General features: G+C 72.3%; 45 protein-coding genes and 1 riboswitch (1 of these 46 running past the window's edge). Of the genes, 22 read left to right on the forward strand and 23 right to left on the reverse strand.

The annotated features are described in order from the left end of the window. Positions 1–178: 178 nt before the first annotated feature. The 12 genes from ACFV1J_RS22770 to glgX all read right to left on the reverse strand — a co-directional run bounded on the left by ACFV1J_RS22770 (position 179) and on the right by glgX (position 23,270). On the reverse strand, positions 179–1,660 hold the full coding sequence (locus ACFV1J_RS22770; protein ID WP_385860719.1) for a maltokinase: 1,482 nt from the start codon (positions 1,658–1,660) through the stop codon (positions 179–181). A 334-nt stretch (positions 1,661–1,994) separates the two neighbouring features. After that, positions 1,995–3,713: a maltose alpha-D-glucosyltransferase gene (treS, locus tag ACFV1J_RS22775; protein WP_385860720.1), complete on the reverse strand. Its 1,719-nt coding sequence runs from the start codon at positions 3,711–3,713 to the stop codon at positions 1,995–1,997. Beyond that, positions 3,710–5,713, reverse strand: a complete 2,004-nt coding sequence (locus ACFV1J_RS22780; protein ID WP_385860721.1) for an alpha-1,4-glucan--maltose-1-phosphate maltosyltransferase — start codon at positions 5,711–5,713, stop codon at positions 3,710–3,712. The genes treS and ACFV1J_RS22780 overlap by 4 nt, the downstream gene beginning before the upstream one ends. Positions 5,714–6,281: 568 nt before the next feature. Further along, the gene (locus ACFV1J_RS22785) at positions 6,282–7,892 is read right to left on the reverse strand and encodes a sensor histidine kinase (protein WP_385860722.1); all 1,611 of its coding nucleotides are present in this window, start codon (positions 7,890–7,892) and stop codon (positions 6,282–6,284) included. Next, positions 7,889–8,554: a response regulator transcription factor gene (locus ACFV1J_RS22790; protein ID WP_385860723.1), complete on the reverse strand. Its 666-nt coding sequence runs from the start codon at positions 8,552–8,554 to the stop codon at positions 7,889–7,891. Before ACFV1J_RS22790 ends, ACFV1J_RS22785 begins: the two co-directional genes overlap by 4 nt. A gap of 136 nt (positions 8,555–8,690) precedes the next feature. After that, entirely contained in the window at positions 8,691–10,325 is a 1,635-nt protein-coding gene (locus ACFV1J_RS22795) for a M4 family metallopeptidase (protein WP_385860724.1), read from the reverse strand. A gap of 287 nt (positions 10,326–10,612) precedes the next feature. After that, positions 10,613–12,892 carry a M4 family metallopeptidase gene (locus ACFV1J_RS22800; RefSeq protein WP_385860725.1) on the reverse strand — a complete coding sequence of 760 codons (2,280 nt, stop codon included), beginning with the start codon at positions 12,890–12,892 and terminating at the stop codon, positions 10,613–10,615. Positions 12,893–13,214: 322 nt separating this feature from the next. Continuing rightward, entirely contained in the window at positions 13,215–15,032 is a 1,818-nt protein-coding gene (locus ACFV1J_RS22805; RefSeq protein WP_385860726.1) for an ABC transporter ATP-binding protein, read from the reverse strand. Beyond that, positions 15,029–16,906: an ABC transporter transmembrane domain-containing protein gene (locus tag ACFV1J_RS22810; RefSeq protein WP_385860727.1), complete on the reverse strand. Its 1,878-nt coding sequence runs from the start codon at positions 16,904–16,906 to the stop codon at positions 15,029–15,031. Before ACFV1J_RS22810 ends, ACFV1J_RS22805 begins: the two co-directional genes overlap by 4 nt. Positions 16,907–17,029: 123 nt before the next feature. Further along, complete coding sequence (locus ACFV1J_RS22815) at positions 17,030–18,937, reverse strand: ATP-binding cassette domain-containing protein (protein ID WP_385860728.1); 1,908 nt, start codon at positions 18,935–18,937, stop codon at positions 17,030–17,032. Beyond that, positions 18,934–20,901 carry an ABC transporter ATP-binding protein gene (locus ACFV1J_RS22820; protein ID WP_385860729.1) on the reverse strand — a complete coding sequence of 656 codons (1,968 nt, stop codon included), beginning with the start codon at positions 20,899–20,901 and terminating at the stop codon, positions 18,934–18,936. Before ACFV1J_RS22820 ends, ACFV1J_RS22815 begins: the two co-directional genes overlap by 4 nt. A gap of 116 nt (positions 20,902–21,017) precedes the next feature. After that, a complete protein-coding gene (glgX, locus tag ACFV1J_RS22825; protein WP_385860730.1) occupies positions 21,018–23,270 on the reverse strand; it encodes a glycogen debranching protein GlgX in 2,253 nt (750 codons plus the stop codon). Between the two features lie 230 nt (positions 23,271–23,500). Between glgX and ACFV1J_RS22830 the strand changes: the two genes are divergently transcribed. The 7 genes from ACFV1J_RS22830 to ACFV1J_RS22860 all read left to right on the forward strand — a co-directional run bounded on the left by ACFV1J_RS22830 (position 23,501) and on the right by ACFV1J_RS22860 (position 30,302). Continuing rightward, complete coding sequence (locus ACFV1J_RS22830) at positions 23,501–24,760, forward strand: Ig-like domain-containing protein (RefSeq protein ID WP_385860731.1); 1,260 nt, start codon at positions 23,501–23,503, stop codon at positions 24,758–24,760. A 311-nt stretch (positions 24,761–25,071) separates the two neighbouring features. Then, the gene (locus ACFV1J_RS22835; RefSeq protein WP_385860732.1) at positions 25,072–26,313 is read left to right on the forward strand and encodes an Ig-like domain-containing protein; all 1,242 of its coding nucleotides are present in this window, start codon (positions 25,072–25,074) and stop codon (positions 26,311–26,313) included. Positions 26,314–26,429: 116 nt separating this feature from the next. Continuing rightward, positions 26,430–27,197: an enoyl-CoA hydratase/isomerase family protein gene (locus ACFV1J_RS22840; RefSeq protein WP_385860733.1), complete on the forward strand. Its 768-nt coding sequence runs from the start codon at positions 26,430–26,432 to the stop codon at positions 27,195–27,197. 264 nt (positions 27,198–27,461) lie between these two features. Further along, entirely contained in the window at positions 27,462–28,001 is a 540-nt protein-coding gene (locus ACFV1J_RS22845) for an ATP-binding protein (RefSeq protein WP_385860734.1), read from the forward strand. 88 nt (positions 28,002–28,089) lie between these two features. Beyond that, positions 28,090–28,563, forward strand: coding sequence for a hypothetical protein (locus ACFV1J_RS22850; protein WP_385860735.1), 474 nt, complete (start codon positions 28,090–28,092; stop codon positions 28,561–28,563). Positions 28,564–28,620: 57 nt separating this feature from the next. Then, positions 28,621–29,397: a DsbA family protein gene (locus ACFV1J_RS22855; RefSeq protein ID WP_385860736.1), complete on the forward strand. Its 777-nt coding sequence runs from the start codon at positions 28,621–28,623 to the stop codon at positions 29,395–29,397. Continuing rightward, positions 29,394–30,302: a cytochrome c biogenesis CcdA family protein gene (locus ACFV1J_RS22860; RefSeq protein ID WP_385860737.1), complete on the forward strand. Its 909-nt coding sequence runs from the start codon at positions 29,394–29,396 to the stop codon at positions 30,300–30,302. Before ACFV1J_RS22855 ends, ACFV1J_RS22860 begins: the two co-directional genes overlap by 4 nt. Before the next feature lie 209 nt (positions 30,303–30,511). Here the strand turns inward: ACFV1J_RS22860 and ACFV1J_RS22865 are convergent, their stop codons facing one another. The 4 genes from ACFV1J_RS22865 to ACFV1J_RS22880 form a co-directional block, all read right to left on the reverse strand. Then, the gene (locus ACFV1J_RS22865; protein WP_385860738.1) at positions 30,512–30,865 is read right to left on the reverse strand and encodes a hypothetical protein; all 354 of its coding nucleotides are present in this window, start codon (positions 30,863–30,865) and stop codon (positions 30,512–30,514) included. Positions 30,866–31,108: 243 nt separating this feature from the next. After that, a complete protein-coding gene (gene nadE / locus ACFV1J_RS22870) occupies positions 31,109–31,939 on the reverse strand; it encodes an ammonia-dependent NAD(+) synthetase (protein ID WP_385860739.1) in 831 nt (276 codons plus the stop codon). A gap of 217 nt (positions 31,940–32,156) precedes the next feature. Beyond that, entirely contained in the window at positions 32,157–32,711 is a 555-nt protein-coding gene (locus ACFV1J_RS22875; RefSeq protein ID WP_385860740.1) for a GH25 family lysozyme, read from the reverse strand. Between the two features lie 278 nt (positions 32,712–32,989). Next, entirely contained in the window at positions 32,990–34,219 is a 1,230-nt protein-coding gene (locus tag ACFV1J_RS22880; RefSeq protein WP_385860741.1) for a glycosyltransferase family 4 protein, read from the reverse strand. A gap of 236 nt (positions 34,220–34,455) precedes the next feature. Here ACFV1J_RS22880 and ACFV1J_RS22885 point away from each other — a divergent pair, with 236 nt between their 5' ends. Next, positions 34,456–35,223 carry a response regulator transcription factor gene (locus ACFV1J_RS22885; protein ID WP_385860742.1) on the forward strand — a complete coding sequence of 256 codons (768 nt, stop codon included), beginning with the start codon at positions 34,456–34,458 and terminating at the stop codon, positions 35,221–35,223. 1 nt (position 35,224) lies between these two features. Continuing rightward, the gene (locus ACFV1J_RS22890) at positions 35,225–36,685 is read left to right on the forward strand and encodes an ATP-binding protein (RefSeq protein ID WP_385860743.1); all 1,461 of its coding nucleotides are present in this window, start codon (positions 35,225–35,227) and stop codon (positions 36,683–36,685) included. 68 nt (positions 36,686–36,753) lie between these two features. Here ACFV1J_RS22890 and ACFV1J_RS22895 read toward each other — a convergent pair whose 3' ends face one another. After that, positions 36,754–37,710 carry a M56 family metallopeptidase gene (locus ACFV1J_RS22895; protein WP_385860744.1) on the reverse strand — a complete coding sequence of 319 codons (957 nt, stop codon included), beginning with the start codon at positions 37,708–37,710 and terminating at the stop codon, positions 36,754–36,756. Then, a complete protein-coding gene (locus ACFV1J_RS22900; RefSeq protein ID WP_385860745.1) occupies positions 37,707–38,135 on the reverse strand; it encodes a BlaI/MecI/CopY family transcriptional regulator in 429 nt (142 codons plus the stop codon). The genes ACFV1J_RS22895 and ACFV1J_RS22900 overlap by 4 nt, the downstream gene beginning before the upstream one ends. A gap of 115 nt (positions 38,136–38,250) precedes the next feature. Here ACFV1J_RS22900 and ACFV1J_RS22905 point away from each other — a divergent pair, with 115 nt between their 5' ends. From ACFV1J_RS22905 to ACFV1J_RS22915, 3 genes are all read left to right on the forward strand, one after another. Next, positions 38,251–38,952, forward strand: coding sequence for a DedA family protein (locus tag ACFV1J_RS22905; RefSeq protein ID WP_385860746.1), 702 nt, complete (start codon positions 38,251–38,253; stop codon positions 38,950–38,952). 130 nt (positions 38,953–39,082) lie between these two features. After that, entirely contained in the window at positions 39,083–39,820 is a 738-nt protein-coding gene (locus ACFV1J_RS22910) for a phosphatase PAP2 family protein (protein WP_385860747.1), read from the forward strand. A gap of 142 nt (positions 39,821–39,962) precedes the next feature. After that, positions 39,963–40,271 carry a hypothetical protein gene (locus tag ACFV1J_RS22915; protein WP_385860748.1) on the forward strand — a complete coding sequence of 103 codons (309 nt, stop codon included), beginning with the start codon at positions 39,963–39,965 and terminating at the stop codon, positions 40,269–40,271. A 34-nt stretch (positions 40,272–40,305) separates the two neighbouring features. On the opposite strand, the gene ACFV1J_RS22920 is transcribed toward ACFV1J_RS22915, so the two are convergent. The 4 genes from ACFV1J_RS22920 to gcvT all read right to left on the reverse strand — a co-directional run bounded on the left by ACFV1J_RS22920 (position 40,306) and on the right by gcvT (position 45,020). Then, positions 40,306–41,691: an L-serine ammonia-lyase gene (locus ACFV1J_RS22920; RefSeq protein WP_385860749.1), complete on the reverse strand. Its 1,386-nt coding sequence runs from the start codon at positions 41,689–41,691 to the stop codon at positions 40,306–40,308. A gap of 402 nt (positions 41,692–42,093) precedes the next feature. Continuing rightward, a complete protein-coding gene (gene glyA, locus ACFV1J_RS22925) occupies positions 42,094–43,356 on the reverse strand; it encodes a serine hydroxymethyltransferase (RefSeq protein ID WP_385860750.1) in 1,263 nt (420 codons plus the stop codon). 29 nt (positions 43,357–43,385) lie between these two features. Further along, the gene (gene gcvH, locus ACFV1J_RS22930) at positions 43,386–43,763 is read right to left on the reverse strand and encodes a glycine cleavage system protein GcvH (protein WP_385860751.1); all 378 of its coding nucleotides are present in this window, start codon (positions 43,761–43,763) and stop codon (positions 43,386–43,388) included. 129 nt (positions 43,764–43,892) lie between these two features. Further along, positions 43,893–45,020, reverse strand: coding sequence for a glycine cleavage system aminomethyltransferase GcvT (gcvT, locus tag ACFV1J_RS22935; RefSeq protein WP_385860752.1), 1,128 nt, complete (start codon positions 45,018–45,020; stop codon positions 43,893–43,895). A gap of 150 nt (positions 45,021–45,170) precedes the next feature. Continuing rightward, a riboswitch (glycine riboswitch) is annotated at positions 45,171–45,266 on the reverse strand. Positions 45,267–45,489: 223 nt separating this feature from the next. Here gcvT and ACFV1J_RS22940 point away from each other — a divergent pair. From ACFV1J_RS22940 to ACFV1J_RS22980, 9 genes are all read left to right on the forward strand, one after another. After that, positions 45,490–46,233: an AAA family ATPase gene (locus ACFV1J_RS22940; protein WP_385860753.1), complete on the forward strand. Its 744-nt coding sequence runs from the start codon at positions 45,490–45,492 to the stop codon at positions 46,231–46,233. Between the two features lie 133 nt (positions 46,234–46,366). Beyond that, on the forward strand, positions 46,367–47,170 hold the full coding sequence (locus ACFV1J_RS22945; protein WP_385860870.1) for an enhanced serine sensitivity protein SseB: 804 nt from the start codon (positions 46,367–46,369) through the stop codon (positions 47,168–47,170). 120 nt (positions 47,171–47,290) lie between these two features. Next, on the forward strand, positions 47,291–48,088 hold the full coding sequence (locus tag ACFV1J_RS22950) for an enhanced serine sensitivity protein SseB C-terminal domain-containing protein (protein ID WP_385860755.1): 798 nt from the start codon (positions 47,291–47,293) through the stop codon (positions 48,086–48,088). Positions 48,089–48,494: 406 nt separating this feature from the next. Then, positions 48,495–49,493, forward strand: a complete 999-nt coding sequence (locus tag ACFV1J_RS22955) for an ABC transporter permease (RefSeq protein WP_360949107.1) — start codon at positions 48,495–48,497, stop codon at positions 49,491–49,493. Positions 49,494–49,608: 115 nt separating this feature from the next. Further along, positions 49,609–51,363, forward strand: a complete 1,755-nt coding sequence (locus ACFV1J_RS22960; protein WP_385860756.1) for an ABC transporter substrate-binding protein — start codon at positions 49,609–49,611, stop codon at positions 51,361–51,363. Between the two features lie 78 nt (positions 51,364–51,441). Continuing rightward, positions 51,442–52,452: an ABC transporter permease gene (locus ACFV1J_RS22965; protein ID WP_385860758.1), complete on the forward strand. Its 1,011-nt coding sequence runs from the start codon at positions 51,442–51,444 to the stop codon at positions 52,450–52,452. Then, the gene (locus tag ACFV1J_RS22970; RefSeq protein WP_385860760.1) at positions 52,449–53,549 is read left to right on the forward strand and encodes an ABC transporter ATP-binding protein; all 1,101 of its coding nucleotides are present in this window, start codon (positions 52,449–52,451) and stop codon (positions 53,547–53,549) included. Before ACFV1J_RS22965 ends, ACFV1J_RS22970 begins: the two co-directional genes overlap by 4 nt. Continuing rightward, the gene (locus tag ACFV1J_RS22975) at positions 53,546–54,664 is read left to right on the forward strand and encodes an ABC transporter ATP-binding protein (RefSeq protein ID WP_385860762.1); all 1,119 of its coding nucleotides are present in this window, start codon (positions 53,546–53,548) and stop codon (positions 54,662–54,664) included. Before ACFV1J_RS22970 ends, ACFV1J_RS22975 begins: the two co-directional genes overlap by 4 nt. Positions 54,665–54,775: 111 nt before the next feature. Beyond that, complete coding sequence (locus tag ACFV1J_RS22980; RefSeq protein ID WP_385860764.1) at positions 54,776–56,185, forward strand: M1 family metallopeptidase; 1,410 nt, start codon at positions 54,776–54,778, stop codon at positions 56,183–56,185. Between the two features lie 19 nt (positions 56,186–56,204). Here the strand turns inward: ACFV1J_RS22980 and ACFV1J_RS22985 are convergent, their stop codons facing one another. Next, positions 56,205–56,843: a trimeric intracellular cation channel family protein gene (locus ACFV1J_RS22985; protein WP_385860766.1), complete on the reverse strand. Its 639-nt coding sequence runs from the start codon at positions 56,841–56,843 to the stop codon at positions 56,205–56,207. 94 nt (positions 56,844–56,937) lie between these two features. On the opposite strand from ACFV1J_RS22985, the gene ACFV1J_RS22990 reads away from it, so the two are divergent. Continuing rightward, on the forward strand, positions 56,938–57,671 hold the 5' portion of the coding sequence (locus ACFV1J_RS22990) for a thioesterase family protein (RefSeq protein ID WP_385860768.1). Its footprint extends 115 nt past the window's final position; 734 of the gene's 849 nt are visible here — the first part of the coding sequence; the start codon lies at positions 56,938–56,940; the stop codon falls past the right edge of the window.

Consider the following 57,671-nt stretch of genomic DNA (forward strand, 5'->3'; position numbering starts at 1 on the left):
CCCCGGTAGCGCGCGCGGCGGTCGCGTCCGGTGTGGACGCGGGGTCGGGAGGGGTGGGGCGGGACGGCGGTGGGGCGGCGGTCACGGGAGGGGCCTCCTAGGGGCGGGGCATCGGCGGTGCGTCGTGGGCGTCGGCGGGCGGGGCAGGCGTCGCGTCGGTCGGGTCACGGGGGCCGGGTCACGGCGGGCCGGTTCCGTCCACGCCCACGGCCGGTTCGCCGCCCGACGCCAGCCGCCGGATGGCGGCCATCGGGACGGACAGCCAGTCGGGCCGGTGCCGGGCCTCGTAGAGCACCTCGTAGACCGCCTTGTCGGTCTCGTAGGCGCGCATCAGCTCGGGGGCGGAACGCGGATCGAGCCCGCCGGCCTCGGCGTAGCCCAGGCAGTACGCCTCCCGGGTGCGCCGGGCCCACTCCAGGGCCCAGGGATCCGCGCCGGCCGGCCCGCTGCGCGCCGCGTAGTCGAAGGAGCGCAGCATCGCCGCGACGTCCCGCACCGCGGGCTGCAGCTTGCGCCGTTCGGCCAGCGGACGGGCCGGTTCGCCCTCGAAGTCGATCAGCGACCAGCGGCCCTCGCCGGCGGACCGCAGCGTCTGGCCCAGGTGCAGATCGCCGTGGATGCGCTGGGCGGCCCAGCTGCGGCCGTCGTGCCCGACGGCGGCCAGCGCGTCGAAGGCGGTGCGCAGCCGCGCGCGGTAGGGCTGGAGCACGGGTACGGCCCGGGCGGTGGCCTCCAGCCGCTCGATCATCTGGGTCGCGATCAGGTCCAGCTGCGGGCGGCGCAGCTCGGTGGTCGGCAGGGTCTGGGCCAGCGCGGTGTGCACCTCCGCGGTGGCGTGCCCGAGCGCCCGGGCCGAACCGGTGAAGTCGGCGCGGACGGCCAGTGCGTTGAGCGCCAGCTGCCAGCCGTCGGCCGAGCCCGGCAGGAACGGCTGGAGCACGCCCAGCGTGGTGGCCTCGCCGTTCTCCTCGGCGACCGCCGACTCGAACCAGGCGGCCGGCGCCGGCACCCGGGCGCATTTGGCGTCGGCCAGTGCCCGGGGCAGTTCCAGATCGGGGTTGATGCCCGGCTCGATCCGCCGGAAGACCTTCAGGATGAACGAATCGCCGTAAACGATCGAGGAGTTGGACTGCTCGACGGCGATCGGCCGGGCCGGCAGTCCGGACGGGATCTCCGCGTCGGGTTCGCGGCAGAAGCGCAGGCCCCCCAGCCGTCCGGGGATCCGCAGCCGCTCCAGCAGCAGTCCGCAGAGCCGGTTGTCCAGCAGTGCGTCGTAGACCATCCGGCCGCGCAGCGGGCCGCCGCCGGGCCGGCCGATCACCGCCGGTGCCAGCTGGGGCGGCGGCGCCGGATGCACCCCGAGCAGCAGCTGGTAGCGGTCCCCGCCGGCGGGTGTGCGGCTCGGCGGGGAGCTCTGCTGTGCCCGGACCAGCAGTTGCAGCAGGCCGGGCGAGGTGCCGTCGCCGGTGCAGGGCAGCAGCTCGGTCGCGGACAGCAGGGCGAAGCCGGTGAGCAGCCGTCCCTTGCCGGCGAACCAGCGCTGGCGGGGCACCCATTCGGCGAGCAGCGGTACCAGCGAGGAGAGCAGATCGGGGGCGGTGACGAGCGGACGGTGGTCAGGGGTGTTACGGGTGGCACGGGTCGGGGCGGTGTCCGACATGGCGTCGCGTCCTTTCCCCGGGCACACGACAGGTAGGGCAAAGTGTCCCGGAATGCGGCCTTCACTGTGCGGTGGCGCGGTGGCGGTACCCCCGGACGGAGGGTGTGAAGATCCTCCCGGCGGGGGTGTCGGGATCGTCCGTACGGCAGCGGTCGTTCCGGTGCGCGTGTCCGCTGCGGGGCGGTCCCCCGTGAACCGGGGGCCGCCGAGGGCTCACCCGGCCCGTGCGGTAGTAGGGAGACTTCCCGAGCGAAAGGTCAAAAAACGCCCGTACGCGGTATACGGCCGCGTACGGGCGGGGGTGCTCGGCCCGTGCCCGGTCAGGGCCGGGGCACTAGGTGGCGCTTCGGCGCAGCCGGAACCAGTAGAAGCCGTGGCCCGCGAGGGTGAGCAGGTACGGCAGTTCCCCGATGGCCGGGAAGCGGACGCCGCCGATGAGCTCCACCGGATGGCGGCCGCTGAACGCCCGCAGGTCCAGCTCGGTCGGCTGGGCGAAGCGGGAGAAGTTGTGGACGCACAGCACCAGGTCGTCGTCGGCGCCGCCGGTGCCCGGCGAGGCCCGCAGGAAGGCCAGCACCGCCGGATTGGTGGAGGGCAGCTCGGTGTAGCTGCCGAGGCCGAACGCCGGGTTCTGCTTGCGGATCTCGATCATCCGGCGGGTCCAGTGCAGCAGCGAGGACGGCGAACTCATCGCGGCCTCGACGTTGGTGACCTGGTAGCCGTAGACCGGGTCCATGATGGTCGGCAGGAACAGCCGGCCCGGGTCGCAGGAGGAGAACCCGGCGTTGCGGTCCGGGGTCCACTGCATCGGGGTGCGTACCGCGTCCCGGTCACCGAGCCAGATGTTGTCGCCCATGCCGATCTCGTCGCCGTAGTAGAGGATCGGCGAACCGGGCAGTGACAGCAGCAGGGCGGTGAACAGCTCGATCTGGTTGCGGTCGTTGTCGAGCAGCGGGGCCAGCCGGCGGCGGATGCCGATGTTGGCCCGCATCCGCGGGTCCTTGGCGTATTCCGCGTACATGTAGTCCCGCTCTTCGTCCGTCACCATTTCGAGGGTCAGCTCGTCGTGGTTGCGCAGGAAGATGCCCCACTGGCAGCCGGACGGGATCGCCGGGGTCTTGGCGAGGACTTCCGAGACCGGATAGCGCGATTCGCGGCGCACCGCCATGAAGATGCGCGGCATGACCGGGAAGTGGAATGCCATATGGCATTCGTCGCCGCCGACCGCGTAGTCCCCGAAGTAGTCGACCACGTCCTCCGGCCACTGATTGGCCTCGGCCAGCAGCACGGTGTCCGGGTAGTGCTTGTCGATCTCGGCCCGGACCCGCTTGAGGAAGGCGTGCGAGGCGGGCAGGTTCTCGCAGTTGGTGCCCTCCTCGGCGTAGAGGTACGGCACCGCGTCGAGCCGGAAGCCGTCGATGCCCAGGTCCAGCCAGAAGCGCAGCGCGGAGATCATCTCCTCCTGGACCGCCGGGTTCTCGTAGTTGAGGTCCGGCTGGTGGGAGAAGAAACGGTGCCAGTAGTACTGCTTGCGGACCGGGTCGAAGGTCCAGTTGGAGGCCTCGGTGTCGACGAAGATGATCCGGGCGTCGGCGTACTGCTTGTCGTCGTCCGCCCAGACGTAATAGTCGCCGTACGGGCCGTTGGGGTCGGAACGGGATTCCTGGAACCACGGGTGCTGGTCGCTGGTGTGGTTCATCACCATGTCGATGATGACCCGCATACCGCGGTGGTGCGCGGCGTCCACGAATTCCACGAAGTCCGCCAGATCGCCGAATTCGGGGAGCACCGCGGTGTAGTCGGCGACGTCGTAACCGCCGTCCCGCAGCGGCGATTTGAAGAACGGCGGCAGCCAGAGGCAGTCCACCCCCAGCCACTGGAGGTAGTCCAGCTTCGCGGTGAGGCCCTTGAGGTCACCGATGCCGTCGCCGTTGCTGTCCTGGAACGAGCGCACCAGGACTTCGTAGAAGACGGCCCGTTTGAACCAGTCGGGATCGCGGTCCTTCGCCGGGGTGTCCTCGAACGTGTCGGGGACAGGCTCATTGACGATCAATTGGGTGACCCTCCGATCGGTGAGGACGGTCGCAGCGACAGCACATGAGCGGGCGCGAGCGAGCGGCCCGGCTCCAGGCGCACATAGTTGTCCCTGCCCCAGTGGTAGGTATCGCCGGTGAGCTCGTCGCGCACCGGAAAGGACTCGTGCCGGCCGAGGCCGAGTTCCGGCATGTCCAACGACACCGTCGCCTCGTGGGTGTGGTGCGGGTCGAGGTTGACCACCGTGAGCACCGTGTCGGTCCCGTCGCCGTGCCCCGCGCGCTTGGAGAACGCGAGCACGGCGTCGTTGTCCACGGGGTGGAAGTGCAGATTGCGGAGCTGCTGCAGGGCAGGGTGCCGGCGGCGGACGCGGTTGAGGACGGTGATCAGCGGGGCGATGGTACGCCCCTCCTTCGCCGCCGCATCCCAGTCGCGCGGCCTGAGTTGGTACTTCTCCGAGTCCAGGTACTCCTCGCTGCCGGGGCGTACCGGGGTCGACTCGCAGAGCTCGTATCCGGCGTAGACGCCCCAGGTGGGAGACAGGGTGGCGGCCAGCACGGCACGGATCTCGAAGGCGGGGCGGCCGCCCTCCTGGAGGTAGGCGTGCAGGATGTCCGGGGTGTTGACGAAGAAGTTGGGCCGCAGATAGGCGGCGGACTCGCCGGACAGCTCGGTGAGGTACTCGGTCAGCTCCTGCTTGGTGTTGCGCCAGGTGAAGTACGTGTACGACTGCTGGAAGCCGATCTGCGCGAGGGTGTGCACCATGGCCGGGCGGGTGAACGCCTCGGCGAGGAAGAGCACGTCCGGATCGGTGCGGTTGATGTCACCGATGACCTTCTCCCAGAACGCCACCGGTTTGGTGTGCGGATTGTCCACCCGGAAGATCCGTACGCCCTTGGCCATCCAGAAGCGCAGCACCCGCTCGGTCTCGCGGACCAGCCCGCGGAAGTCGGCGTCGAAGGCGAGCGGATAGATGTCCTGGTACTTCTTCGGCGGGTTCTCGGCGTACGCGATCGAGCCGTCGGAGCGGTGGTGGAACCACTGCGGGTGCAGGGTGACCCAGGGGTGGTCCGGCGAGCACTGCAGCGCGAAGTCCAGCGCGACCTCCATCCGCAGGTCGCGGGCGGTGCGCACGAAGTGCTCGAAGTCCTCGAAGGTGCCCAGGTCCGGGTGGAGCGCGTCGTGGCCGCCGGCCGCCGAACCGATCGCCCAGGGGGAGCCGACGTCGTCCGGGCCGGCGGACAGGGCGTTGTTGGGGCCCTTGCGGAAGGACGTGCCGATGGGGTGCACCGGTGGGAGGTAGACGACGTCGAAGCCCATGGCGGCCACGGCCGGGAGGCGTTCGGCGGCGGTGCGCAGGGTGCCGCTGACGGCGGTGCCGTTCGGGGTGATCTGGGCGCCCTCGGAGCGCGGGAAGAGTTCGTACCACGAGCCGTACAGGGCCCGGCGGCGCTCGACGACCAGCGGCATCGGGCGCGAGACGGTGAGCAGTTCGCGCAGCGGGTGGCGGGCGAGTGCCTCGATGACCTGCGGGGCGAGCGCGGCGGCGAGCCGGGTGGCGGCGGGCAGTTTCGGGTCGCGCAGGGCGTCCACGGCGGCCAGCACCGCCTCCCGGCCGTCGCTCTTGGGGACGTCGGCGGCCGCCCGCTCGTGCAGTTCGGCGCCCTCGGCGAGGACCAGCTCGGTGTCGATGCCCGCCGGGATCTTGACGCCGGCGTGCTTGCGCCAGGTGGCCAGCGGGTCGGACCAGGCCTCGACGGTGAAGGTCCAGCGGCCCTCGATGTCCGGGGTGACCTCGGCGCTCCACCGGTCGGTGCCGGGGGCCCGTTCCCGCATCGGTGTCCAGGGTCCGCAGCGGCCGGCGGGATTGCGCAGCACCACATTGGCCGCGACCGCGTCATGGCCTTCGCGGAAGACCGTGGCCGAGACCTCGAAGGTCTCGCCCACCACGGCCTTCGCCGGGCGGCGGCCGCAATCGATCTGCGGGCGGATGTCCAGAACAGGGATGCGACCGATCATGGGCTCACCTGGGGCTTGTGATGCTTTGCGGGGTTTTGTCCTTTGTATCCGCTCCACGGGAGGGGGACCGGGTGCGGGCATGGGGGCTCCTGTCCGCTTCACCCGGCTGGCGGAGGACACGGCCGGCCGGGGTGTACCCGATGAGCCTTCCCTCGACCGGCGGACATGAAATCCGGCGGAATGTGAACTACTGGTACGTAACCAGGGGCCCGGTGCGGCCTCGCGGGAACGCGGTCGCCTCGGTGCGGACGGCTGCGGAGCTGGGCGGACACGATCGGCGTTCGCCTCCTCAACTCAGGTGTGATCACAGCGGAGTTGCGGTGTGCGGAAGTACCGGTGTCGCGCCGCGGCCGGTCGGCGCCACACCGCAGCCTCTCTCCAGGTGGGATCTCGTACAAGGGCGCATGAGGGGGTGGAATCGGCCATATCGGGAAACGCGCGGGTAGGGAGGCGTGTGGGGTTCCCGGGGTCACTCAACTGGCCTGTTCGGCATGCTGGTTGGGTCGCCGTGTGGGGTATGGCCGCCGCCCCGGGCACCCGGACGGGGGAGTGGTGGCGGCCACCGGCGTCAGTGGTCCCGGCGGTGGACGACGGCCTTCCTGACCAGACGGCCGTCGGCGAAGCACAGCTCGTAGGCCGCGACGGTGTCGGGGTCGATGCCGTAGTACGTACAGGACCAGCCGCGGGGCGGTGCGGGGGTGCCCTCCGGGGGCACGTCCAGGCGGAAGAACGGCACCAGGCCGTCCACCTGCGTACGCGGCATCCCCGGGCGCAGCCGGTCGTAGCTCGCCCGGTCCAGGATCGTCCAGTCGGTGCTGACCAGGGCGAAGACGCCCATCAGCACCAGCAGTGCGGCGATCACCGCGAGCGGGACGGCCACCGTCTGGCGCAGCCGCCGCCGCACCTGGCGCCGCGCCCGGTCCAATTCCCTGGCCGCCGCGGTGGGTTGGGGCGCCGCACCGGAAACGGCGGGCGGGCCGCCGGAGAGCGGGAGCCGGGCGGCGATGGTGAAGCCGCCCTCGGGGGTCGGGCCGCTGTGCAGGGCACCGCCCGCCAGCCGTACCCGCTCGTCCAGGCCGACCAGTCCGCTGCCGCCGGAGACCGCTGCCGGGGCGGGGCCGGGCGGCGGCGCGGCGTTGGTGACGGTGACCCGAAGCTGCCCCTCGGCCCGCTCGATCCGCACCCGGACGGCCGCGCCCGGGGCGTGCTTGGCGGCGTTCGTCAGCGCCTCCTGGACGATGCGGTGCACGGCGGGTCCGGTCATGCCGGGCCGGCCGGCCGCGGCCCCGCCCGGCTGCTCCGCCTCGTCGGGCTGTTCCAGCGTCACCGTCATCCCCGACGCCCGGGCGCGCGCCACCAGCCCCGCCACGCCCTCGTCCGCGGACCGCCGCGGCGCGCCCTCGTCGTCCGTCCGCAGCACACCGATGATCTCCCGCAGCCGCTCGGTCGCCGCACCGGCCGCCGCCCGTAGTTCACCGGCCGCCGCCCGGCGGTCCGCGTCCAGTCCCGGATCCAGCTCCAGCGCGCCGGCCCGCAGCGCGAGCAGCGCCAGCTCGTGGCCGAGCGAATCGTGCATGTCGCCGGCGATCCGGGCCCGTTCGCGCAGCCGGGTGCGGTCGGCCACCGCCTGCTGCTCGCGTTCCATCCGGTCGGCCAACTGCCATCCGGTGCGGACGAGTTCGGCGTACTGGCGGCGGTAGCGGCCCAGCAGCCAGGGCAGCACCACGTTCAGCAGCAGCGCCATCAGGAAGGTGAACCACGGCCACAGGGTGTGGGCGACCAGGGCGCACACCGGTACGCCGGCCAGCGCGACGCCGGTGAAGAACCACAGCGCGGGCCGGGCCCGGGCCACCCGCACTCCGGCGAGGTATCCGAGCACGGCCAGGGCGAGGGCGTACGCACCGGTGAACAGCTGCACCGACAGCACCAGGCTCGGCACGACCGGCACCGCGACCGCCACCAGCGGCGCCCGCCGGCGGACGAGCAGGGCCAGCGCGAGCAGCGGGAAGCCGGCCAGGGTCGCCCAGCGCTGCGGTCCTGAGAGGCCGTCGAGGTAGAGCAGCGGCGGTACGCACAGCAGCACCCACAGCGCGAGGCCGGGGAGCCGGGCGCGCAGCCGTTCCGGGTCCGGCCGCCGCGTCCAGGACCGCGGGACGGCCAGGGACGGGAGGCGGTTCACGAGGCGGGGACCAGACCGGCCTCGTAGGCGAGGATCGCGGCCTGGACGCGGTTCTTGAGCCCCAGCCGGGCCAGGGCCGCGCTGACGTACGCCTTGACGGTGCCCTCGACCAGGAACAGCCGCCGGGCGATCTCCGCGTTGGACAGCCCGGCACCGACCAGACCGAGCACCTCGCGCTCGCGCGGCGTCAGCTCGGCGACCCGCGCCCTGGCGGCCGCACCCCGGCCCAACTGCCCTTCTCCCAGGTGGGAGAGGACCCGCCGGGCGACGGACGGGGCGAGACATGCGCCGCCCTCCACGACGGCCCGGACGCCGGCGATCAGCTCCCGTGGATCGCCGGTCTTGAGCAGGAAGCCGGCGGCGCCGGCACCGAGCGCGCCGGCGATGTGGTCGTCCTCGGAGAAGGTGGTCAGCATGACCACCGCGGTCTCCGGGAGGACGGTGGCGAGTTCGGCGGCCGCGGCCAGGCCGTCCAGGCGCGGCATGCGGATGTCGAGCAGGCAGACGTCGGGGCGGTGCCGCAGCGCCAGGTCGACCGCGGCACGGCCGTCCCCGGCTTCCGCGACCACCTCGATGCCGGGCGCGGTGGCGAGGATCGCGCGCACCCCGGCCCGCAGCAGGGCCTCGTCGTCGGCCAGCAGCACCTTGATCGTTTCGCTCATCCGGACCCCCGTTCCGCCCCGCCCGCGCGCCCACCGTCCCCGTGACGCGCGAAGGCGGTGTCCGGAGGGTCTCCGGACACCGCCCGCTTCGGGGTCACGTTACCCCGGGCCGATCAGTGCGCATCGGCCGGTCGTGTCACTTGACGGCGACACCGGTCCAGGCCGCCTCGACGCCCTTGACCTCGGCGCTGTCGGCGCCGTAGAGGTCGGTCGCGGCCTTCTTGGTGGCCTCGCGGGCCGCCTTGTAGTCGGTGTTCGAGGTCATGTACTCGGTCAGGGCCTTGAACCAGATCTTCTCGGCCTTGTCCCGGCCGATGCCCTCGACCTTCTTGCCGTCCGCGGTCGGGCTGTCGTACTTGACGCCACCGATCTCCTTCGGACCGCTGCCCTCGGACAGCAGGTAGAAGAAGTGGTTGGCGACACCCGAGGAGTAGTGCGGGTCGAGGTTGCCGGTGTTGGAGTCCCAGTTGTCCTGCGACTGGCCGTCCTTGCTGGGCTTGTCCATGTAGCGCAGCGGCGAGCCGTTGCCGTTGATGTCGATCTTCTCGCCGATGAGGTAGTCGCCCAGGTCCTTGTCGTTCTTGGCGAAGAACTCGACCGAGGTACCGAAGATGTCCGAGGTGCCCTCGTTGAGGCCGCCGGACTCACCGCTGTAGGTGAGGTTGGCGGTGGCGGAGGTGACGCCGTGCGACATCTCGTGCGCCGCGACGTCGATGGCGGTGAGCGGCTTCTTGTTGCCCTCGCCGTCGCCGTACGTCATGCAGAAGCAGCTGTCGTCCCAGAAGGCGTTGACGTAGCTGTCGCCGTAGTGGACACGGGACGAGGCGCCCTTGCCGTCGCCCTTGATGCCGCTGCGGCCGTGCACGGTCTTGTAGTAGTCCCAGGTCTCGGCCGCGCCGTAGTGGGCGTCGACGGCCGCGGTCTGCGGGTCGTCGGGCTTGCCGGTGCCCCAGGCGTCGTCGTCGTCCGAGAAGGCCTTGCCGTCACCGGACTCGCTGTTCCCCAGGTTGGTGGTCTTGTGGCCACCACGCCCGTCGTCGGTCAGCGTGAACTTGCCGCCGTCCTTCTTGGTGCCCAGCTCGACGCTGCCGCTGTACTCGCTCTCGCCCTTGCCGGTGTGGATCTCGTCGTACTGGAACAGCTTCTTGCCGGTGTTGGCGTCGGTGATGACGTGCAGCCGGCTGGGGGTGCCGTCCTTCTGGACGCCCTTGACGACGGTGTCGTAGGCGAGGACCGGCGAACCGGAGGCGGCCCAGACGACCTTCTTCGGGGTCTGCGGGGTGGCGGCCTTCTTGGCGGCGAGCGACTTCACCGCGGTGCCCTGCGCCGACTTCGCGGCGGCCTGCGGGGCGATCTTCGCCGTGGTGGAGGCCACCTTGATGCTCTTCTGGGTCGACTTGGTGGTCGACTTGATCGCGCCGTCCTTGGCGCTGTGCACGACCAGGTCGCCGCCGAGCACCGGAAGTCCGGCGAAGGTGCGCTCGTACCGGGTGTGCGTGGTGCCGTCGGCGTCCTTGATGACGTCCTTGACGAGCAGCTTCTCCTGGCCGCCGAGGCCGAGGGCCTTGGCGGTCTGCGCCTTGGTGCCGTCCGCGTCGCGCAGGAGTTCCGCGCGGTGCGAGGCGCTGAGCTGGAGGGGGGAGGCGTCCTTGTGGGGGGCCGGGGCCGGCGAGGCGCCGGCCGTCCCGGCGGTGATGCCCGCCGCCAGCAGGGCGGCGGCCGCCAAGCCGCCACCGATCACACGGGTCTTACGGGATATGTGGGGGGCCACGGGTGCTCCTTCAACTTTGCCAAGTGGTGGGGGTGCAAAGCGATGCGGGTGTGACTCGCGTTCCGGAACACTGCCAGCTGAACGCGTGCATGTCAGGAGCCTGTTCACAGGTTGGCCGAAAGTCGTCCGTACAGAGGTGATCGGTGTCCGCATAACGGAGGAGGGCGCCGCCCCCGGAGTTCCGGGGACGACGCCCAATTTCCCTGCTCACCTGGTCAGTTGCCCGTCTTCCCGGCAACCGGACCGGCTATGTCACAGCAAGGTGACGGCTGAGTGGCTACGCCGGATCAGAACGTCAGCTTCCAGCCGTTGATGTAACCGGAGTCCTGCGAGTAGACGTCCTGGACGCGCAGCTTCCAGGTGCCGCTCGCGGCCTTCGAGGAGGCGTTGACGGTGTACGTGGTGTTCACGTTCGCCGCGGAGTCGTACGGGTTGGAGTTCTTCAGCCGGTAGGCCGTGCCGTCCGGGGCGATCAGGTCGATGACCAGGTCACCGCGGTAGGTGTGGACGATGTCCACGCCGACCTTCAGCGTGCTGGAGGCGTTGCCGCTGCGGCTGACGTTGATCGGCGAGGTGACCGCCGCGCCCGCGTCCGGGATCTGCACGTCGTCGGAGTTCTCGAAGACGCTGCCGCCGCCGGACGCGTTGACCGTCCAGGTGAAGGAGGTGGTTCCGGTCTTCTTCGCGGAGTCGGTGACCGTCACCGTGACGTTGGACGTGCCGGCCGTGGTCGGCGTACCGGAGATCAGACCGGTGCCGGCGTTGATCGACAGCCCGGCCGGCAGCCCGCTCGCCGTGTACGACAGCGCGCCCGCGGTACCGCTGGTGGCCTTGATCTGCAGACTCGCGGCCTGGCCGACGGTGCTGGTCTGGTTGCCCGGGTTGGTGACGGTGACCCCGCCACCGTCCGGGACGCGGGAGCCGACGTTGACCGCCGCCCAGGTGTTGGCGACCGTGTTGTACGACGCGCTGCCCTGGCCGAACAGGTCCGCGGCGGCCTTCAGCGTGGCGGTGCGGGCGCCCGCGTAGTTGGTGGTGGCGGTCATGTACTGGCTGAGCGCCTTGAACCACACCTTCTCGGCGTTGGCCCGGCCGATGCCCGGCACCGGCAGGTTGTCGAAGGTCGGGCTGTCGTAGTGGACGCCGCCGATGTCCTTCGGGCCGCTGCCCTCGGACAGCAGGTAGAAGAAGTGGTTGGCGACGCCGGACGAGTAGTGCACGTCCTTGTTGCCGACGCCGCTCGACCAGTAGTCGGCGGAGGCGCCGTCCTTGCTGGGCTTGTCCATGTAGCGCAGCGGGGTGCCGTCGCCGTTGATGTCGATCTTCTCGCCGATGAGGTAGTCACCGGGGTCGGACGCGTTGTTGGCGTAGAACTCCACGGCCGTGCCGAAGATGTCCGAGGTGGCCTCGTTCAGACCGCCGGACTCGCCGCTGTAGTTGAGGCCCGCGGTGTTCGAGGTGACGCCGTGCGACATCTCGTGGCCGGCCACGTCGATGGCGGTCAGCGGGGCCGCGTTGCCGCTGCCGTCGCCGTACGTCATGCAGAAGCAGCCGTCGTCCCAGAACGCGTTGACGTAGCTGTTGCCGTAGTGGACGCGGGAGTAGGCACCCACGCCGTCACCGCGGATACCGCTGCGGCCGTGCACGTTCTTGTAGTAGTCCCAGGTCTCCTGGGCGCCGTAGGCGGCGTCCACGCCCGCGGTCTGGGCGTTCTGCGGCGTCCCGTCGCCCCAGGTGTCGTCCGCGTCGGTGAACAGCGTCCCGGTGCCGGACGAACCGTGGTTGAGGTTGTAGGTCTTGTGGTTGCCGCGGGTGGCGTCGGTCATCGAGAAGTTCGGCGCCGAACCGGACGTGCCGAGGGTGACCTTGCCGCTGTACTCGCTGTTGCCGACACCGGTCTCGATGCCCTGGTAGCGGTAGAGCTCGGCGCCGGTGGTGGCGTCCGTGACGACGTGCAGCTGGTTGGGCGTGCCGTCGTCCTGCAGCCCGCCGACCACGGTCTCGTAGGCCAGCCGCGGCTTGCCGTCGGCGACCCAGATCACCTTGCGGGGCGCCTTCGCGGCGGTGGTCTTCTTCGATCCCAGCGACCGCGCCGACTTGACGGCCTTCGCCGCGGCGGCGGACGGGGCCACCTTGGCGGTGGTGCTCGCGACCTTCAGCTGGGAACCGACGGCCTTGGTGACGCCCTTGAGCTTGCCGGCCTTGGTCTCGTGCACGACGAGGTCGCCGCCGAGCACCGGCAGTCCGGCGTAGGTCCGCTCGTAGCGGGTGTGGACCGTGCCGTTGGCGTCCTTCGAGACGTCCTTGACGACCAGCTTCTCCTTGGCGCCGAGCCGCAGCTCACGGGCCGTCTCGGCGGTGGTGGCGCCGGCCGCCCGTATCAGCTCCGCACGCTGGGACGGGGACAGCTTGACCGGCAGGGCGCCGGGGTCGGGTACCGCGTGCGCGGTGCCGGGCCGCGCGGCGGCCGCCGTTCCGGTGCCGGCCTGGACTCCGACGGCCAGCATCGCGGTGACGGCGACCAGTGCGCCGGTCGCGACGGCGCGTCCATGGGGGGTGCGTCTCACACTGACTCCTTCTGCGGTGGCCGCTACGTGACGGTGCGGCCGAGGGGGACCGGGCGGCCCAACGGCCGTCCGGGCAGATCGAGGCAGAACACTTGGAGCGTGTGGGGGGAGACGTACGCGAGAGGTTTTCGACGTACTGGTGGAACGGGTCGTGCAGGGGAAGCCCGCTGCCGCAGGGCGTGGTGCTGTGGGGACCGTGCGGCGGCTGCGGGGAAGAGTCCCACCATGGATGTCTTGTTGTCAGGGCCCGTTCAAGTAATTGGCCGGAAAACGTCCGTTGCGCGGAATCGACGTTCGGAATCCGGACATTGCGTGAGCGCCGTCACGGCCGTCCCCCGTGCCAGGACCGCCACAGCGCCGCATACGCACCGCCGGCCGCCACCAACTCGTCGTGGGTGCCGAGTTCGGCCAGCCGGCCGGCCTCCATGACGGCGACCCGGTCCGCGTCGTGCGCGGTGTGCAGCCGGTGCGCGACGGCGATGACCGTACGGCCCGCGAGGACGGCGGCCAGCGCCCGCTCGGTGTGCCGCGCGGTACGCGGATCGAGCAGCGCCGTCGCCTCGTCCAGGATCACCGTATGCGGATCGGCCAACACCACGCGGGCCAGGGCGAGTTGCTGGGACCGCGCACCGTCGAGGCGGTGGCCGCCCGGGCCCAGCTCGGTGTCCAGGCCGGCCGGCAGCTCCCCGGCCCAGTCGGCCCCGACGGCCGCCAGCGCGGCCCGCAGCTCGGCGTCCCCGGCACCGGGCGCGGCCAGCCGGAGGTTGTCGCGGACGCTCCCCAGGAACACGTGGTGCTCCTGGGTGACCAGGACGACGTGCCGGCGCAGCACCTCCGGATCCAGCCCGGCGACCGGCACCCCGCCGACCGTCACCGACCCGCGCCGCGGCGCGTCGACACCGGCCAGCAGCCGCCCCAGCGTGGACTTCCCGGCCCCGGAGGGACCCACCAGCGCCAGCCGCTCACCGGGGCGCACGGTGAGGGAGACGCCGTGCAGGACGTCACCACCACCCAGGTCCGCCTCCCCGGCCGACCCGTCGCCACCCGTCGGATAGGCGTAGTGGACGCCACGGACCTCGATCCGGTCACCGGCGGGTACGTGACCGGCACCGGCGGCCGCCTCCCGGGTGGGCGGGACCGCACCCAGCCCCTCGACGCGGGCGAACGCGGCGCCGCTGCTCTGCAGTTGCTCCACCCACAGCAGGACCGTGTCCAGCGGCTCGGACAGCTGCCGCAGATACAGCGCCGCGGCGACCACCGCGCCCAGACCGATCCCGCCGCGCTCCACCAGTGCCCCGCCGGCCAGCAGCACACCGGCCACCGGCAGGACGTACCCGACGTCCACCGCGGGCAGCAGCACACTGCGCAGGAACAGCGTCCGCAGCCGCGTCCGGCGGCACTGTGCGATCGCCCGCTCGCCCGCCGCCCACCGGCGCTCCTGAAGGCCCAGCGCCTCGACCGTCCGGGCGCCCGCGGCGGTGGCGGCCAGCAGCTCGGCCAGTTCCGAGGTCGCCGCGCCCTCCACGAGATACGCCCGGTGCGCCCGGCGCAGATACCAGCGGACCGCCAGCACACCGCCGAACAGCCCCAGCGTGCACAGCCCGAGCAGCGGAGCGACCACCACCACGGCACCGAGCAGGAACAGCGCCTGCACGGCCGCCACCGAGACCTCCGGCGCGGCCTCCCGCAGCGTCCGCCCGACCGCGGTGACGTCCGTCGTGCCGCGGGCCGTCAGATCGCCGGTGCCGGCCCGCTCCACGACCGCGGCGGGCAGCGCCAGCGCCCGGTCGACGTAACTCTCACGGATCCGCGCCGCGGCCCGTTCGCCGAAGCGGTGGCCGACGTACCGGGCCTGCCGCGCCAGCAGCAGCTGGGCCACCGCACACACCAGGATGACCAGCGCCAGCCGGTCCACCGCGGCCACCCCGCCGCCCTCCCGGACGGTGTCCACGATCCGGCCGAGCAGCCACGGGCCGGCCAGCCCGGCGCCGGCCGCCAGCGCGTTCAGCACCAGCATCAGCGCGAACGCCCGGCCGTCCCGGCGCACCAGCCGCAGCGCGGCCCGCCGGGTCGCGGAGGGGTCGGCGACGGGGAGGGCGTGCGGGCCGGGCGGTGCGGCGTGCTTCGCCGGTGAGGTCATGGCGTGGCCCCTTCGTTCCGGTCGTCGTGCGCCGTCCCGTACTCCTCGCCCGCGTCGTTGCCCGCGCCCGCGCCGCTGCCCGCGGCCTCGCCCGCGGCCTCGCCCTCTCCGTCGTCCTCGGACCCGTCCTCGCCGCGGGACACCAGGCGCCGGTATTCGGGTACGTCGTCGAGGAGTTGGCGGTGCCGGCCGACCGCGCCGACCTTGCCGTCGACGAGGAAGCAGACCACGTCGGCGTGGTCGAGCAGCAGCGGGGAGGCGGTGGTGACGACCGTCGTACGGCCCGCGCGGGCGGTGTGCAGCCGGGCCGCGACCGCCGCCTCGGTATGGGCGTCCACGGCCGAGGTCGGCTCGACCGCGAGCAGCACCTCCGGGTCGGCCAGCAGCGCCCGCACCAGGCGCAGCCGCTGCCGCTGCCCGCCGGAGAGCGTGCGGCCCTGCGCCGCGACGGGCGTGTCCAGGCCGTCCGGCAGCGCCCGGACGACGTCCTCGGCCAGCGCGGTGTGCAGGGCCCGGCCGATCGCCGCGTCGGTCCGGTCCCGGCGTCCGCTCACCACCTCGCGCAGGGTGCCGGCGAACAGGTCCGCCTCGTTGTCCGCGACCAGGATGCGCTCGCGGACCCGGGCCAGCGGGAGCTCGTCCAGCCGGACCGCGCCCCAGGTCGCCGCGGAGTCGGCGAACCGGCCGAGGCGGTCGACCACCGCCGCCGACTCGGCGGGCCGGGCGGAGACCAGCGCGGTCAGCAGCCCGGGTACCACCTCGACGCCCGACTCCGGATCACGCAGCACGGCCACCCGCTCGGGCCCGGCCACGGCCACCCGCTCGGGCCCGGCCACGGCCGTGCCGCCGTCCGCCGCGGCGGGGTGGCCGGCGCCGATGGCGCCCTCGGCGCCCGCCGCATCCGCCGGCAACTGCAGGAACCGTACGACCCGGTGGGCGGCCACCAGGCCGCGGGTGAGGTCGTAGCCGCCCTCGATGAAGAACGACACCGGGATCACCAGGGCCGCGGCATAGCCGTACACCGCCACCAACTCGCCGACGGTGAGGGCGCCTTGGGCCGCCATCCGGGCCGCGAGCCAGGTGACGGCGGCCAGGAACAGGGTCGGCAGGCCCACCCCGAGCGCCTGGATCCAGCTCGTCACCGACCCGACCCGGTAGCCCTCGCGGCGCAGCTCCTGTGACGCGCGCCGGTAGCGGCCGGCGAACACCTCCTTGCCGCCCAGCCCACCCAGCACCCGCAACCCGCCGACCAGATCGCCGAGTTGGGCCGCCAGCCCGCTCTGCCGCTCGCGGTAGTGCGTCTCCGCGCCCTGCAGCCGGCCCAGCAGCGGCCCGACCGCCAGCGCCAGCAGCGGCACGCCCAGCAGCACCACCGCGGCGAGCAGCGGCGAGACGGACAGCAGCAGTACGGCGACGACCCCGTACGCCAGCACCCCGCCGACGCCCGGCCCGGTCATGGTCAGGGTCTGGCTGATCACCGCGACGTCGCCGATCCCGATCGTGACGACCTCGCCGGCCGTCACCTGCCGGGGCAGCGCCGCGCCCAGCCGCAGGGTCTGCGCCATGACCGCCCGGACCGTACGGAAGGTGGCGTCCATCCGGATCCGGGTCATCGTGCGGTGCCGCATCATGCCCAGCCAGGCGTTCAGCCCGCCGGCCGCCAGCAGCACCGCCACCCATCCGGCCAGCGCCGCGGGCCGCCCCGGCGCCAGCCCCTCGTCGATCGCCCGGGAGAGCACGTACGGCGGCACCATCAGCCCCGCCATCCACAGGCTTCCGTACGTCGCGCCCGCCGCCACCCGCCCCCGCTGGCTCGCGATCAGCCACCACAGATAGCGCGCGGCACTACGCGGCGCCACCACCGGCTCCGTCATGTCGCCCCCCGTTCCGTCCGCCCACTGTAGAACGGCGACTTGACCTTCACCCATGGGGCAATCCCTGGCCTCGGCGCCATGAACTCCGCCTTGAAGAGCGCACGCCGCCACCGCACGCGCTGGCTAGACCACGCTGTCCCGCCACGCCTGGTGCAGGGCGGCGAACCGTCCGCGGTCCTCGATGAGTCGGTCCGGCGGGCCGTCCTCGACGATCCGGCCGTCGGACATGACCAGGACCCGGTCGGCGATCTCCACGGTGGACAGGCGGTGCGCGATGACCACGGCCGTACGGCCCCGCAGGACGGTGTCCATGGCGCGCTGGACCGCGCGTTCACCGGGGATGTCCAGGGAACTGGTCGCCTCGTCGAGGACGAGCACGGCCGGGTCCGCGAGCAGCGCCCGGGCGAAGCCGACGAGCTGGCGCTGGCCGGCGGATATTCGGCCGCCGCGCTTGCGCACGTCGGTGTCGTAGCCGTCCGGCAGGGCGGTGATGAAGTCATGGGCGCCGATGGCCTTCGCGGCGGTCTCGATCTCCGCGCGGGTGGCGTCCGGGCGGCCCAGGGCGATGTTGTCGGCGACCGTGCCGGAGAACAGGAACGCCTCCTGGGTGACCATCACGACGGCCCGGCGCAGCTCGGCCGTGGACAGCTCGCGCAGATCGACGCCGTCGAGCAGGACCCGGCCCTCGGTCGGGTCGTAGAAACGGGCCAGCAGCTTGGCGAGGGTGGACTTGCCGGCGCCGGTGGCGCCCACCACGGCGACCGTCGAACCCGCCGCGAGGGTCAGGTCGAAGCGGGGCAGCACCTCGCCGCCGGTGCGGTAGGCGAAGCGGACCTTGTGGAACGCCACCTCGCGGCCCGGCCGGCCGGACGCGACGGCCGGCAGCCCGGCGGGCGCGGACGGTTCCGGGACGGTCGGGCGCTGGGCGAGCAGACCGGCGATCTTCTGGAGCGAAGCGGCGGCGCTCTCATAGGCGTTGAGGAACATGCCGAGGCGGTCGATGGGGTCGTACAGCCGGCGCAGATAGAGCACCGCGGCGGCCAGCACGCCCAGCGCCAGACCGCCCGTGGCGACGCGGTAGGCGCCCCACAGGACGATCGCGGCGACCGCGACGTTGGCGGCCAGCCGGGACAGCACGACATAGCGCGCCATCTCCAGGAACGCATCGCCGTTGACCCGCTCGTGACGGTGGTTGAGCCGGTCGAACGCCGCGTCGTTGGACCGCTCGCGGCGGAACGCCTGCACCGGGCGGATGCCGTTCAGGGTCTCGGTGAACTGCACGATGACGCCCGCCATCGCCGTCGACTTGGCGCTGTAAACCCGGTGGGAGCGGCGGCGGTACGAGCGCACCTGGAGCGCGAGCGGGGCGCCGGAGACGAGCGCGGCCAGGCCGAAGCCCCCGTCCAGGAAGAGCAGGGTCACGGTGATGTAGACCGTCGACAGGGCGATGGTGATCAGTTCCTGGATGCCCTCGTCGAGGAGTTCGCGCAGCGACTCGACGTCGGTGGTGGCCCGGGATATCAGGCGGCCGGAGGTGTAGCGCTCGTGGAAGTCCAGGCTGAGCGCCTGGCCGTGCCGGAAGATCCGGCCCCGCAGGTCCACCAGCACGTCCTGGCTGACCAGGGCGGACAGCCGGATGAAGGCCCACTGCAGCCCGCCGGACGCCGCGGCGCACACCACGGCCGCCACCGCCACGGCGACCAGCGGCCCGTGGTCGCCGGCCCGCAGCGCCGGCACCGCCCGGTCCAGTGCGTAGGCGACCAGCAGCGGACCGGCCTGCACGGCGGCCTGCTGGAGGAGCAGCAGTACGGCGATCACGCCGACCCGGCGGCGGTGCGGGGCCAGCAGGGAGCCGAGCAGCGAACGGGCCGCGTTCCTGGGGGCGGGCAGCCGGTCCCGTTCGAAGGCGTCGTCGGCGTCCGGCGGCGGCCCCGGGGAGGGGGCGGCGTCCGCGGGCGGCTGCCGGTCCGCGCCGGGGCCGGGCTCGGGCTCGGGGGCGTCGGACGGGCGGCCGGTCGTGGTGGTGGTCATCGGGCGGCCTCTTCCTCGCCGGACATCAGGGTGGCGTATTCGGCGTGGTCCCGGAGGAGTTGGTGGTGGGTGCCGACGGCGGTGATCCGGCCGCCGGAGAGCAGCGCCACGCGGTCGGCGAGCAGGACCGTGGACGGGCGGTGGGCGACGACCAGGGCCGTGGTGGTCGCCAGGACCTGCCGCAGCGCGGCCTCCACCAGGGCCTCGGTGTGCACGTCGAGGGCGGAGAGCGGATCGTCGAGGATCAGGAAGCGGGGCCGGCCGACCACCGCGCGGGCCAGCGCCAGCCGCTGCCGCTGCCCGCCGGACAGGCTCAGGCCCTGCTCGCCGACCGGGGTCGCACCGCCCTGCGGCAGCGCGTCGACGAACCCGTCGGCCTGCGCCACCCGCAACGCCCGCCGCAGATCGGCCTCTTGGGCGTCGGCCGCGCCCATGAGGACGTTCTGCGCCGCGGTCGCGGAGAACAGCGTGGGCTCCTCGAAGGCCACCGCGACCAGCGAGCGGACCTCGTCGCGGCCGATCGTCGCCAGATCGCGGCCGTCGAGGGTGATCCGGCCGGCGGTCGGGTCGTACAGCCGCGGCACCAGCGCCGTGAGCGTGGTCTTGCCGCTGCCGGTCGCGCCGACCAGGGCCATCGTCTCGCCGGGCCGGATGTGCAGGGTGACGTCCTTGAGGGTGGGCGGGGCGTCCGGCGGGGCATCGGGATAGCGGAACTCCACCCCGGAGAAGACCAGGCCACCGGCAGACGACCGGGAACGGCCCCCGCTCTCCCGCTCCCCGCCCGCCACCGGCGCGTCGCCCTGCGCCGGCTCCTGGCTCCGCGCCGGCTCCTCGCGCTGTGCCGGCTCCTCGCGCTGTGCCGGTTCCTGGCTCCGCGCCGGCTCCTCGCGCTGCGCCGGTCCGCCGCTGTCCGACGCGTCGGTGCGGGGCGTACCGGGCGCGTCGCTCACCTCCGGCTCGTCCATCACCTCGAAGTACCGGTCGGTGGCGGTGGCCGCCTCGTTGCTCATGGCCAGCAGGAAGCCGATCGACTCCACCGGCCAGCGCAGCGCCAGCGCGGTCGACAGGAACGCGACGAGCGTGCCCGCGGACAGCGCGCCGTCGGCCACCTGGACCGTGCCGAACACCAGGGCGGCGCCGAGCGCGCACTCCGGGAGGGTGGTGTTCAGCCCCCATATCCAGGCCAGCAGCCGCGCCTTGCGCAGCTCGGAGGCGCGCAGCCGGCGGGTCAGCTCCTTGAACGCCCGGGCCTGGCTGCGATGGCGCCCGAAGCCCTTGATGATCCGGATGCCGAGCACCGACTCCTCGACCACGGTGGTCAGATCGCCGATCTGGTCCTGGACGACGCGGGCCGCCCGCCCGTACTTCACCTCGAAGACCGAGCACAGCACCAGCAGCGGCAGCACCGGCGACAGCAGCACCAGCCCCAGCGACCACCGCTGGGCCACCAGCAGCACCCCGCCCACCAGGATGGTCACGCCGTTGACCAGCAAGAACGTCAGGGGGAAGGTCAGGAACATACGCAGCATCTGCAGATCGGTGGTGCCCCGCGACAGCAGCTGGCCCGACGGCCAGCGGTCGTGGAAGGCGACCGGCAGCCGCTGCAGCCGGCGGTAGAGCGCCGCGCGCATCGCCGCCTCCACCCCGGACAGCGGGCGCGCCACCAGCCAGCGTCGGAACCCGAACAGCAGCGCCTCCGCGAGCCCGAGCAGCAGCAGAAAGCCGCCGCCCAGCCAGACCCCGCCCGTGTCACCCGTCGCGACCGGCCCGTCCACCAGCCACTTGAGCACCAGCGGGATGACCAGGCTGACGCATGAGGCCACCACCGCCACGAACGCGGCCGTGAACAGCCGCGCCCGCACCGGCCGCACGAACGGCCACAGGCGCAACAGCGAGCGCACCGCGGAGGGTTGGGATAAGGACGTCGGGTCGGTCGGGTTCGTCGCGTACGTGGTATCAGCCATCACTCGCGAGCGTAAGGCGCGCCACTGACAACGCTCAGGTGGATTTCCGCGGACCGCGGCCGGCACCCGTCGGTTTCACGCCGCGCCGGCCCGCGCCGCCCCGCACCGCCTCCGCGTCAGCCCGGCACCGCCCGGAACAGCACCACCGACCGCCCCTCCAGCGTGAGCGCACCGCCCGCCGGGTACGGCGGTTCGGCGGCGGTGGGCTGTTCCTCGCGGGCGGTGTCGACGAGGAGTTCGTAGCTCTGGGCCCAGGGCGGGCCGGGGAGGGTGATCTCGCGGGGGCGGGCGGTGGCGTGCAGCACGGCGAGGAAGCTGTCGTCGACGATGCGGACGCCCCGTTCGTCGCGCTGGGAGATGTCGTTCCCGGAGAGGTACATGCCGAGCGTCGCCCCCGGGGTGTACCAGTCCTGCTCGGTCATCTCCGTGCCGTCCGCGGTGAACCAGGCCAGATCGCGCAACCCGCCCTGCCCGTGCGGCCGTCCGGAGAAGAACGCCCGGCGGCGCAGTACGGGGTGGGCGCGGCGCAGCGCGATCAGCCGGGCGGCGAGGTCGGCCAGCGGCCGCCAGCGGGGGTCCTCCAGGAGCGACCAGTCGAGCCAGCTGGTGGGGTTGTCCTGGCAGTAGGCGTTGTTGTTGCCGTGCTGGGTGCGGCCCATCTCGTCGCCGGCCACCAGCATCGGCACGCCGGTGGACAGCAGCAGGGTGGCCAGGAAGTTGCGCAGCTGGCGCTGGCGGAGCGCGGTGACCTCGGGGTCGTCGGTCTCGCCCTCGGCGCCGCAGTTCCAGGACCGGTTGTCGTGGGTGCCGTCCCGGTTGTTCTCGCCGTTGTCGCCGTTCCGCTTGTGCTCGTAGGTGACCAGATCGCGCAGGGTGAAGCCGTCGTGCGCGGTGATGAAGTTGACCGACGCGTACGGGCGGCGGCCGCCCCAGGCGTAGAGGTCGCTGGAGCCGGAGAGCCGGTAGCCCAGGTCGCGCACGTCGTGCTGGGCGCCGCGCCAGAAGTCGCGGACGGTGTCGCGGTAGCGGTCGTTCCACTCCGTCCACAGGGGTGGGAAGGCGCCGACCTGATAGCCCCCGGAGCCGACGTCCCACGGCTCGGCGATCAGCTTGACCCGGCGCAGCACGGGGTCCTGGGCGATCACCGCGAGGAACGGGGAGAGCATGTCGACGTCGTGCATCGAACGGGCCAGCGCGGCCGCCAGGTCGAAGCGGAAGCCGTCCACCCCCATCTCGGTGACCCAGTAGCGCAGCGAGTCCGTGATCAGCCGGAGCACCTGCGGCTGGACGACGTGCAGGGTGTTGCCGCAGCCGGTGTAGTCGGCGTAGCGGCGGGCGTCGCCGGCCAGCCGGTAGTAGCCGCGGTTGTCGATGCCCCGCAGGGAGAGCGTCGGGCCCAGCTCACCGGCCTCCGCGGTGTGGTTGTAGACCACGTCGAGGATCACCTCGATGCCCGCGTCGTGCAGCGCCCGCACCATCCGCTTGAACTCACCGACCTGCTGCCCGCGGGTCCCGGTGGCGGCATAGCCCGCGTGCGGCGCGAAATAGCCGATGGAGTTGTAGCCCCAGTAGTTGCGCAGTCCCCGGCGCACCAGGTGGTCCTCGTGCGCGAACTGATGGACCGGCAGCAGCTCGACCGCCGTGACGCCGAGCCGGACCAGATGGTCCAGCGCGGCGGGGTGCGCCAGCCCCGCGTAGGTGCCGCGCAGCCGCTCGGGAACACCGGGGTGACGCATCGTGAAACCGCGTACGTGCAGCTCGTAGAGGACCGAATCCGGCCACGGGGTCTTCGGGCGGCGGTCGTCCCGCCACTCGTCGTCGCCCTCCTCACCGGCGTCCTCGCCGACCACGACGCCCTTGGGGACGAACGGTGCGGAGTCCCGGTTGTCGCGGACGGTGTCGGCGAGGTGCTGGTCCGGCCAGTCGCGGACGTGCCCGTAGAGCTGGGCCGGCAGCGCGGTCCCCGGGCCGGCCGTTTCCGTACGGCGGCCGAAATCGCCGTCGACGGCCCTGGCGTACGGGTCGAGCAGCAGCTTCGCCGGGTTCCAGCGGGCGCCGGACCAGGGGTCCCAGCGGCCGTGCACCCGGTAGCCGTACCGCTGGCCGGGGCGCACACCGGGCAGGAAGCCGTGCCAGATCTCGTGGGTCAGCTCGGCCAGCGGATGGCGGGTCTCCCGCTCCGCCTCGTCGAACAGGCACAGCTCCACGGCCTCGGCACCGCCCGCCCAGAGGGCGAAGTTGGTGCCGGCGACGCCGTCGGGGCCGGTGCGGTAGCGCGCCCCCAGGGGGGTGGGGGCGCCGGGGCGGACGTCCGCGGGCGGGGCGAGGGGTTCGTCCGCCACCGCCTCTTGTTCGGGTGCGCTCGACACGTGCCGGCCTCCTGCGGCTCATGGCTCGGTCGGGCGGTGCCCCGCACGGAGTCCCGGCCGCGCGTACGTCCCGCCCTCCTCGTTGTTCTTCCCGCAACCGGCCGTTGCCGCACGTTTCGCCGCGCGGGGGCTCGGCGCGCCTCCTGGGAGCCCCTCCGCTACGGGACAAACGGATGGATCCGCACGCGACATACCCCCGTCACTCCCCACCATCATCCACAATTCGGTATATGACCGCCCATCAGCAGGTACGTGCAGGGGGACGAGCGAAGAACCACCGGAATGTCCGCGTCCGCGTCGCCCGCGCCGTCGGGGCCTGGCTCGCCGGGACGGTGGTACTGGCCGGCTGCGGGGACACCGAGGCGCTCCTCGACGGCGCCCCGCGCTCCCCGGAGGAGGCGATCAGGATCGTCCCGGGAAACGGTGCGCGCGGCGTACGGGCCAACGGGCGGTTCGAGGTCCGGGTGCCGGAGGGGCGGCTGGAACGGGTGCACGTCACCCGCACCGGAGGAGGCGGCCGGCAGCCGGTCGCCGGCCGGATCTCCCCGGACGGCATGATCTGGCGTCCCGCCGCCGGCCCGCTCCGGCTCGGCGCGAGGTACACCGTCGACGCGGTCGCCCTGGACGGTGCAGGCCACCGCGCGGCCCGCCGCGCCACCTTCACCACCGCCCCGCCGGTCCACCGCGTCACCGGGTCCTTCTCGCCGCAGAGCGACGCCACGGTCGGCACCGGCCTCATCTTCTCGATGGTCTTCAACCGCCCGATCGCCGACCGCGCGGCCGTCGAGCGCGCCGTCCGGGTGAGCGCCCAGCCCCGCGTCGAGGTGGCCGCCCACTGGTTCGGCCACCGCCGCCTGGACTTCCGCCCCCGCGACCGCTGGCGGCCGGGCACCAGGATCACGGTGGAGCTCCGGCTGCGCGGTGTGAAGGCCGCACCGGGCGCCTACGGGACGCAGCGCCGGACCGTCCACTACCGGGTGGCCCGGGACCAGGTCAGCTTCATCGATGCCGCGCGGCACACGATGACGGTGCGGCGCGACGGACGGACCGTCGCGGTGCTGCCGGTCACCGCGGGCGACGCCCAGAACCCCACGTACAACGGACGGATGGTCATCCTGGAGCGGCATTCGCTGACCCGGATGGACGGCGGCACGGTCGGCTTCGGCGGCGAGTACGACATCCCCGACGTGCCGCACGCCATGCGCCTCACCAGGTCCGGCACCTTTCTGCACGGCAACTACTGGGCGCGGCCCGAGGTCTTCGGCGGCCTCAACACCAGCCACGGCTGCGTCGGCCTCAAGGACATCAGGGGCGGCGGACCGCACACCCCGGCCGGCTGGTTCTTCGCCCAGTCGATGGTCGGTGACACCGTGGTCGTCCAGCACTCCCCGGAGCGGCTGGTCGCACCGGACAACGGCCTGGGCGGCTGGAACATGCCCTGGGCGCAGTGGCGGTCCGGCTCCGCGCTGAACCGGCCGGCTCCGCGCTGAACCGACCGGCGAGCCGCGCTGAACTGGCCGACTTCGAGGGCGAATTGACCGCGGCGGGTACGGAACCGGCCCGGGGCGGGGCGTCGGGACCCGGGCGGCCGGGGGCGCCGGACGTCCGCGACCGCGCCGGAGCGGCTCCGGCGGGCGGGCCCGGCCGTCCGCTCCCGCTCACCCCCACACTTGGGACTAAACGGTGACATCCGCGGGGAGTTCACTTGTCAGTGCGGTGTGGTTATCTAACGCCAGGCGCGCGGTCCTCCGCGTCCGCGCGCGGGGGGTTGCGGGCCGTGCGAGGGGAAAAGGGGCCAGTGGTGAACGTCCAGCCGAATCCGGGGGTGCCGGCGCGCCGGCGTCGGTGGCCGCATGGGGGCCGTGCGCCGCTCGTATTGCTGCTCGGCGCGACGCTGATGCTGGTGAGCGCGTGCGGCGGCGACGACGGCGACGACGGGAAGGCCGCCGGCAAGGCCGGCGGTGACAAGGCTGCCTCGCAGGCCGCCGTGACGATAGCCCCCAAGGACGGCGCGGACGGCGTGGCCACCAGTGGCGCGCTGAAGGTGACCGCCCAAAAGGGACGGCTCAAGACCGTCAAGGTCACCGACGGCAAGGGCAATGCGGTCGACGGGAAGATATCCGGCGACGGCGCGCGGTGGCAGCCGAGCGGCCATCTGGGCGCCTCGACGAAGTACACCGTCGACGCGGTCGCGGTGGACGGCCGGGGCCGGGAGGCCGCCGAGCACTCCACGTTCAGCACCCTCGTCCCGAAGAACACCTTCATCGGTCAGTACAGCCCGGAGAACGGCCAGCAGGTCGGCGTCGGGATGCCGGTCTCGATCCGCTTCACCCGCGGCATCACCCACCCCAAGGCGGTGGCGGACGCCATCAAGGTCACCGCCAGCCCGTCGGTCCCGATCGAGGGCCACTGGTTCGGCAACGACCGGCTGGACTTCCGCCCCGAGAAGTACTGGGCGCCCGGCACCAAGGTCACCCTGAAGCTCGACCTCAACGGCGTCGAGGGCCGCCCCGGCGTCTACGGCACCCAGGCCAAGCAGGTCTCCTTCACCATCGGCCGCAGCCAGGTCAGCACGGTCGACGCGGAGAAGAAGACGATGACCGTGGTCCGCGACGGCAAGAAGACCAGGACCGTTCCGATCACCGCGGGCGCACCCGGCACCGAGACGTACAACGGCACCATGGTGATCAGCGAGAAGCATGTGGTGACGCGGATGAACGGCGACACCGTCGGCTTCGGCGGCGAGTACGACATCAAGGACGTCCCGCACGCCATGCGGCTGAGCAACTCCGGGACGTTCATCCACGGCAACTACTGGTCGGGCCGGCCGACGTTCGGCACCCGCAACGCCAGCCACGGCTGCGTCGGCCTCTTCGACCAGCGCGGCGGCGGCGACGGCTCCACCCCGGCGGCGTGGTTCTTCCGCAACTCCCTCATCGGCGACGTCGTCATCGTCAAGAACTCGCACGACGAAACGATCCAGCCGGACAACGGCTTCAGCGACTGGAACCTCTCCTGGGAGAAGTGGAAGGCCGGCGAGTAGGCCACGGTGACCGGCGGGCGGAGGAGCGGCGGGAAACGGCCGGAAGGCGACCGGGCCCGGACACTGTGACCGAGCGCACCGGTCCGCCCGCCGTTAACGCGTACTAACCTTCCGGCATGACTGTGAATCTTGAGGTCGCCGAGGGTGTCGGCACCATCCGCCTGGACCGCCCGCCGATGAACGCACTCGACATCGCCACCCAGGACCGGCTGCGCGAGCTGGCCGAGGAGGTCACCCGCCGCGACGAGGTGCGCGCGGTCGTCGTCTGGGGCGGCGAGAAGGTCTTCGCGGCCGGCGCGGACATCAAGGAAATGCAGGTCATGGACCACGCGGCGATGGTCGTACGGTCCAAGGCGCTGCAGGACGCGTTCACCGCCGTGGCTCGGATCCCCAAGCCGGTGGTCGCCGCGGTCACCGGCTACGCGCTCGGCGGCGGCTGCGAGTTGGCGCTCTGCGCCGACTTCCGGATCGCCGCCGACAACGCCAAGCTCGGCCAGCCGGAGATCCTGCTCGGCCTCATCCCGGGCGCCGGTGGCACCCAGCGGCTGGCGCGGCTGGTGGGCCCGTCCAAGGCCAAGGACCTGATCTTCACCGGCCGTCAGGTGAAGGCCGAGGAGGCGCTCGCCATCGGGCTGGTCGACCGGGTGGTGCCGGCCGCCGAGGTCTACGAGCAGGCGCACGCCTGGGCGGCACGGCTGGCGGCCGGGCCGGCGCTGGCGCTGCGGGCCGCGAAGGAGTCCGTCGACGCCGGGCTGGAGACCGACATCGACACCGGGCTGACGGTCGAACGGAACTGGTTCGCCGGGCTGTTCGCGACCGAGGACCGGGAGATCGGGATGCGCAGCTTCGTCGAGGAGGGGCCCGGCAAGGCCAAGTTCCTCTGAAACGTGCGGTGTTGGCGGGGCGCATGAGGTTTGGCCGGGGGTCGTTGCCCCGTGTGGGCGAATTGCGGAAAACGTAACTGCGCCTTAAAACAACCTTGTTGACGCCCCGCGTTGATCATTCGTATGCCCGGTGTTGCCGCAGGTCAGCGGCGGATTTCCGGAACCTCGGCTGCCGCTGGCATATGTTTCCGTCGGGGGCTGGAACCGTCGATTCCGGACAACGGATTCCCTCGGTTCCGCCCCCGTGACCGCCAAGTAGCAGCCATGATGGGGGGCATGGCGGGCCTCGAAGGTATGGAGCAGCCGCGGCCACGGAGCGATCCGGCCGCCGCGCGGTGGGGCATCCCGGATACGGACCGGGCCCCGGCGCCGGCTCCCGGCAATCCGGTTTCGGTATCCGTCGACCTGGTGGCCGAGCCGACCCTCGGCGAGGTCCGGTTGCCCTCCCGTCCGCAGTCCGCCGGTATCGCCCGCCGGCTGACCGCCGCCGTCCTCCTGAAGCAGTGGTCCCTGACGCCCCAGCTCGCCGAGCACGCCGTGCTGCTGGTCTCCGAACTCGTCGGCAACGCCGTACGCCACACCGGCGCCCGGACCCTGGCGCTGCGGATGCTCCGCCGCCGTGGCTGGATCCGCATCGAGGTCCGCGATCCGTCCCGGGGGCTGCCCTGTCTCATGCCCGTCCAGGACCTGGACATCAGCGGGCGCGGGCTCTTCCTCGTCGACACACTCTCCGACCGGTGGGGCGTGGACCTGCTGCCGCGCGGCAAGACCACCTGGTTCGAGATGCGCGTCGGCGACCGCTGAACGCCCCCTCCGGCCGGTGCGTCGCTCGCGCGACGGCGATCCGTAGGATGGGCCGTTCATGCGCGCGACCGGTACGGAGAGGAGGGACATGCACCAGCTGCGGCGATCGGCCGGCATGTTGCTGCTGCTCCTCCTCGCGGTGACCTTCGGGCCGCTGCTGTGCCGGACCGGCCTCACAGCGGTGGCCCCGGCCGGCCGTACGGCAGCGCCGGCGGCCGTGGCGAAGAGCGCGGCCGCGCCGGCGGCCATGGCGAGGACCGCGGGCGCGACCGACGGGCGGCCCGCCGCGGACCCGACGGCCGCCCCACCGACCGGCCCGTTGCCCGCCCCGCCGGCCGCCGGTGACCCGGCGAAACGGTGCTCGGACCGGCATGCGCCCGGCCCCGAGGAGTCCGCGCCGCTGCCCACCCCGCACCGCGGTGAGCCGCTGGCCCCCGCGCCGACCGCCGGGCCCGGGCCGCTCGCCGCCGACGCGCCCGCCCAGTTCGCGCTGGCCCGGCCGCCGACGGACCACACCCCCGCCACCGACCCCACCGCGCTCCTGCCCGTACTGCGGATATAGGCCGCCGTCCACCCCGCACCCGGCCGATTTCCCTCTCCGTACGTCAGGAGCTTCCGCATGCCCACAAACGCTTCCCGCACCCGCAAACTGGCCGCCATCGGGGCGGCCCTGGCCCTCGTCGTGGCGCTGATCGCCATCGGTGTCGCCGTCGGCAAGGCCGTCGAGGGCGACCGCGACACCGCCGGCGGCGGCGCGCCCGAGGCCGCCGCCTCCACCCGGCCCGGGGAGGACCCCGCCCAGCAGAAGATGTTCGACGACCTGGCCCGGCGGACCAGCCGGCGCACGGCCGGCGACCCGCTGGCCGTCGGCAAGAAGGACGCCCCGGTCGTCCTGGTCGAATACGCCGACTACCAGTGCTCGTTCTGCGGCCGCTTCACCCGCGAGACCCAGCCCGAGCTGATCAAGAAGTACGTCGACGCGGGCACCCTGCGCATCGAGTTCCGCAACTTCCCGGTCTTCGGCGCCGACTCCGAGCGGGCCGCCCGCGCCACCTGGGCGGCCGGCCGGCAGGGCAAGTTCTGGCAGCTGCACGACACGCTGTACGCCAAGACCCGCAAGGGCGCGGCGCTGGCCGAGGACAAGCTCGTCGAGCTGGCCGAGGACAGCGGGGTGCCGGACCTCGATCAGTTCCGTACGGATCTGAAGAGCGCGGACGCCGAGCGGGCGCTGAAGAGGGACCAGGACGAGGGCTACCGGCTCGGGGTGCAGTCCACCCCGTCCTTCCTGATCAACGGCCGGCCGATGGCCGGGGCCCAGCCCACCGAGGTCTTCACGCAGGCGATCGAGGACGCCGCGGCGCGGGCCGGCAAGGGCGGTGCGGGGGCCGGGAAGTGACCGACATCGGCTACCTCGCGGCGTTCCTCGGCGGTGTGCTGGCGCTGATCAGCCCCTGCAGCGCACTGCTGCTGCCGGCGTTCTTCGCCTACTCGCTCACCGGAACCGGCCGGCTGCTGGCCCGGACCGGTGTGTTCTACCTGGGGCTGGCCACCACGCTCGTACCGCTCGGTGCGGCGAGTACGGCGGCCAGCCGGTTGTTCAACGGCCACCGCGACCTGCTCATCACCCTCGGCGGCTGGACGGTCATCGCGATGGGGCTCGCCCAGATCCTCGGCCTGGGCTTCGCCTCGCGGCGCGCGCAGACCGCGGCGGCCCGGATCACCCCGCGGTCGGCGGTCACCACCTTCCTCCTCGGCTGCGTCTACGGCCTGGCCGGCTTCTGCGCCGGGCCGATCCTCGGCGCGGTGCTCACCGTGACGGCGGTCAGCGGCTCACCGGTGTACGGCGCCTCGATGCTGGCCGTCTACGCGCTGGGCATGGCACTGCCGCTGTTCGTGCTGGCGCTGTTCTGGGACCGCTTCCGGCTCGGGACCCGGGGCTGGCTGCGGGGCCGGGAGTTCACGCTCGGGCGGCTGCGGCTGCACACCACCTCGGTGGCGTCCGGGGTGTTCTTCCTCGGCATCGGCGTGCTCTTCCTGTGCTTCAACGGAACCAGCGGGCTGCCCGGCATCCTCGACGCCGACGCCGAATTCCACGTCGAGGAATGGGCGACCCGACTCGGCAACGGCGTACCGGACTCCGCCCTGATCGCGGCGGCAGCGCTGGTCGTCGCCGGAGTACTGGGCCGCATCGCCCTCCGGCCGGAGAAGCGGCCGGAGGAGCGGTCTGAGGAGAGGCCGGAGGAGCGTCTGGGGGAGCGGCCGGGGGAGGAGAGCGGCGAGGTCTCGCCGCCGGGCCGGTAGCCGCCCGCCCGCCGGCCGGGCGCCTTGGCCCGCCGAGGCACCGGTCGCTCGCGCGCGCCTGGGCCGCCGCGGCGGCCGCCGCTCGTGCGTCTGGCCGGCCGCGGTGGCAGCCCCTTGTACGTGTGGCCGCCACGCCGGCTGCCCCTCGTGTGTGTGGCCCGGCGCGGTGGCTGCCTCTCATGCGTCGGGGCCGCCGCCGCGTCCGGGCGTCAGGCGCTCAGGGGGCGGCGCCAGCGAGGGTGCGGCCGGGCGAACCGCCGTATGTGCGGGCTGTGCGCATCGGCCCGGCGCCGGCGGTCGTTGCAGAGCAGGCACTTGCCGTAGCCCGGCGGGAGGGGGTCCTCCGGGTCGCCGTACAGCGGGTCGACCGCGCCGTGGGGATGCAGGGCGCAGCCGGTCGGGCCGGTCTCGGCGCCCAGCGAACTGGCGGCGGTCAGCGCTTGTCGGAGGACATCGACGAGTTGGTCCGCGTCCTGCCGGTTGGGCGCGGACTGGAGGGCGGTGGTCAGGTCGGAGGCGGTGGTCAGCGCGGTCTGGAGTTCGCGCAGGTGTGCGTAACCCATGCCTTGGAGCGTAGGCGGACCCACTGACAGTTGATCTTCCGATCGCACTTCGCGGCTTCCCATGCCCGCATCCATGCCCGCCCACGCCCACGATTTAGCACCGGAAGGATGACCGTCCCCTTGCGGGCGCATGACGGGCGGGGTATGCCACATAGCGCCCGAGGAAGATCCCACCGCAGGCCCCGCAGGGAAGGCCCCGCCGGGCCGAGCCCCGCGCCTACGGTGCCACCGGCAAGGCATGCCCTACGGTGCCACCGGCAAAGCTCGCTTGTGGGCCGTGAGGCGGTAGCGGCGGGTGATGGCTTCGAAGGCGGGGGTGGGGACCGGCTTGCCTTCCAGGAAGTCGTCGATCTGGTCGTAGGTCACGCCGAGCGCGTCCTCGTCGGGCTTGCCCGGGTCGAGGGTCTCGAGGTCGGCGGTCGGCACCTTCGTGACGAGCTCCTGCGGGGCGCCCAGCGCCGCCGCCACCGCGCGCACCCGGCGCTTGGTGAGACCGGTCAGCGGCACGACGTCGGCCGCGCCGTCGCCGAACTTGGTGAAGAAGCCGGAGACCGCCTCGGCCGCGTGGTCGGTGCCCACGACCAGTCCGTCCTGGGCCCCCGCGACCGCGTACTGCGCGATCATGCGCTGCCGCGCCTTGATGTTGCCGTGCACGAAGTCCTGGTGGTGCGCATCGCGGAAGACCAGCCCGCCGTCCACCGCGGCCTGCAGCGCCGCGTCGCTCGCCGGGCGGACGTCGACGGTCAGCTCCCGGTCGGCGCGGATGAACTCCAGCGCCCGCTGGGCGTCCTTCTCGTCCGCCTGGACGCCGTAGGGCAGCCGCATCGCGTAGAAGGTCGCCTCGTACCCGTTGGCCCGGGCCCGCTCCACGGCGAGCTGGCACAGCCGCCCGGTGGTGGTCGAGTCGACACCGCCGCTGATCCCCAGGACCAGCGAACGCAGGCCCGTGGAGGTCAGCTGCTCGGCGAGGAAGGCCACCCGGCGCTCGATCTCCTGCTCGGCGTCGAAGGACGCGGGTACCTGGAGATCCCGGGCGATCTCCTGCTGCAGGGCCATGGACGCCGGGTCGGTCACGGGTGCTCCTTTTCCGCTCGCGTTCGTTCCCTTACGAGCTTGCGTGCGGATGCGTACGCGGGGCCCGTAGGGAGGGGTGTGGGACTGGTCACGCGGGGCGCGCTCCGGTCACCGTGCGGTGATTTCCCGCATACGAAACGTGGCGCGGATTGCGCTGTGTTCGTCGGCGGTCTACGCACGGTGCACGGAAGCGCGCTTTCGCGTGCCGTGGGAAACTTTATGCCGGGTGCGCCCACTTCTTGAGGGCGGTCCGGCTGGAAAAGTTCGCGACGTCCTTGTCCAGCGGGTGGTCGGTGTACTGGTGGATGCGCCATTTCGCCTTGATCCGCGGGTGCCCGGCGGAGACGTAATCGGCGATCCACAGACCGTCGGCCGCGTAGGACGTGCTGTCGTGGTGGAGCCAGAAATCGCGGTTGCAGTAGAGCATCACACGGTGTGTGGGACGGAGCTTCTTCACCTCGACCAGGAACTGGTCCTTCTGTGCATTGCTGGCGTACGTGCCCTCGCCGGTGCGCTCCCAGTCGCAGGCCAGGATGTCGCCCGGGATCGAGGCGCACTTCTCCACGAAATACCGCGCCTGGGCGGAGATGTGGCCCGGCCACAGGAAGTGGTAGAAACCCACCACACAGCCCGCCTTACGGGCCTTCGCGGCCTGGGCCTTCTGGTGCGGATTGATGTAGGAGCGGCCTTCGGTCGCCTTGACGAAAACGAAGTCCAGCCCCTCGGCGGAATATGAGGTGTTGTACGCGCTGACATCGACACCGTGCAGCATGAATGGCCTCCTGCCGATCGGACCTTACGGATTCGAAGCGCCAACTGCTCGAAACGTCAACTGCGTTGCCACGAGTGCCGTGCTGTGCCGTGCGTGTTCCGCGCCTGCCGTGCCGTCCCCGTGTCGTGTGTGTTCCGCGTCCGTGCGCGCCCCGCGTTCTCGGTCTTCCCTTTCCTGAGTCTTCCCGTTCCTGACCGGACGTACGTTCCCCACGGGCCGCAAGTTCACCGCCGGCGGGCGGAGTTGTCCCGGTGGTGGGGTGCGGGGGAGGCGACCCGTCAGCGGCGCAGTGCGCGGCGCAGTACGGCGCGGGCCCGGCTTCGGGCGCGGCCGAGGGCGCGGTGCGCCGCGCGGCGGGTCCGGGACGAGCGCAGTTCCTGGAAGAGGAGTTGGTAGCGCTCGGCGATCGGCTCGGGGTCGTAGCGGCGGGCGCTCTCCCGCGCGGCCTCGGCCATCTTCCGGCGGCGCACGGGGTCCTCGATGAGGTCGAGCAGCCCGGTGGCGAGCGCCCGGCCGTCGCCGGGCGGCACCAGCAGGCCGTCGATGCCGTCGTCGATGATCTCGGCCGGCCCCAGGGGGCAGTTGGTGCTGACGACCGGCACGCCGCAGCGCATCGCCTCGACGAGCGTCATGCCGAACGACTCGGCGTCCGAGGCGGACGCCACGATCGACGCCTTGGCGAACTCCGCCTCGATCGGCGAACGCGGCCCCGTCAGGGCGACGCGCTCCGTCAGCCCGAGCCCGTCGACCAGCCCCTGGAGCTGTGCGCGTTCGGCGCCGCCGCCGTGTATCCGCAGCCGCCAGTCGGGGTGCTTGGCGGAGACCGCGGAGAACGCTTCGATCAGCAGGTCGAAGCGCTTGCCGCGGACCAGCCGGCCGGCCGCCGCGATCACCTTCGACGTGCCGTCGGAGGGCGCGACGGGCGGCGCGGGCACGATGTTGGGCACCGCCAGGACCCGTACGCCGGGCAGCGGCATCCGGGCGCGGTAGACCGCCGCGTCCGCCTCGGTGGTGGTGACCAGGGCGTCCAAGTGCCGGTAGTGGCGGGCGAGTTCGGCACGCAGGCGCTTGCTGTGCGCGTCGTGGCGCAGGTGTTCCTGGGCGATCCGCAGGGCGTGGCGGGGGCCGAAGCGGGCCAGGTAGACGTTGATGCCGGGGCGGGTGCCGATCAGGACGTCGGCGTCGGTGGTGCGCAGGAACTCCGCCGCGCGGACGTCGACCAGCCGGCTGTACTGGTGGTGCCGCTTCTCGGCGAGCGGGAAGTCCTCGGCGGGCTCGGCGAACCGCGGGTCCGCCATGTCGTCGCTGCCGACCCGGGTGTCCACCAGGGGCACCAGCCGCACCCGGGGATCGAGGCCGAACCGCGGCACCTCACGGTGGCGCAGCATCGAGACGATCTCGACCTCGTCGACGCCCGGCCGGCCGGCGAGCGCGGCGGCCAGGTTGAAGGTGGTGCGGATGGTGCCGCCGATGGCGTACGCGTTGTGCAGCAGGAGCGTGATCTTCATCCGGAGTGGTGTCTTCCCGAGGTCTGCCCAGTCGTGGGGACCGGCGGGTCGCGCACCGCGGCCGGCCGCCGCGGCCGGCCCGTCCGGCACGGGGGCCACCGTGTCGGCAAGGGGTAAGCCGACGGCGTGGCGGGGGTGAGAGGCCGGTAAGAACCACGGGTGAGAGCCGGGTAAGAAAGCCGCCGCCGGGCCGGCCGGCCGACGCCGCCCCGCCGGGGCCTTGGCAGACTTGCCGGGTGACCCATTCCGTACTGCTGGCCGAGGACGACCGCCCCATCCGCACCGCGCTGGAGCGTGCCCTGACCCTGGAGGGCTACCGGGTCACCGCGGTCGCCGACGGAATCCAGGCGCTGGCCGCCGCGCACCGTGAGCGGCCGGACGTGATCCTGCTGGACGTGATGATGCCCGGCATCGACGGGCTGCAGGTGTGCCAGGTGCTGCGCGCCGAGCAGGACCGCACCCCGATCCTGATGCTGACCGCCCGGGTGGAGACCGCGGACCGGATCGCCGGTCTGGACGCCGGGGCGGACGACTACGTGGTCAAGCCGTTCGAGGTCGAGGAGGTCTTCGCCCGGCTGCGGGCGCTGCTGCGGCGGACCACGGCGGCCGAGCCCGGTGCGGCCGCGGGCGGCGCTCCCGGTACGGCTCCGGGGCAGGGCGGCGAGGAGGCGGGCGGCGGGTACGACGTCCGGGCGGTGGACAGCGGGGTCGTCGAGGCGGCGGACCTGCGGATCGACGGGCCCTCGCGCCGCGCCTGGCGCGGCGACCGGGAGCTGGAGCTGACCCGGACCGAGTTCGAGCTGCTGGAGCTGCTCGCCCGGAACGCCGGGATCGTCCTGGACCACTCGACGATCTACGACCGGATCTGGGGCTACGACTTCGGGCCGGGCTCCAAGAACCTCGCGGTGTACGTCGGCTATCTGCGGCGCAAGGTCGACGTCCCGGGCAGCCGCCCGCTGATCCACACGGTGCGGGGCGTCGGCTACGTCCTGCGGGAGGACTGACGTGCCCGGCCGGCTGCGGGCCTGGTTCCGGTCCCGGGCCGGCGCCTGGCGGGACCGCGGGCGGGCGGCCTGGCTGCGCACCCGCCGGCCGGCCAGTCTGCGGACCGCCTTCGCGGTGGCGTTCGCGACCGGGGCCGCGGTGGTCACCGTGCTCGTGGGGTTCCTCAGCTACGACGCGGCGGCGCGGCTGGTGCGGGTGGACGAGAAGTCGGTGTTCTCCGAGGTCGTACGGGATCTGCGCACCCAGGTGCAGGAGAAGGCGTTCGCGCCGTCCGACTACGCGGCCTCCGACCCCGACCACGACGGGCCCCGCGACGATCTGACCCGGCCGACCCGGACCGATGTGCAGATCCTGGGCGCCGGCGGCCGGATCGTGGAGCTGGGGCGCCCGGCCCTGCCGGCCGGTGCCGCCGAGCGGCGGATCGCCACCGACCCGCACGCCGGCTGGTACGCGCAGCGGGAGGCGGAGATCGGCGACGACGAGTACCACGTCGCGACCGTCGCGCTCGGCGGCGGCCGCGGGGCGGTGCAGGTCGCCCAGAAGTTCAGCGAGACCGAGGACCTGCTCTCGGCGCTGCAGCAGCGCACCGTGCTGCTGGCGGCCGTGGTCATCGCGCTGGCCGGCACGGTCGGATGGTGGCTGGCGCGCCGGATCACCGGCCGGCTGGTGCGGCTGACGTCGGTCGCGGAGAGCGTCGCCGAGCACGGGCGGCTGGACGTGCCGGTGCCGGTGGCCGGCCGGGACGAGGTGGCCCGGCTGGGGCGGGCCTTCGACGACATGCTGGGGCGGCTGGCCAGCGCCGTCCAGGACCAGCAGCGCCTCGTCCAGGACGCCGGGCACGAGCTGCGCACCCCGCTGACCTCGCTGCGGACCAACATCTCGCTGCTGAAGCGGTTCGACGACCTGCCGCCGGACGCCCGCGAGGAACTGCTCGCCGACCTGGCGGGTGAGGCCCGGGAGCTCAGCGATCTGGTCAACGAGCTGGTCGGGCTGGCGGCCGGGCAGCGCGACGACGACCCGTTGTCGGAGGTCAGCCTGGCGGAGGTGGCGGAGAAGGCGGCCGCGTCGGCCCGCCGCCGCACCGGCCGCGAGATCACCGTACGGACCCTCCGCCCGGCGGTGGCCTGGGGGCGGCCGGCCGCGCTGAACCGGGCGATCGGCAATCTGCTGGAGAACGCCGCCAAGTTCGACGCGGGCGGTACGGAGCCGATCGAGGTGCGGGTCACCGGCGCCCGGATCGAGGTCCTCGACCGGGGCCCGGGCATCGCCGAGGCCGACCTCACCCGGGTCTTCGACCGCTTCTACCGCTCGGCGGCCGCCCGCGGGCTCCCCGGCTCCGGGCTCGGCCTCGCCATCGTCCGGGAGATCGCCACCGCCCACGGAGGCCACGCCTTCGCGGCCGCCCGCCCCGGCGGCGGCGCCGTCCTGGGCTTCACGGTCGGCCGGGGGTACGCCCACTGACCGGCCCGTGGCCGCCCGGTCGGCCGCGGTCGGCCGGCCCGGTGGCTCAGCCCCGGCGGGGCTGTCCCTCAGCGGGCCTCGCCCTGCGCCACCTCCACCGATTGGTGGAGGTCCGCCGCCGCGTCCAGGGCGGCGGCCGCGGAGAAGGTGACGCAGGTGAGCAGGGCCGCGGCGATCAGCCGGCGGCCGCGGAAGCCGGTCCGTATGTGGGGCCGGCCGGTGGCCGGTTCGGGCCCGAGCAGCGCGGCGACCCGGCGCGGCACCGGGCCGGTGGTCGCGGCGAGGACCGTACGGGGGCGGTGCGGTGCCGCGGCGTGCGGGCCGGCGGCCAGGGCGGCGCGGCCGATGGCGCGGGCGGTGACCCGGCGGTCGCCGACCCGGGCGGCGGCCGCTTCGTCCGCCCAGCGCTCCAGGGCGTACGCCAGCGGCGCGCGCAGACCGCGGAGCAGCGGATGGCAGGCCTCGGCCAGCGCGGCGGTGAGCAGGAAGAGGTGGTGCCGGGCGGCGAGGTGGGCGCGCTCGTGGGCGAACAGCGCCTCGCGCTCGGCGGCGGGCAGCGCCCGCAGCATCCCGGCGGTGACCACCACCCGGCCCGGCCGCCCCGGGAGGGCGTACGCATCGGGCGTGGCGTCGGGCAGCACGCACAGGTCGCCGGAGACCGGGTGCGGTGCGGTGGCCCGGCGGGCCGCGCGCAGTTCGGTGTGGTGCCGGCGGGCGCGGTGTACGGCGGTGAGGGCGCAGGCGGTGAGCAGGAGGCCGGCGGCCCCGGCGGCGGGGAGCATGACGGCCGGATCGCCGTCGGCCAGCGGGAGGGAGAGGTGGCCGAGGGCGGCGACCGGCGGCAGTCGCAGCGCCCCGGCGGCCAGCAGCAGGCCGAGTGCGGCGGTCGTGCAGCCGGCGAGCAGGGCGGCGCAGCCGCCGATCAGCCAGGCGGCGGCGCGCGGCGGCAGCGACTCGGCCAGCCGACGGGCGGCGGGCACCGCGAGCAGCGGCATCAGCAGCGGGATCCAGACGGCGACGATCATGGAGTGGCTCCCGGGCCGGGCGGCCGGCCGGATCCCGGCGCCGCCTGCGGGCCGTCAACCGCGCTACCCAGCAGGGAGCGCAGCAACTGCTCGTCCTCGCGGGTGAGTTGGGAGACGAAACGGGCGAGCGCGGTGCCGCGGTCGTGCTGCTTGTCGAGCTCGCTGCGCATCCGCCGGGCGGTCAGCCCCGCGGAGTCCTGTATCGGGGAGTACACGAAGCCGCGGCCCGACCGGGACCGGGACACCGCGCCCTTGTCGTGCAGCCGGGTCAGGATGGTGGTGACGGTCGTACGGGCCAGCCGGCCGCCGAGGGCGCTCTGCACCTCGGCCGGACTGAGCGGCCCGTCGGCCGCCCAGAGCGCGGCGAGCACGCTCGCCTCCAGCTCGCCGGAGGGGCGCCGCTGCACGGGTGGTGTCTCCGACATGGAACGCCCTTCGCCTGCTCGTTCGTCTACAGTGCCGTAGACCGTCTACGTGACTGTAGTCGGTCGGGCCGGTCGCACGGCAGGCCCGCAACCCATTATGGGAGGGGCCACCGACATGGCCGTAGCCGCAGCGTTTACGCAGATGGCGGCCGGTGCGACGGGCCTGGGCCAGGCCGTCGACGTGCTCGACGCCGGCTCGCTGCTGGCGGCGTTCGGGACGCTCGGCGTCGCCGTCGTCCTGTTCGCCGAGACCGGATTGCTGGTCGGATTCTTCCTGCCCGGCGACTCCCTGCTCTTCACCGCCGGGCTGCTCTGCGCACCGGGCGCCGGTGGCGCCGTCCACCTGGCCCTGCCCCAGGTGCTCCTCGCCGCCGCGGCCGGCACGCTCACCGGATCCCAGACCGGCTACTGGCTCGGCCGGCGCGGCGGCCGCGCCCTGCTGGCCCGCAGCCGCGCCCGCAAACTGCACGAGGGCGCAGCCCGCGCCGAGGAGTACCTCGCCCGCTACGGGCACGCCAAGGCCATCGTCCTCGCCCGCTTCGTACCGATCGTGCGCACCGTGCTGAACCCCCTGGCCGGCGCCCTGCGCGTGCCCGCCCGCACCTTCACCCTCTGGCAGATCACCGGCGGACTGGTCTGGACGCTCGGCCTCACCCTCGCCGGATACGCCCTGGGCTCGTCCGTCCCGCACGTCGACCGCTATCTGCTGCCGCTGGTGGCCCTCGTGGTGGCGGTGTCGCTGAGCCCGCTCGCCGTGGAGGTGCTCCGCGCCCGCCGGTGCCCGGCGACGGCCGACCCGGAGGAGCAGCACCCATGAGCCCCCTCGCCCCTCGTCCGGCCCCCGCCGTCGCCCATATCCCCGCGACCCGGCCGCGACCCCTGGCGGCCGAGCGGTGACCGCGCCGGGAGGGGAAGCGGGAACGGAGCCCGGGCCGGGCCGGGAACCGGTGCCGGGCCCGGAAACGCGGCCACGACTGGGCCCCGGATCCGTCCCCCGGGCCAGCACCGGCGCGCTGCTCACCCTGGCCGCGGTCTGCGCCGTGCTCTTCGCCGCCGCCGCGGTCACCGTCTCCGTACGGCACGGCACCCCGCTCGCCCCCGAACAGGACACCGTCCACTGGGCCACCGCCCACCACGGCGAGCCGGTGCGGTCACTGGCGCGGGCCCTGACCGCCACCGGCAGCGGCCTCGTCCCGTACCTGATGGCCGTCCTCGCCGGACTGCTGGCCGGCCGCGGCGCGAGCGGCCGCCTCCGGGCCGTGACCTGCACGGTGATCGTCCTCGCCGTGGGCCAGGCGATCCGCTACGGCCTGATGGAACTCCTCGCCCGGGCCCGCCCACCGGCCGCCGACTGGGCCGGGCCCGCCACCGGATACGCCTTCCCCTCCGGCCACGCCACCACCTCCGCACTCGCGGCCGGCCTGCTCGCCTGGGGCCTCGCGCACCGCTGCGGCCCCGCCGTCGCCCGCACCTGGTGCGCGGTCCTCGCCCTCTGGGCCGCCGGGGTCGGCCTCACCCGGGTCTACCTGGGCGTGCACTGGCTCGGTGACGTCGTCGGCGGCTGGCTGCTGGCCGGCACCTGGCTCACCCTCGCCCTGCTCCTGGAACCGGCCGCCTTCCGCCACCGGACGCCTCGGGCACACCCCACGGGGGCGCCCCCCGGGGACGGGCATTCCCATGAATAGCTGACGATCCGACCAGGTCTTCCCCAAGGCGGCATGGACGCCGCCCGCGCCGAGCACCACTGTCCTGGGCACCGGGACCGCAAGGATCCCGCCGCCGCCCACGGCACGTACCACCGCACCGCACCGCCAGGGGGAGATCGCCATGAACCAGCCGTTCGACGCCCGGCTCCCACGCCCGGCAGCCGACCACGAGACCGTCGCCGGAGCCCCGCACGGCCGCTGCCCGGCCGCCGCGGTCAAGGACCCCACCCCGTGCGAGGGCCCGCACGACGCCGCCACCATCGTCGACCGCCACGGCCGCGAGGTGGCCGGCTGCGTCCACCACTGCGCCCGCCTGCTGGCCGGCCTCGAAGGCGCCCGGGTGCACCCCTTCGTCCCGGCGCGGCACGCCCTGGAGATCTACTCCCGGGCCCGCGAACTCCCGCCCTTCGCCTGGGAGATCGGCAGGTAGCCGCACCGGCACCGCCGTCCGGCGGCCCGCGCCGTCAGCACTCGATGATGTTGACCGCGAGGCCGCCGCGCGCCGTCTCCTTGTACTTGACGCTCATGTCGGCGCCGGTGTCCTTCATGGTCTTGATGACCTTGTCGAGGGAGACGTGGTGCCGGCCGTCGCCGCGCAGGGCCATGCGGGCGGCGGTGACGGCCTTGACGGCGGCCATGCCGTTGCGCTCGATGCACGGGATCTGCACCAGGCCGCCGACCGGGTCGCAGGTGAGGCCGAGGTTGTGCTCCATGCCGATCTCGGCGGCGTTCTCCACCTGCTCGGGGGAGCCGCCCAGGACCTCGGCCAGGCCGCCGGCGGCCATGGAGCAGGCCGAGCCGACCTCGCCCTGGCAGCCGACCTCGGCGCCGGAGATCGAGGCGTTCTCCTTGAAGAGCATGCCGATGGCGCCGGCGGCGAGCAGGAAGCGCACCACACCGTCCTCGTCCGCGCCGGGCACGAAGTTGATGTAGTAGTGCAGCACGGCCGGGATGATGCCGGCGGCGCCGTTGGTCGGCGCGGTCACGACCCGGCCGCCGGCGGCGTTCTCCTCGTTGACCGCCATCGCGTAGAGGGTGATCCACTCCATGGCGCGGGCGGTGGCGTCGCCCTCGGCGCGCAGCTTGCGGGCCGAGCCCGCGGCACGCCGGCGGACCTTCAGACCACCCGGCAGGATGCCCTCACGGGACATGCCGCGCGTCACGCACGCCTGCATCACCCGCCAGATGTCCAGCAGGCCCTCGCGGATCTCGTCCTCGGTGCGCCAGGCCTTTTCGTTCTCCAGCATCAGGGCGGAGATGGACAGGCCGGTCTGCTGGGACAGCCGCAGCAGCTCGTCACCGGTGCGGAAGGGGTACTTCAGGACCGTGTCGTCCGGCACGATCGGGTTCTCGCCCGCCGCCCCCTCCGCGGACAGCACGGTCTCGTCGACGACGAAGCCGCCGCCCACCGAGTAGTACGTCTTGTGGAGCAGCTCGGTGCCCTCGGCGTCGTACGCCTGGATCGTCATGCCGTTGGCGTGGTACGGCAGGGCCTTGCGGCGGTGCAGGACCAGGTCCTCGTCGAAGTCGAAGGCGATCTCGTGGGCGCCGAGCAGACTGATCCGCCCCGACTCCTTGATCGCGGTGACGCGGTCGTCCGCGGTCTCGACGTCGACGGTGCGGGGGGAGTCCCCCGCGAGACCGAGCAGGACGGCCTTGGGGGTGCCGTGGCCGTGGCCGGTGGCGCCCAGGGAACCGAAGAGTTCGGCGTGGACGCGGGCCGTCCGGGCGAGCAGACCGTCCTTCTTGAGCCGGCCGGCGAACATCCGGGCGGCGCGCATCGGGCCGACGGTGTGGGAGCTGGAGGGACCTATGCCGATGGAGAAGAGGTCGAAGACGGAGATGGCCACGGGGGCGGACTCCCTTGTCTGCTCGTGGTGGACGGTGGAGCTTTGGGGCAGGAGGTGCGTTCTGCGCCGAATGTCGAGCGTAACGCGGACCCGGCGCGGTGCCGTCGGACGAAAACCGTCGGACGGCCGTCGGCGGGCGTAACAGTGGGTGTCGGGTCGGCCACCGCGGCGGCCGGCGGGCCGGTCGTACGGGCGCGGCTTCCGGCCCGTACGGCCCGGAAGGAAGAGGCCGGGGCCGGGAGTGCGGCCAGGGCGCACCTGAGGGGGCGATATGGCGGAAAGGGGGCGGAGAAATCGGGGCATACAGGCCACGAGCCCGGGACCAACGGCCCCGGGCTCAGGGCCCGTTGAGCCCCCGCCCGCCGCTCACCGGCGGGCCGGAGGATCACCGCATGAGACGTGTCACAGCGAGGGGTACAGCGGGTACTTCTCCGCGAGCGCGGTGACCCGGGCCTTGAGGGCCTCGGCGTCGTAGTCGGGCTTGAGGGCCTCGGCGATGATGTCGGCGACCTCGCGGAAGTCGTCGGCGGTGAAGCCGCGGGTGGCCAGGGCCGGGGTGCCGATCCGCAGACCCGAGGTCACCATCGGGGGCCGGGGGTCGTTGGGGATGGCGTTGCGGTTGACGGTGATGCCGACCTCGTGGAGGCGGTCCTCGGCCTGCTGGCCGTCGAGCTGGCTGTTGCGCAGGTCGACCAGGACCAGGTGGACGTCGGTGCCGCCGGACAGGACCGACACACCGTGCTCGGTGACGTCGTCCTGGACCAGGCGCTCGGCCAGGATCTTGGCGCCTTCGAGGGTGCGCTGCTGGCGCTCCTTGAACTCGTCCGAGGCGGCGACCTTGAAGGAGACCGCCTTCGCCGCGATGACGTGCTCCAGCGGGCCGCCCTGCTGACCGGGGAAGACCGCGGAGTTGATCTTCTTGGAGATCTCCGGGGTGGCGGAGAGGATGACGCCGCCGCGGGGACCACCGAGGGTCTTGTGGGTGGTGGTGGTCACCACGTGGGCGTGCGGCACCGGCGAGGGGTGCAGCCCGGCGGCCACGAGACCGGCGAAGTGGGCCATGTCGACCATGAGGTAGGCGTCGACCTCGTCGGCGATGCGGCGGAAGGCGGCGAAGTCGAGCTGGCGGGGGTAGGCCGACCAGCCGGCGACGATCAGCTTGGGGCGGTGCTCCTTGGCCAGGCGCTCGACCTCGTCCATGTCGACCAGGTTGGTCTTCTCGTCGACGTGGTAGGGGACGACGTTGTAGAGCTTGCCACTGAAGTTGATCTTCATGCCGTGGGTCAGGTGCCCGCCGTGGGCGAGGTTGAGACCCAGGATGGTGTCGCCCGGCTTGAGGAGGGCGAACATGGCGGCGGCGTTGGCCTGGGCGCCGGAGTGGGGCTGGACGTTGGCGTACGGCGCGCCGAAGAGGGCCTTGATGCGGTCGATGGCGATCTGCTCGACGACGTCGACGTGCTCGCAGCCACCGTAGTAGCGACGGCCGGGGTAGCCCTCGGCGTACTTGTTGGTGAGGACCGAGCCCTGGGCCTCCATGACGGCGACGGGGGCGAAGTTCTCCGACGCGATCATTTCGAGGGTGGACTGCTGGCGGTGCAGCTCGGCGTCGACGGCGGCGGCGACGTCGGGGTCGAGCTCGTGCAGGGAGCTGTTCAGAAGCGACATGGGTGTTCCTACGGAGAGAGGGGGAGGGCTCAGCCGGCGGTGAAGGCGGTGTACTCGTCGGCGGACAGCAGGTCGTCCGGCTCGCCGCTGATCTTCACCTTGAACAGCCAACCGCCCTCGAACGGGGCGGAGTTCACCAGCGAGGGGTCGTTGACGACGTCTTCGTTGACCTCCACGATCTCGCCGTGCACGGGCGCGTAGAGATCACTGACCGACTTGGTCGACTCCAGCTCACCGCAGCTCTCGCCCGCCGTGACCGTGGAACCGACCTCCGGGAGCTGCACGTAGACGACGTCGCCGAGGGCGTTCGCCGCGTGCTCCGTGATGCCGACCGTCGAGACGCCTGCCTCGGCGGCCGACAGCCACTCGTGCTCCTTGCTGTAGCGCAGCTGCTGGGGGTTGCTCATGGCTCGATTCTCCTGTACGCGAGGGTGTGGTCGTGAATGGGGGCACCTCCCGGACGAAGTCTGGGGGAGGGTCTTGCACAGTGAGACGTGCGCGGGGGCGCCGCCGTCCGGTCCGCAGGGGCGGAACCGTTACTTCTGCCGCTTGTAGAAGGGCAGCGCGATGACCTCGTACGGCTCATGGCTTCCACGGATGTCCACATGGACACCCTCGGTGCCCGGTGTGGCGTAGGCCGCGTCGACGTACGCGATGGCGATCGGCTTGCCGAGCGTGGGGGAGGGGGCGCCCGAGGTGACCTCGCCGATCACCGTGCCGTCGGCGGAGACGACCGGGTAGCCCGCGCGCGGGACCCGGCGGCCCTGGGCGATCAGCCCGACCAGCTTGCGCGGCGGGGCGGCCTCGGCGCGCTCGGCGGCCCGCTCCAGCGCGGCGCGGCCGACGAAGTCGCCGTTGTTGGTCGTCTTCTCGAACTTCACGACCCGGCCCAGGCCCGCGTCGAACGGGGTGGTGGCGGTGGTGAGCTCGTGCCCGTACAGCGGCATGCCCGCCTCCAGGCGCAGGGTGTCCCGGCAGGACAGCCCGCACGGCACCAGGCCCGCGTCCTTGCCGGCCTCGGTCAGCGCCTCCCAGAGGGCGACCGCGTCGGCCGGCCGGACGAACAGCTCGAAGCCGTCCTCGCCGGTGTAGCCGGTACGGGCGATCAGCGCCTCGACGCCGGCGACCGTGCCGGGCAGACCCGCGTAGTACTTCAGCCCGTCCAGATCGGCGTCGGTCACCTTCTTGAGGATGCCGGGGGACTCCGGGCCCTGCACCGCGAGCAGCGCGTAGGCGTCCCGGTCGTCGCGGACCACCGCGTCGAAGCCGCCGCCCCGGGCGGTCAGCGCGTCCAGGACGACCTGGGCGTTGGAGGCATTGGCGACGACCATGTACTCCTGGTCCGCCAGACGGTAGACGATCAGGTCGTCGAGGATGCCGCCCTCGGCGTTGCAGATCATGGTGTACCGGGCGCGGCCGGTCTTCACCCCGCCGATGTTGCCGACCAGGGCGAAGTCGAGGAGGTCGGCGGCCTGCGGGCCGGTGACGGTGATCTCCCCCATGTGGGAGAGGTCGAAGAGGCCGGCGCGGGAGCGGACCGCGACGTGTTCGTCGCGCTCGCTGCCGTAGCGCAGCGGCATGTCCCAGCCGGCGAAGTCGGTCATGGTCGCGCCGAGTGCCCGATGCGTGGCATCGAGCGCCGTGCGGCGGGGGGCATCAGTCATGGTTCTGGGCTCCCAGGCAGGGGTGACAAGACGTTCTCCCCATCTGTCATCGGAACCTGAGAGGTTCACCGGAAGCCCGCGAACGGGCCCGGTTTGCACCTTGGGTGGAGCCGTCCCGTCCACCGGGCCGGGCTCGCTTTTCAGATCTGCCTCGCCCGCGCGGTATAGGGGCCTGAGAGATTCAAGGGAGGACTTGCTCCTTCGGCGCCCCGCCGTGGCGGCCGGGGACTCTCCCGCGCGGATTCAAGCGGCCGGTATGGAGTTGGCGGTGCACGGGTGAACCGAGATGTGCACGTGGCGCGCACATCATTGCACGGGATCGCCGAATACAGGAGGCCCGGTCGTCGCACTGCTCCCGACGTGGGCGGATCGGACAATCGCCTTGATGGTCATTACCTTTTCTTGACACTCTGCGGGTAGGGAACCGGCCTCGGGCCGGACCGTAACCCGGACGGGAAGGGTGATCACGGTGCACAGGGACGCGGCGCTCGCGGCCACTTCGGGGGCCGGACCCGAAGAGCCGGTGGCGGTCCGCGCCGCCGAGCCGGTGACGGTCCGCGCCGCCGCACCCCGGGCCCGGCGCCCGGCCCGCCCGGTCGTCCGGCCGGGGCGCGGCGCACGGGTGGTGGACCTGCGCGGCGAGCGCCGGGCCCGGGCCGCCGCCGAGCTGCGCTTCCCGCCCGGCGACCTCGTCGTGGTCTCCGGCCTGCCCGGCAGCGGCAAGAGCACCCTGATGCACCGCGTCGTACCGCCGCTGGACGGCGGCGGCGCCGAGGTGCACCGGATCGACTCCCAGGACGCCCGTGAGCGCTGGGAACGCGGCAGGCTGCGCCGGCTGCCCTACGGCCTGTACCGCCCGCTGGTCCGGGCCGCGCACTATCTCGCGCTCGGCCGGGCGCTGCGCTCCGGCCGCAGCGTGGTGGTGCACGACTGCGGGACGCTGGCGTGGGTGCGCCGCTGGATCGCCCGGGCGGCCGTCCGCGGCGGCCGCGGGCTGCATCTCGTGCTGCTCGACGTGGCGCCGGAGGTGGCCCGGGCCGGCCAGGAGGCGCGCGGCCGCGGGGTGTCCGGGTACGCCTTCGCCCGGCACCGCCGGGCGGTGTCCCGGCTGGTCGGCGGCGCGGAGGAGGCAGAGCTGCCCCGGGGGTTCGCCTCGGCCGTGCTGCTGGACCGCCGTGCGGCGAGCGCCCTGGAGACCCTCACCTTCCGCTGACCGGCGCCGCCCTTCCGCCCGCGCCGCCGCTCCGCGCGGCGTGACCCGCCCCGTAGGCGCGGCCTCCGCTTTCTCTCGTCTAGTGTCATGGGCCAGAAAGTGCGAGTGCGGTGTGGAACACGGGTGGATGCAGATGAACTTTCCGGAGCAGGGGATACCGCAGCTGGCCTGGCCGGCGAACGAGCTCGAAGAGGTGCTGGCCGCCTCGGTCGGGCATCCCGGCGCCGGCGGCCGGATCGTCGAGGTCCTGGGGCGTAGCCGGGTCTGGGTGCCGCTGCCCAACGGCGGCGGACCGGACGGCGCGGGCCTCGGCGCCGCCGGACTCGACCTGCCCACCGTCGACATCGGCGGGCTGGCCTACGTCCCGGTCTACAGCTCCGAGCAGGAGTTCCTCCGGGTCGTCGGTGCGCATATGTCCTTCACGGTCGCCCCGGCCCGGGAGTTCGCCCGCGGGCTGCCGCCGAAGGTCGGGATCGCGGTGAACCCGGACGGCACGGTCGGTGTCCCGGTGCCGCCGCCCGCGGTGGCCGAATTGTGTCGCTCGGGACGTCAGGAACCGGACACCGCCGCACTGCCGAGCGGTGCCCGGGTGCGGCTCTTCGAGCCGGACTGGCAGGACGAGCCGGTGGACTTCCTCGCCGCCGCCGGACTGGAGTTCTCCGGCGTCGGAATTGTCCTGACTGCCCGGCGTGTCCTGGCCAGCGTCGAGGGCGACACGCCCGCGCTGTTCGTCGGTGTCCAGGTCGCCACCGCCCCCGAGGCCCTGCACGACGGATCGGCCCGCGACGCGGCGCTCGGCGGCCTCGGACGGGCCCTCGGCGCGGTGCCGGTGCCCTGGCCCGTACAGCTCGTCATGCTCGACCTCGCCCAGGGTGACCCGGTCGCCGACTGGATGCTGGAGCGGGTGCGGCCCTTCTACTCCCGCGAGCACTCCTAGGGTTCGCCGTTGTCGCGGAGGCCGCGGCCTTCCGGCCCTGGACCACCGGCAAGCCCTAAGCTGGTTGGATGACGCGCGGGCGCACCCACACGTGCCCTGCCGAGAGAAGGGACGGACCACGTGAGTGCGGGTGCGCATCAGGGGCCGGCGGCGGCCGGACAGCTGGAGCAGCTGCTGCAGCAGGTCTCGCCCGGCCGTTACGACGCCTACGAGGCGCTGTTGCACGCACTCTCCGCCGGTCAGGTCTGGATGCTGCTCTGGCACGGCCGGGCCGGTTCGCCCGACGCGCAGTACGGGAACATGGAGGTCGACGGCCTGGGCTACGCCCCGTGCGTGACCTCCGCGCCCGAACTCGCCGCCTCCGGCTGGAATCGCGACCACGAGGTCGTCACCGGCCTGGAGATCGCCGCCGCGCTCTTCCCCGACCGTTGGGGCCTGTGGCTGAATCCGCACTCTCCCGGCGGCGGAGTCGGCATTCCGTGGCTGGATCTGCGCCGGATCGCCGGCGGCCTCGACCGGCTGCCCGCCGGCCCGTTGCGGATCTCCGAACCGGTCATCGACATCCCGCAGTTCTACGCCCTGTTGGCGCAGAACGCCCATCGCACGCCCGCCGTACGGTCGTTGCGCCGCGCCTGGGTGCAGCCCGCGCTCGGCGCCCCGTATCTGGCGATCGGTCTGGATCTGTACGACACCGGCCCGCAGGCGGTGGATTCCGCCCGGTTGATGATCCAGCAGTCGATCGGTGCCGTTCCAGACGGTTTGCCGGTCTCCACGGTCGCGATGAACGACGAGTACGACCCGGTCGCCATGTGGATGCGGGCCGCCGCGCGGCCGTTCTTCGACCGTGACGGCTACACCCAGCAGCCGGCCCAGCCGCCGGCGCCCTCCTACGGTTACGGCTACCCACGCCCTTACTGACTGCTTGTCTCTCCCGCCGGAGCGTGTCGCTCCGGCGGGATTCTTGTGGTGAATTCGCCCCGTATTACCCGCGGTTGAGGTGCTCTCCCGCGGCCTTTCGCTCCGCTCAGCCCGAACTTGTGTCCGTATAACGGAATGTCGTGGAGCACATCACAGTTGCGCATCCTTTCCCTGTCAGGGCTGGTGACTGATCGCGAAGGGGATGAAGACTCCGGAACCAACAAGGGCCTCGGTCCTTTGTGCGAGCGTCATTCCGGTCGGTGTCGGGTGAACCGCTTCCGTCCGCATGATGAATTTCCGCGAGAACCACCGGACTTGCTCCGCAGTGCACCAATTGACGTGAACCAGGCCGCTACCGCGGCGGGCAGGGGCCGGCCACCGTCGGCCGAGAGGGGTCAAAGGCACCGTGACCGCACCGATCGAGACCACCGGGGCGGCTGCCGAGGCGCAGCCGGAAGCGGTGCTGGAGGGCGTGGCGAGCAAGCGCATCGAAGGGCGCTCGCTCGGCCAGATCGCATGGCTGCGCTTCCGGCGGGACAAGGTCGCGGTGGCGGGTGCCATCGTTGTCATCCTGCTGATCGTCGTCGCGGCGTTCTCCCGTCCGCTGCAGGCCCTGCTGGGACTGGACCCCAACGCGCCCAACGAGTCGCTGATCGACCCCAACACCACGCTGCCCAAGGGGGACTTCGGCGGAATGAGCGGGGACCACCCGCTCGGCGTGGACCCGAAGTTCGGCCGCGACCTGCTCGCCCGGGTCCTGGAGGGCTCCTGGGTGTCGCTGATCGTGGCGTTCGGCGCCACCCTGCTGTCGGTCGCCATCGGCACCGTGCTCGGTGTGATCGCCGGCTTCTACCGCGGACGGGTGGACGCCTTCATCAGCCGCATGATGGACGTCTTCCTGGCCTTCCCGCTGCTGCTGTTCGCCATCGCGATCTCCGCCTCGCTGCAGGGCGGCGCCTTCGGCCTGGAGGGCCTGCCGCTGCACATCTCGGTGCTGATCTTCGTGATCGGCTTCTTCAACTGGCCGTACATGGGACGGATCGTGCGCGCGCAGACGCTGTCGCTGCGCGAGCGGGAATTCGTGGACGCCGCCCGGGGCATGGGCGCGCGCGGACCGTTCATCCTCTTCCGGGAGCTGCTGCCCAACCTGGTGGGACCGATCATCGTCTACTCGACGCTGCTGATCCCCTCCAACATCCTCTTCGAGGCCGCATTGAGCTTCCTGGGCGTCGGCATCCAGCCGCCCCAGGCCTCATGGGGCGGCATGCTCAACCAGGCGGTCAAGTACTACGAGGTCGACCCCCAGTACATGATCGTCCCCGGCCTCGCGATCTTCGTCACCGTGCTCGCGTTCAACCTGCTCGGTGACGGTCTGCGGGACGCGCTGGACCCGCGCAGCCGCTGACGGCACCGCGGGCGTCCGCCCCAGCCGCCACCGCGCTTTGTGTTGTGACGTTTCTCGAAGAACGAAGACCGATCGAAGACCGTACGAAGACCGAACGAAGGGGACACCGACCACCATGCGAAGGTCAGTTCCGGCCGCGACCATAGCGGCCATCACCAGTGCGGGCCTTTTGCTGGCCGGCTGCAGCGGGGGCAAAGGCTCCTCGGAGGGTTCCGGCGAGGCCAACGCGGCCACGAAGGGCGTCGTCAACGCCTCGGACGCCAAGGGTGGCACGGTCACCTACGCGATGAGCGACGCCCCCGAGTCGTTCGACCCGGGCAACACCTACTACGCCTTCATCTACAACTTCAGCCGGCTCTACGCGCGCCCGCTGACCACCTTCAAGCCGGGCCCCGGCCCCAAGGGCAACCAACTGGTCCCGGACCTCGCCGAGTCCATGGGCAAGCCCAGCGACGGCGGCAAGACCTGGACGTACAAGCTCCGCAAGGGCGTCAAGTACGAGGACGGCTCCACCGTCACCTCGCAGGACGTCAAGTACGCGGTGGAGCGCTCCAACTTCGCGCGTGACGTGCTCTCCCTCGGCCCGAACTACTTCCAGCAGTTCCTCAAGGACAACGACGGCGGCGGCTACAAGGGTCCCTACAAGGACAAGAGCAAGACCGGTCTGAAGTCCATCGAGACCCCCGACGACCAGACGGTCGTCTTCCACCTCAAGAAGCCGTTCGCCGAGTTCGACTACCTGGTCAGCGCCCCGCAGACCGCGCCGGTCCCGCAGGCCAAGGACAAGGGCGCGGACTACACCAAGGCCGTGCTGTCCACCGGCTCGTACAAGTTCCAGAGCTACCAGGAGGGCAAGCAGCTCACCCTGGTCCGCAACCCGCAGTGGTCGGCGAAGACCGACCCGCTGCGCAAGCAGCTCCCGGACAAGATCGTGCTGAACCTGAAGGTCGCCCAGTCGACGATCGACAAGGACCTCCAGTCCGGCAACACCCTGGTCGACCTGGCCGGCCGCGGCGTCGACGGCCAGACGCAGGCCCAGCTCCTGACCGATTCCAAGGAGAAGGCCAACACCGACAACGCGCCCGGCCAGCGCCTCGTCTACACGGCGATCAACACCAAGGTGAAGCCGTTCGACAACATCGAGTGCCGCAAGGCGGTCGAGTACGCGATCGACAAGAAGGCCGTGCAGACCGCGCTCGGCGGTCCGATCCGCGGTGAGATCGCCTCGACGACGCTGCCCACCGACCTCGCCGGCTACCAGAAGTACGACCTGTACCCGCAGAAGTACAACGGCGACAAGCTGGACCTGGCCGAGGCCAAGAAGCACTGGGACAAGTGCGGTGCCGGCAAGGCCACGACCACGATCCTGGCCCGCAACGACCGCCAGGACGAGGTCGACGCGGCCACCTCGGTCATCGAGTCGCTCAAGAAGATCGGCGTCACCGCCAAGATCCAGTCGTACCCGACGAGCAAGTACTTCTCGGACTACGCGGGTGTGCCGGCGTTCAACAAGAAGAACAACGTCGGCCTGATCATGATGCAGTGGGGCGCGGACTTCCCGACCGGCTACGGCTACCTGCAGCAGATCCTGAACGGCAAGGCGATCAGCAAGTCCGGCAACACCAACCTCTCCCAGCTGGACGACCCGGAGATCAACAAGCTGCTCGAGACGGCCATCGCCAACACCGACAAGGCGGCCCGCGAGAAGGCGTACGCCGAGATCGACAAGAAGACGATGGAGCAGGCGGCGCTGGTCCCGCTCACCTACTTCAAGGTCCTGATGTACCGCTCGCCCAAGGCCACCAACCTGGTGTCCACCTCGGCCTTCAGCGGTGAGTACGACTACCTCAACATCGGCGTCAAGAAGTAGCAGCCCTGGAAGGCAGGTGAAGGCATTGGTGTCCGCGGGCCGGTTCCGGCCGGCCCGCGGCGCCGGCGCCGCATCCCCGTGTTCTCGTACATCATCCGCAGGTTGATCAGCGCAGTGGTCCTGCTGCTGATCGTCAGCGCGGTCACTTTCGGCATCTTCTTCCTGTTGCCGAAACTGGCCGGGCAGAGCACCGACCAGCTTGCCCAGCAGTACATCGGAAAGGCCCCCACGGCCGCGGACATCGCCGCGGTGAAGAAGAACCTCGGCCTGGACAAGCCCGTGTACGAGCAGTACTGGGACTTCCTCAAGGGCATCGTCGTCGGCGTCGACTACAAGTTCGGCCCGGAAGCGGCCAAGTGCCATGTGCCGTGCTTCGGCTACTCGTTCAAGACCCATATCGAGGTCTGGCCGGAGATCCAGTCCCGGCTCCCGGTGACCCTCTCGCTCGCCGCCGGCGCGGCCGTGCTCTGGGTCGTCTCCGGTGTCGCCACCGGCGTGCTCTCCGCGCTGCGCCCCGGCTCGTTCTTCGACCGGGCGGCGATGGGCGTGGCGCTGGCCGGCGTCTCCCTCCCGATGTTCTTCACCGGCGCGCTCGCCCTGGCCCTGTTCACCTACCAGTGGCCGATCTTCGAGCGCAGCGACTATGTGCCGTTGCTGGACAACCCGTTCCTGTGGGCCCGCACCCTGGTGCTGCCCTGGGTCACCCTGGCCTTCCTCTACTCCGCGCTCTACGCCCGGCTCACCCGGGCCGGCATGCTGGAGACGCTGGCCGAGGACTTCATCCGCACCGCCCGCGCCAAGGGGCTGCGGGAGCGCAAGGTGGTCGTCCGGCACGGTCTGCGCGCCGCGCTCACCCCGATCATCACCGTCTTCGGCATGGACCTCGGTCTGCTGCTCGGCGGCGCGCTCATCACCGAACAGGTCTTCTCGCTCAAGGGAGTCGGCGCCTTCGCCGTCGAGGCGATCAACGCCAACGACCTGCCGAACATCCTCGGCGTCACCCTGCTCGCCGCGTTCTTCATCGTTATCTGCAACCTGGTGGTGGACGTTCTGTACGCCGCCGTCGACCCGCGGGTGAGGCTCTCGTGACCGACTCCTCCGAGGACAGGGCCGCCACCGCGGCGGCCACCGAGAAAACGGCACCGCAGACGTCCGCCTTCCTCGAAGTGCGCGACCTCAAGGTGCACTTCCCCACGGACGACGGCCTGGTGAAGTCCGTCGACGGGCTGACCTTCAGCCTGGAGAAGGGCAAGACGCTCGGCATCGTCGGCGAGTCCGGCTCCGGCAAGTCGGTGACCTCGCTCGCCGTGATGGGCCTGCACCGCGCCTCGCGCCAGCAGCGCAGCAAGGTCCGGATGTCCGGCGAGATCTGGCTGGACGGCAAGGAGCTGGTCTCCGCCGACCCGGACGAGGTGCGCCGGCTGCGCGGCCGCGAGATGGCGATGATCTTCCAGGACCCGCTGTCCGCGCTGCACCCCTTCTACTCGGTCGGCAGCCAGATCATGGAGGCCTACCGGGTCCACCACGACGTGGACAAGAAGACCGCCCGCAAGCGGGCGATCGAGATGCTCGACCGGGTCGGCATCCCGCAGCCCGACAAGCGGGTCGACGACCATCCGCACCAGTTCTCCGGCGGTATGCGCCAGCGCGCGATGATCGCGATGGCGCTGGTCAACAACCCCGAGCTGCTCATCGCGGACGAGCCGACCACCGCCCTGGACGTCACCGTCCAGGCGCAGATCCTGGACCTGATCCGCGATCTGCAGAAGGAGTTCGGCTCGGCGGTCATCATCATCACCCACGACCTGGGCGTGGTCGCCGAGCTCGCCGACGACCTGCTGGTGATGTACGGCGGCCGGTGCGTCGAGCGCGGACCGGCCGAGAAGGTCTTCTACGAGCCCCAGCACCCGTACACCTGGGGGCTGCTCGGCTCGATGCCGCGCATCGACCGGGCGCAGACCGAGCGGCTGATCCCGGTCAAGGGCTCACCGCCCAGCCTGATCAACGTTCCGTCCGGCTGTGCCTTCAACCCCCGCTGCCCGTACGCGGACATCCCCGAGGACAACCTCACCCGTACGGTCCGCCCCGAGCTGCGCGAGGCGGGCGGCGGGCACTTCTCCGCCTGCCACATGGCGCCGGAGGAGCGGAAGCGTATCTGGACCGAAGAGATTGCGCCGAAGCTGTGACCGAGACGACTGACGACGAGAACACCACGATCCCGCTCCAGAAGTCGCCGGACGCGGCACCGGGCGCGCCCGGGAACGACGCCGAGCCGCTGCTGCGGGTGCGCGGGCTGGTCCGGCACTTCCCGATCACCAAGGGGCTGCTCAAGCGGCAGGTCGGTGCGGTGCAGGCAGTCGACGGCATCGACTTCGACGTCCGGCCCGGGGAGACGCTCGGCGTGGTCGGCGAGTCCGGCTGCGGCAAGTCGACGATGGGCCGGCTGATCACCCGGCTCGACGAGCCCACCGGTGGCTCGATCGAGTTCCAGGGCACCGACATCACCCATCTGTCGACGGGCAAGCTGCGGCCGATGCGCCGCGACGTCCAGATGATCTTCCAGGACCCGTACGGTTCGCTGAACCCGCGGCACACCATCGGCGGCATCGTCTCCACCCCGTTCCGCCTCCAGGGCGTCGAGCCCGAGGGCGGGGTGAAGAAGGAGGTGCAGCGGCTGCTGGAGCTGGTGGGCCTGAGCCCGGAGCACTACAACCGCTATCCGCACGAGTTCTCCGGTGGCCAGCGGCAACGCATCGGTATCGCACGGGCGTTGGCCCTCAAGCCCAAGCTGGTGGTCGCCGACGAGCCGGTCTCCGCGCTGGACGTGTCGATCCAGGCGCAGGTCGTCAACCTCATGGATGACCTGCAGGAGGAGCTGGGCCTGACCTACGTCATCATCGCCCACGACCTCTCGGTCATCCGGCACGTCTCGGACCGGATCGCGGTGATGTACCTCGGCAAGATCGTCGAACTGGCCGACCGCACCTCGCTGTACGAGACGCCGATGCACCCGTACACCAAGGCGCTGCTGTCCGCGGTGCCGGTGCCCGACCCCAAGCGGCGCACCCAGCGGGACCGGATCCTGCTCAAGGGCGATGTGCCCTCGCCGATCAACCCGCCCTCCGGCTGCCGGTTCCGGACCCGCTGCTGGAAGGCGACCGAGGTCTGCAGCACCACCGAGCCGCCGCTGGTCGCGCTGCGGACCGGGCACCAAGTGGCCTGCCACCACCCGGAGAACGCGGAGGACGCCGCGCCCGCGGCGGCCGGGGAGCCGGCCGGTAAGGCTTCAAGTGACCAGTAATCCCTGACGAGTTGGCAAATTCACTGGTGGAACGCGGCGGGAGGGTGCAGAGTCGGCGCGGTTGTTCGATCTTCGATCGATCATGAATCCGTGTGTCCGAAGGGATGGCTCATGGCACTCTCCCGCTCCGCGCGCCGCACCTCTCGCTGGCTGGCCCTGGCCACCGCGGTGGCCTCGGCCGCCACCATCGCCGCCGCTCCCGCGGCGACCCCCGGCGCCCCCGGCGCCGGCGACCCGTACTTCCCCGAACTGGGCAACGGCGGCTTCGACGCCCTGCACTACGACCTCGGCGTCAGCTACCACCCCGACAGCGGCCGGCTCGACGGCCGCACCACGCTCACCGCCCGGGCCACCCAGAACCTCTCCGCCTTCGACCTCGACCTGCAGAAGCTGACGGTCGACTCGGTGCGGGTGAACGGCCGGCGGGCGCACTTCACGAGAACCGGCGACGAGATATCCGTCCGCCCCGACTTCCCGCTGCGCCGCGGCGGGAAGTTCACCGTCACCGTCGCCTACCACGGCGTCCCCCAGGCGCTGAGCGGGCCGATCGTCTTCGGTTCGGACTACGGCTGGATGAAGACCAAGGACGGGGTGTTCGTCGCCTGCGAGCCGAACGCCGCCTCGACGTGGTTCCCCTCCAGCGACCACCCGAGCGACAAGGCGACGTACGACATCCGCATCGACGCGCCCAAGGGCCTGACCGGGGTCTCCAACGGCCGGCTGATCGCCTCCGGGGAGGCGCACGGCCGCGCGTACGCCCACTGGCGCGAGACCCGCCCGATGGCGACGTACCTCGCCACCGCCACCATCGGGAAGTTCGACGTCCGTACCGGCACCACCCCCGGTGGCATCCCGATCTACGTGGCCACCGACCCGACCCTGCCCACCGGCCAGGTGGACGTGTACGGCATCACCGCGGAGGCCACCGACTACTGGTCGAAGGTCTTCGGGCGGTACCCGTTCGAGGAGACCGGCGCGATCGTCGACGACATGCCGCAGGCCGGGTTCTCGCTGGAGGTGCAGTCCAAGCCGGTCTACTCGGCGGTGCGCAGCGAGTCCACGATCGTCCACGAGCTGGCCCACCAGTGGTTCGGTGACTCGGTGTCGGTCCGGCAGTGGAAGGACATCTGGCTCAACGAGGGCTTCGCCAGCTACGCGCAGTGGCTGTGGAGCGAGCACCGCGGCACGGTGAGCGCCCACGACGCCTTCCGCAAGGCGTACGACGCGATCCCGGCCGACGACGCCTTCTGGAAGCAGAAGATCGCCGATCCGCAGCGCGACACGATGTTCTCCGCCGCGGTGTACCGGCGGGGCGCGATGACGCTCCAGGCGCTCCGCGAACGCATCGGTGACCAGGCGTTCTTCAAGCTGCTGCCGGCCTGGACGGCGGCCCACCGCTACGGCAACGCGCACACCGCCCAGTTCGTGGCGCTGGCCGAGAAGATCTCCGGGCAGAAGCTGGGGGACTTCTTCGACACCTGGCTCTACACGGAGAGCAAGCCGGAGCTGTCCGGGAAGTAGGGCGCCGCTGCCGGGCGGGTCAGTCGGCGTCCGGCCGGCGGCCCGGCCGGGGGCGGAGCTGCTGGGGGCGCGGCAGGTGCAGCCCCAGGTAGACCGCGCCCATGCGCAGGGCGAACACCACCCCCGCCGAGATCGCCGCGGCGGGGGTGGGCCCGGTGCCGAGGTGGTGCAGCAGGAGCAGGCAGCAGGCGCCGGCCAGGGCGGCGATGGCGTAGACGTCCTCGCGCAGCAGCAGCGGGGGGAATTCGCCGCAGAGCACATCGCGGATGACCTCGCCGGTGACGCCGGTGAGCACCGCCAGGATGATCACGGCGAGCGGGGTGGCGCCCGCCTCGATGGCGGCCCGGGCGCCGATCACGGTGACCACGGACAGCCCGATCGCGTCGACCACCAGCAGCGATTTGCGGGGCAGGGCCCAGAACCGCAGGTAGATCATGGTGCCGACGCCGACGCAGATGATCACGGTGAGCAGTACCCAGTCGTGCGTCCAGTACAGCGGCCGCCGGTCGAGGATGAGGTCGCGCAGCGTGCCGCCGGAGATGGACGCGGCGAAGGCGAGTACCAGGCCGCCGAAGGGGTCCATGTTGGCGCGGTAGGCGGCCAGTACCCCGCTCGCGGCGAAGGCCGCGACGCCGGCCAGGTAGAGGACGTGAAGCATGGCGTCATCATCGCAGGGCCGGAACGGCGCTCTCCGCTTGCGTCCGGGAAAGCTGACCCTACCGGTCGGTAATTTATCCGTGTACGGTGCCGCCATGGCTCTGGTCACCTCAGGCAACAGTGAGTTCGACCGCGACACCGCGGTCACCCGCCGTGCAACCGGCATCTATGAAGCCCAGCTCTCCGCTGGCTGGACGATCATCCAGGCGGTCAACGGCGGCTACCTCCTCGCCCTCATGGGCCGCGCCCTCGGCGACGCCCTGCCGCACCCCGACCCGCTGTCGGTCACCGCGCACTACCTCACCGCCTCCGTTCCCGGCCCGGCCGTCATCCGCACCGAAGTGGTGCGCACCGGCCGCACCATGTCCACCGCGACCGCGACCCTCGTCCAGTTCGCGGAGGACGGCAGCGAGGTCGAGCGGATGCGGGTGCTCGCCGCGTACGGCGATCTCGGCGCGCTGCCCGACGACGTCCGCACCACGGCCAAACCGCCCGCCATCCCGCCGTACGAGCACTGCCTGGGCACCGACAGCGCCCCCGGCGGGGCCCCGGCCATCCCCGGCAGCACCGCCATCGCCGAGCGGCTCGACCTCCGGCTGGACCCGGCGACCGCGGGCTGGGCGGTCGGCGCGCCGTCCGGCCGGGGCGAGATGCGCGCCTGGTTCGGGCTCGCCGACGGCCGGGACCCCGACCCGCTGTCCCTCCTGCTGGCCGTCGACGCGCTGCCGCCCACCGCGTTCGAGATGGGGCTGTCCGGCTGGGTCCCCACCGTCGAACTGACCGTCCACGTCCGGCACCGCCCGGCCCCCGGTCCGCTGCGGGTCGCCAT

It is taken from the genome of Streptomyces sp. NPDC059649 (assembly GCF_042734445.1).
In the GTDB taxonomy this organism is placed as follows: Bacteria; Actinomycetota; Actinomycetes; order Streptomycetales; family Streptomycetaceae; genus Streptomyces.

What these genes read in the sequence shown, in the direction of transcription:
- ACFV1J_RS22805 (WP_385860726.1), bottom strand. Translation starts at nt 15,032, where the DNA reads ATGACCTCACCGGCGAAGCACGCCGCACCGCCCGGCCCGCACGCCCTC.
- ACFV1J_RS22985 (WP_385860766.1), bottom strand. Translation starts at nt 56,843, where the DNA reads ATGCTTCACGTCCTCTACCTGGCCGGCGTCGCGGCCTTCGCCGCGAGC.
- ACFV1J_RS22845 (WP_385860734.1), top strand. Translation starts at nt 27,462, where the DNA reads ATGATGGGGGGCATGGCGGGCCTCGAAGGTATGGAGCAGCCGCGGCCA.
- ACFV1J_RS22770 (WP_385860719.1), bottom strand. Translation starts at nt 1,660, where the DNA reads ATGTCGGACACCGCCCCGACCCGTGCCACCCGTAACACCCCTGACCAC.
- ACFV1J_RS22790 (WP_385860723.1), bottom strand. Translation starts at nt 8,554, where the DNA reads ATGAGCGAAACGATCAAGGTGCTGCTGGCCGACGACGAGGCCCTGCTG.
- ACFV1J_RS22875 (WP_385860740.1), bottom strand. Translation starts at nt 32,711, where the DNA reads ATGCTGCACGGTGTCGATGTCAGCGCGTACAACACCTCATATTCCGCC.
- ACFV1J_RS22855 (WP_385860736.1), top strand. Translation starts at nt 28,621, where the DNA reads ATGCCCACAAACGCTTCCCGCACCCGCAAACTGGCCGCCATCGGGGCG.
- ACFV1J_RS22915 (WP_385860748.1), top strand. Translation starts at nt 39,963, where the DNA reads ATGAACCAGCCGTTCGACGCCCGGCTCCCACGCCCGGCAGCCGACCAC.
- ACFV1J_RS22840 (WP_385860733.1), top strand. Translation starts at nt 26,430, where the DNA reads ATGACTGTGAATCTTGAGGTCGCCGAGGGTGTCGGCACCATCCGCCTG.
- ACFV1J_RS22820 (WP_385860729.1), bottom strand. Translation starts at nt 20,901, where the DNA reads ATGGCTGATACCACGTACGCGACGAACCCGACCGACCCGACGTCCTTA.
- ACFV1J_RS22895 (WP_385860744.1), bottom strand. Translation starts at nt 37,710, where the DNA reads ATGATCGTCGCCGTCTGGATCCCGCTGCTGATGCCGCTGCTCGCGGTG.
- ACFV1J_RS22980 (WP_385860764.1), top strand. Translation starts at nt 54,776, where the DNA reads ATGGCACTCTCCCGCTCCGCGCGCCGCACCTCTCGCTGGCTGGCCCTG.
- ACFV1J_RS22905 (WP_385860746.1), top strand. Translation starts at nt 38,251, where the DNA reads ATGGCCGTAGCCGCAGCGTTTACGCAGATGGCGGCCGGTGCGACGGGC.
- gcvT (WP_385860752.1), bottom strand. Translation starts at nt 45,020, where the DNA reads ATGACTGATGCCCCCCGCCGCACGGCGCTCGATGCCACGCATCGGGCA.
- ACFV1J_RS22900 (WP_385860745.1), bottom strand. Translation starts at nt 38,135, where the DNA reads ATGTCGGAGACACCACCCGTGCAGCGGCGCCCCTCCGGCGAGCTGGAG.
- ACFV1J_RS22810 (WP_385860727.1), bottom strand. Translation starts at nt 16,906, where the DNA reads ATGACGGAGCCGGTGGTGGCGCCGCGTAGTGCCGCGCGCTATCTGTGG.
- ACFV1J_RS22830 (WP_385860731.1), top strand. Translation starts at nt 23,501, where the DNA reads ATGACCGCCCATCAGCAGGTACGTGCAGGGGGACGAGCGAAGAACCAC.
- ACFV1J_RS22780 (WP_385860721.1), bottom strand. Translation starts at nt 5,713, where the DNA reads ATGATCGGTCGCATCCCTGTTCTGGACATCCGCCCGCAGATCGATTGC.
- ACFV1J_RS22815 (WP_385860728.1), bottom strand. Translation starts at nt 18,937, where the DNA reads ATGACCACCACCACGACCGGCCGCCCGTCCGACGCCCCCGAGCCCGAG.
- ACFV1J_RS22865 (WP_385860738.1), bottom strand. Translation starts at nt 30,865, where the DNA reads ATGGGTTACGCACACCTGCGCGAACTCCAGACCGCGCTGACCACCGCC.
- glyA (WP_385860750.1), bottom strand. Translation starts at nt 43,356, where the DNA reads ATGTCGCTTCTGAACAGCTCCCTGCACGAGCTCGACCCCGACGTCGCC.
- ACFV1J_RS22960 (WP_385860756.1), top strand. Translation starts at nt 49,609, where the DNA reads ATGCGAAGGTCAGTTCCGGCCGCGACCATAGCGGCCATCACCAGTGCG.
- ACFV1J_RS22945 (WP_385860870.1), top strand. Translation starts at nt 46,367, where the DNA reads ATGAACTTTCCGGAGCAGGGGATACCGCAGCTGGCCTGGCCGGCGAAC.
- ACFV1J_RS22850 (WP_385860735.1), top strand. Translation starts at nt 28,090, where the DNA reads ATGCACCAGCTGCGGCGATCGGCCGGCATGTTGCTGCTGCTCCTCCTC.
- ACFV1J_RS22880 (WP_385860741.1), bottom strand. Translation starts at nt 34,219, where the DNA reads ATGAAGATCACGCTCCTGCTGCACAACGCGTACGCCATCGGCGGCACC.
- gcvH (WP_385860751.1), bottom strand. Translation starts at nt 43,763, where the DNA reads ATGAGCAACCCCCAGCAGCTGCGCTACAGCAAGGAGCACGAGTGGCTG.